General features: G+C 74.2%; 52 protein-coding genes and 1 pseudogene (2 of these 53 running past the window's edge). 25 read left to right on the forward strand and 28 right to left on the reverse strand.

The window, feature by feature from the left end; translation table 11 throughout:
- The 5 genes in view from AVL62_RS03320 to AVL62_RS03340 are tightly spaced (at most 21 nt apart) and all read right to left on the reverse strand, a layout consistent with a single transcriptional unit that may run on beyond the window.
- Positions 1–477: the 5' portion of an eCIS core domain-containing protein gene (locus tag AVL62_RS03320; RefSeq protein WP_058890258.1), read on the reverse strand. 204 nt of this gene lie to the left of the window's left edge; the window shows 477 of its 681 coding nt (coding positions 1–477); it begins with the start codon at positions 475–477; its stop codon lies beyond the left edge, outside the window.
- A complete protein-coding gene (locus tag AVL62_RS03325; protein WP_153011632.1) occupies positions 474–1049 on the reverse strand; it encodes a hypothetical protein in 576 nt (191 codons plus the stop codon). Before AVL62_RS03325 ends, AVL62_RS03320 begins: the two co-directional genes overlap by 4 nt.
- Before the next feature lie 21 nt (positions 1050–1070).
- Positions 1071–2645 (reverse strand): DUF4157 domain-containing protein, encoded by a 1575-nt coding sequence (locus AVL62_RS03330; RefSeq protein WP_058890260.1) that lies wholly within the window; start codon positions 2643–2645, stop codon positions 1071–1073.
- Positions 2642–4549, reverse strand: a complete 1908-nt coding sequence (locus AVL62_RS03335; protein ID WP_058890261.1) for an ATP-binding protein — start codon at positions 4547–4549, stop codon at positions 2642–2644. The genes AVL62_RS03330 and AVL62_RS03335 overlap by 4 nt, the downstream gene beginning before the upstream one ends.
- Positions 4546–5799: a DUF4255 domain-containing protein gene (locus AVL62_RS03340; protein WP_058890262.1), complete on the reverse strand. Its 1254-nt coding sequence runs from the start codon at positions 5797–5799 to the stop codon at positions 4546–4548. The genes AVL62_RS03335 and AVL62_RS03340 overlap by 4 nt, the downstream gene beginning before the upstream one ends.
- 38 nt (positions 5800–5837) lie before the next feature.
- On the opposite strand from AVL62_RS03340, the gene AVL62_RS03345 reads away from it, so the two are divergent.
- Positions 5838–6185, forward strand: a complete 348-nt coding sequence (locus AVL62_RS03345) for a hypothetical protein (protein ID WP_153011633.1) — start codon at positions 5838–5840, stop codon at positions 6183–6185.
- A 602-nt stretch (positions 6186–6787) separates the two neighbouring features.
- Here the strand turns inward: AVL62_RS03345 and AVL62_RS03350 are convergent.
- From AVL62_RS03350 to AVL62_RS03360, 3 genes are read right to left on the reverse strand one after another with little or no spacing between them, the layout of a single operon-like run.
- Positions 6788–7474, reverse strand: coding sequence for a hypothetical protein (locus AVL62_RS03350; RefSeq protein ID WP_058890264.1), 687 nt, complete (start codon positions 7472–7474; stop codon positions 6788–6790).
- The gene (locus AVL62_RS03355; RefSeq protein ID WP_058890265.1) at positions 7471–7992 is read right to left on the reverse strand and encodes a phage tail protein; all 522 of its coding nucleotides are present in this window, start codon (positions 7990–7992) and stop codon (positions 7471–7473) included. The genes AVL62_RS03350 and AVL62_RS03355 overlap by 4 nt, the downstream gene beginning before the upstream one ends.
- An 8-nt stretch (positions 7993–8000) precedes the next feature.
- Entirely contained in the window at positions 8001–9533 is a 1533-nt protein-coding gene (locus AVL62_RS03360; protein ID WP_058890266.1) for a phage tail sheath family protein, read from the reverse strand.
- Positions 9534–9790: 257 nt separating this feature from the next.
- Here AVL62_RS03360 and AVL62_RS03365 point away from each other — a divergent pair, with 257 nt between their 5' ends.
- Entirely contained in the window at positions 9791–10138 is a 348-nt protein-coding gene (locus tag AVL62_RS03365) for a hypothetical protein (protein ID WP_058890267.1), read from the forward strand.
- Between the two features lie 49 nt (positions 10139–10187).
- Here AVL62_RS03365 and AVL62_RS03370 read toward each other — a convergent pair whose 3' ends face one another.
- On the reverse strand, positions 10188–10919 hold the full coding sequence (locus AVL62_RS03370; protein WP_058890268.1) for an AfsR/SARP family transcriptional regulator: 732 nt from the start codon (positions 10917–10919) through the stop codon (positions 10188–10190).
- Between the two features lie 280 nt (positions 10920–11199).
- Here AVL62_RS03370 and AVL62_RS03375 point away from each other — a divergent pair, with 280 nt between their 5' ends.
- From AVL62_RS03375 to AVL62_RS03430, 12 genes are all read left to right on the forward strand, one after another.
- Positions 11200–11853, forward strand: coding sequence for a hypothetical protein (locus tag AVL62_RS03375; protein ID WP_058890269.1), 654 nt, complete (start codon positions 11200–11202; stop codon positions 11851–11853).
- Position 11854: 1 nt separating this feature from the next.
- Positions 11855–12160 carry a hypothetical protein gene (locus AVL62_RS03380; protein WP_058890270.1) on the forward strand — a complete coding sequence of 102 codons (306 nt, stop codon included), beginning with the start codon at positions 11855–11857 and terminating at the stop codon, positions 12158–12160.
- Positions 12157–13302: a hypothetical protein gene (locus AVL62_RS03385; protein WP_058890271.1), complete on the forward strand. Its 1146-nt coding sequence runs from the start codon at positions 12157–12159 to the stop codon at positions 13300–13302. The genes AVL62_RS03380 and AVL62_RS03385 overlap by 4 nt, the downstream gene beginning before the upstream one ends.
- Positions 13299–13790, forward strand: coding sequence for a phage baseplate assembly protein V (locus tag AVL62_RS03390; protein WP_058890272.1), 492 nt, complete (start codon positions 13299–13301; stop codon positions 13788–13790). The genes AVL62_RS03385 and AVL62_RS03390 overlap by 4 nt, the downstream gene beginning before the upstream one ends.
- Entirely contained in the window at positions 13790–14107 is a 318-nt protein-coding gene (locus AVL62_RS03395; RefSeq protein WP_058890273.1) for a hypothetical protein, read from the forward strand. The genes AVL62_RS03390 and AVL62_RS03395 overlap by 1 nt, the downstream gene beginning before the upstream one ends.
- Positions 14104–14505 carry a GPW/gp25 family protein gene (locus tag AVL62_RS03400; protein ID WP_058890274.1) on the forward strand — a complete coding sequence of 134 codons (402 nt, stop codon included), beginning with the start codon at positions 14104–14106 and terminating at the stop codon, positions 14503–14505. The genes AVL62_RS03395 and AVL62_RS03400 overlap by 4 nt, the downstream gene beginning before the upstream one ends.
- On the forward strand, positions 14502–17018 hold the full coding sequence (locus AVL62_RS03405; RefSeq protein WP_058890275.1) for a putative baseplate assembly protein: 2517 nt from the start codon (positions 14502–14504) through the stop codon (positions 17016–17018). The genes AVL62_RS03400 and AVL62_RS03405 overlap by 4 nt, the downstream gene beginning before the upstream one ends.
- A complete protein-coding gene (locus AVL62_RS03410) occupies positions 17015–19510 on the forward strand; it encodes a hypothetical protein (RefSeq protein ID WP_058890276.1) in 2496 nt (831 codons plus the stop codon). The genes AVL62_RS03405 and AVL62_RS03410 overlap by 4 nt, the downstream gene beginning before the upstream one ends.
- A complete protein-coding gene (locus AVL62_RS03415) occupies positions 19507–21669 on the forward strand; it encodes a phage tail protein (RefSeq protein ID WP_058890277.1) in 2163 nt (720 codons plus the stop codon). The genes AVL62_RS03410 and AVL62_RS03415 overlap by 4 nt, the downstream gene beginning before the upstream one ends.
- Before the next feature lie 2 nt (positions 21670–21671).
- On the forward strand, positions 21672–24512 hold the full coding sequence (locus AVL62_RS03420) for a DUF6519 domain-containing protein (RefSeq protein WP_058890278.1): 2841 nt from the start codon (positions 21672–21674) through the stop codon (positions 24510–24512).
- 318 nt (positions 24513–24830) lie between these two features.
- Positions 24831–25538 carry a DUF2461 domain-containing protein gene (locus AVL62_RS03425; protein ID WP_083518637.1) on the forward strand — a complete coding sequence of 236 codons (708 nt, stop codon included), beginning with the start codon at positions 24831–24833 and terminating at the stop codon, positions 25536–25538.
- Positions 25538–26326, forward strand: a complete 789-nt coding sequence (locus AVL62_RS03430) for a hypothetical protein (protein ID WP_235585496.1) — start codon at positions 25538–25540, stop codon at positions 26324–26326. Before AVL62_RS03425 ends, AVL62_RS03430 begins: the two co-directional genes overlap by 1 nt.
- Positions 26327–26822: 496 nt before the next feature.
- On the opposite strand, the gene AVL62_RS03435 is transcribed toward AVL62_RS03430, so the two are convergent.
- The gene (locus AVL62_RS03435) at positions 26823–27755 is read right to left on the reverse strand and encodes a DUF5996 family protein (protein WP_058890280.1); all 933 of its coding nucleotides are present in this window, start codon (positions 27753–27755) and stop codon (positions 26823–26825) included.
- 70 nt (positions 27756–27825) lie between these two features.
- The gene (locus tag AVL62_RS03440) at positions 27826–28308 is read right to left on the reverse strand and encodes a lamin tail domain-containing protein (protein ID WP_201023184.1); all 483 of its coding nucleotides are present in this window, start codon (positions 28306–28308) and stop codon (positions 27826–27828) included.
- A gap of 157 nt (positions 28309–28465) precedes the next feature.
- On the opposite strand from AVL62_RS03440, the gene AVL62_RS03445 reads away from it, so the two are divergent.
- Positions 28466–28771, forward strand: coding sequence for a YrhK family protein (locus AVL62_RS03445; protein ID WP_058890282.1), 306 nt, complete (start codon positions 28466–28468; stop codon positions 28769–28771).
- A 45-nt stretch (positions 28772–28816) separates the two neighbouring features.
- On the opposite strand, the gene AVL62_RS03450 is transcribed toward AVL62_RS03445, so the two are convergent.
- The 5 genes from AVL62_RS03450 to trhA are packed head-to-tail and all read right to left on the reverse strand — an operon-like array spanning position 28817 to position 33824.
- Positions 28817–30931 carry a xanthine dehydrogenase family protein molybdopterin-binding subunit gene (locus tag AVL62_RS03450; protein WP_058890283.1) on the reverse strand — a complete coding sequence of 705 codons (2115 nt, stop codon included), beginning with the start codon at positions 30929–30931 and terminating at the stop codon, positions 28817–28819.
- Positions 30928–31941 (reverse strand): FAD binding domain-containing protein, encoded by a 1014-nt coding sequence (locus AVL62_RS03455; protein ID WP_058890284.1) that lies wholly within the window; start codon positions 31939–31941, stop codon positions 30928–30930. Before AVL62_RS03455 ends, AVL62_RS03450 begins: the two co-directional genes overlap by 4 nt.
- Positions 31938–32507 (reverse strand): 2Fe-2S iron-sulfur cluster-binding protein, encoded by a 570-nt coding sequence (locus tag AVL62_RS03460; protein ID WP_058890285.1) that lies wholly within the window; start codon positions 32505–32507, stop codon positions 31938–31940. The genes AVL62_RS03455 and AVL62_RS03460 overlap by 4 nt, the downstream gene beginning before the upstream one ends.
- Positions 32508–32523: 16 nt before the next feature.
- A complete protein-coding gene (locus tag AVL62_RS03465) occupies positions 32524–33156 on the reverse strand; it encodes a dienelactone hydrolase family protein (RefSeq protein WP_058890286.1) in 633 nt (210 codons plus the stop codon).
- Positions 33153–33824: a PAQR family membrane homeostasis protein TrhA gene (gene trhA, locus AVL62_RS03470; protein ID WP_058890287.1), complete on the reverse strand. Its 672-nt coding sequence runs from the start codon at positions 33822–33824 to the stop codon at positions 33153–33155. The genes AVL62_RS03465 and trhA overlap by 4 nt, the downstream gene beginning before the upstream one ends.
- 136 nt (positions 33825–33960) lie before the next feature.
- Here trhA and AVL62_RS03475 point away from each other — a divergent pair, with 136 nt between their 5' ends.
- Entirely contained in the window at positions 33961–34659 is a 699-nt protein-coding gene (locus AVL62_RS03475; RefSeq protein WP_058890288.1) for a DUF899 family protein, read from the forward strand.
- Between the two features lie 365 nt (positions 34660–35024).
- Here the strand turns inward: AVL62_RS03475 and AVL62_RS03480 are convergent, their stop codons facing one another.
- Complete coding sequence (locus AVL62_RS03480) at positions 35025–35957, reverse strand: hypothetical protein (protein ID WP_058890289.1); 933 nt, start codon at positions 35955–35957, stop codon at positions 35025–35027.
- Between the two features lie 398 nt (positions 35958–36355).
- A complete protein-coding gene (locus AVL62_RS03485) occupies positions 36356–37060 on the reverse strand; it encodes a hypothetical protein (protein ID WP_058890290.1) in 705 nt (234 codons plus the stop codon).
- A gap of 113 nt (positions 37061–37173) precedes the next feature.
- Here AVL62_RS03485 and AVL62_RS03490 point away from each other — a divergent pair, with 113 nt between their 5' ends.
- Positions 37174–37596, forward strand: coding sequence for a PPOX class F420-dependent oxidoreductase (locus AVL62_RS03490; RefSeq protein ID WP_058890291.1), 423 nt, complete (start codon positions 37174–37176; stop codon positions 37594–37596).
- An 80-nt stretch (positions 37597–37676) separates the two neighbouring features.
- Here the strand turns inward: AVL62_RS03490 and AVL62_RS03495 are convergent, their stop codons facing one another.
- Both AVL62_RS03495 and glsA read right to left on the reverse strand, forming a co-directional pair.
- Positions 37677–38783, reverse strand: coding sequence for a serine hydrolase domain-containing protein (locus AVL62_RS03495; RefSeq protein ID WP_058890292.1), 1107 nt, complete (start codon positions 38781–38783; stop codon positions 37677–37679).
- Between the two features lie 155 nt (positions 38784–38938).
- Positions 38939–40735: a glutaminase A gene (glsA, locus tag AVL62_RS03500; protein WP_058890293.1), complete on the reverse strand. Its 1797-nt coding sequence runs from the start codon at positions 40733–40735 to the stop codon at positions 38939–38941.
- An 82-nt stretch (positions 40736–40817) separates the two neighbouring features.
- Here glsA and AVL62_RS16890 point away from each other — a divergent pair, with 82 nt between their 5' ends.
- The gene (locus tag AVL62_RS16890; protein WP_058890294.1) at positions 40818–41981 is read left to right on the forward strand and encodes a hypothetical protein; all 1164 of its coding nucleotides are present in this window, start codon (positions 40818–40820) and stop codon (positions 41979–41981) included.
- Positions 41982–41988: 7 nt separating this feature from the next.
- On the opposite strand, the gene AVL62_RS03510 is transcribed toward AVL62_RS16890, so the two are convergent.
- Positions 41989–43491, reverse strand: coding sequence for a SulP family inorganic anion transporter (locus tag AVL62_RS03510; RefSeq protein WP_058890295.1), 1503 nt, complete (start codon positions 43489–43491; stop codon positions 41989–41991).
- Positions 43492–43680: 189 nt separating this feature from the next.
- Between AVL62_RS03510 and AVL62_RS17735 the strand changes: the two genes are divergently transcribed.
- A complete protein-coding gene (locus AVL62_RS17735) occupies positions 43681–44085 on the forward strand; it encodes an alpha/beta fold hydrolase (protein WP_083518639.1) in 405 nt (134 codons plus the stop codon).
- Positions 44061–44558: an alpha/beta fold hydrolase gene (locus AVL62_RS17740; protein WP_083518640.1), complete on the forward strand. Its 498-nt coding sequence runs from the start codon at positions 44061–44063 to the stop codon at positions 44556–44558. The genes AVL62_RS17735 and AVL62_RS17740 overlap by 25 nt, the downstream gene beginning before the upstream one ends.
- Positions 44559–44639: 81 nt before the next feature.
- Here the strand turns inward: AVL62_RS17740 and AVL62_RS03520 are convergent, their stop codons facing one another.
- From AVL62_RS03520 to AVL62_RS03535, 5 genes and pseudogenes are all read right to left on the reverse strand, one after another.
- On the reverse strand, positions 44640–45101 hold the full coding sequence (locus AVL62_RS03520) for an SRPBCC family protein (protein ID WP_058890296.1): 462 nt from the start codon (positions 45099–45101) through the stop codon (positions 44640–44642).
- Positions 45102–45133: 32 nt separating this feature from the next.
- Positions 45134–45466, reverse strand: a complete 333-nt coding sequence (locus tag AVL62_RS18165) for a hypothetical protein (protein WP_419177480.1) — start codon at positions 45464–45466, stop codon at positions 45134–45136.
- A gap of 152 nt (positions 45467–45618) precedes the next feature.
- Positions 45619–46446 (reverse strand): annotated as a pseudogene (locus AVL62_RS18170) (FAD-dependent oxidoreductase); the annotation flags it as partial.
- Complete coding sequence (locus AVL62_RS03530) at positions 46443–46895, reverse strand: SRPBCC family protein (protein WP_058890297.1); 453 nt, start codon at positions 46893–46895, stop codon at positions 46443–46445. The gene AVL62_RS03530 and the pseudogene AVL62_RS18170, both read right to left, overlap by 4 nt.
- A 71-nt stretch (positions 46896–46966) precedes the next feature.
- The gene (locus AVL62_RS03535; protein ID WP_235585494.1) at positions 46967–47923 is read right to left on the reverse strand and encodes an EamA family transporter; all 957 of its coding nucleotides are present in this window, start codon (positions 47921–47923) and stop codon (positions 46967–46969) included.
- Between the two features lie 69 nt (positions 47924–47992).
- On the opposite strand from AVL62_RS03535, the gene AVL62_RS03540 reads away from it, so the two are divergent.
- Complete coding sequence (locus AVL62_RS03540) at positions 47993–48856, forward strand: LysR family transcriptional regulator (protein WP_058890298.1); 864 nt, start codon at positions 47993–47995, stop codon at positions 48854–48856.
- Here AVL62_RS03540 and AVL62_RS03545 read toward each other — a convergent pair.
- A complete protein-coding gene (locus AVL62_RS03545; protein WP_058890299.1) occupies positions 48844–49782 on the reverse strand; it encodes a LysR family transcriptional regulator in 939 nt (312 codons plus the stop codon). The two genes, AVL62_RS03540 and AVL62_RS03545, sit on opposite strands and share 13 nt — an antisense overlap.
- Before the next feature lie 73 nt (positions 49783–49855).
- On the opposite strand from AVL62_RS03545, the gene AVL62_RS03550 reads away from it, so the two are divergent.
- Genes AVL62_RS03550 through AVL62_RS03560 form a run of 3 tightly spaced genes read left to right on the forward strand, consistent with a single transcriptional unit; the run spans position 49856 to position 54303 of the window.
- Positions 49856–51922, forward strand: a complete 2067-nt coding sequence (locus AVL62_RS03550) for an NADH:flavin oxidoreductase (protein ID WP_058890300.1) — start codon at positions 49856–49858, stop codon at positions 51920–51922.
- A 24-nt stretch (positions 51923–51946) separates the two neighbouring features.
- On the forward strand, positions 51947–53215 hold the full coding sequence (locus AVL62_RS03555; protein WP_058890301.1) for an aromatic ring-hydroxylating oxygenase subunit alpha: 1269 nt from the start codon (positions 51947–51949) through the stop codon (positions 53213–53215).
- Positions 53212–54303: an FAD-binding oxidoreductase gene (locus AVL62_RS03560; RefSeq protein ID WP_058890302.1), complete on the forward strand. Its 1092-nt coding sequence runs from the start codon at positions 53212–53214 to the stop codon at positions 54301–54303. The genes AVL62_RS03555 and AVL62_RS03560 overlap by 4 nt, the downstream gene beginning before the upstream one ends.
- A gap of 299 nt (positions 54304–54602) precedes the next feature.
- Here the strand turns inward: AVL62_RS03560 and AVL62_RS03565 are convergent, their stop codons facing one another.
- Positions 54603–55565, reverse strand: a complete 963-nt coding sequence (locus tag AVL62_RS03565; protein WP_058890303.1) for a TIGR03557 family F420-dependent LLM class oxidoreductase — start codon at positions 55563–55565, stop codon at positions 54603–54605.
- Positions 55566–55700: 135 nt separating this feature from the next.
- Between AVL62_RS03565 and AVL62_RS03570 the strand changes: the two genes are divergently transcribed.
- Positions 55701–55734, forward strand: partial view of an antitoxin gene (locus tag AVL62_RS03570; protein ID WP_058890304.1) — the 5' end (the start) only. 176 nt of this gene lie beyond the right edge of the window; 34 of the gene's 210 nt are visible here — the first part of the coding sequence; its start codon is at positions 55701–55703; its stop codon lies beyond the right edge, outside the window.

A 55734-nucleotide genomic window follows, 5' to 3' on the forward strand; every position in this document is an offset into this window, starting at 1 on the left:
CATGATCGAGTCTGCCCACGACTCGTCCTCATCGAGCCCCAGGACGGCAGGGCCCGCGGCAGCGACGATCGGGCGGGCCACGCCCGTCCGCTCCGCGGCGTGCGCCTGCGTCTCCTGCTGCGCCGATGCCCGGGGCGGGATGCGGCTGCCGGGACCGCTGCCCGGAGGCTCCGCGAGCGCGTGGGCGGCCTCGTGCCGCAGCAGCCGGGCTCCGGTGGCCGTGCCCGGTGGCGGGGCGTGCGCGCCCAAGTAGATGTGGCGGCCCACGGTGAAGGCGCGAGCGGACAGGCGCCCCGCCACGTCGTGGCCGCTGGGGTCGTGGTGCACCGAGATCCGACCGATGTCTGGACGGGCGGCCGTCTCCGGCAGCACCTCGGTCAACGGTCGACCGCCCGTGCGCGGCAGCCGTTGCCAGGTGTCGGACAGCGACTCCCGCTCCCGCGCGGGAAGGCCGGTGGTGGCTCGGGCCGGGGTCATGCGACTCCGGCGTCGGCGAGGAGGCCATCGACACCCCCGGAGGGCAGGGGCTGCGTCAGCCGCTCGGCCGGCACGCCGAGCTGTCCGAGGACGTACCAGAGCGTGGTGTGCTGTCCCCACAGGGTGGCCCCGGAGGTGTCCCCCACGGTCCACCGGGGGCCGACCGACTCCAGCACCGGCCAGTGCCGTGCCGCCGCCTGCGCGAACGGGCGGTGCCGGGCCGGCGGGATGGTGAGCAGCTGGGCGGCGGGGGCCAGCAGCGAGGCGAAGGACCACGGCTCCTCCCAGGCCTGCTCGACCAGGGCCTGCTCCACATCGGCCCCGACGGTGCCCTTCTCGGCGGCCGTCGCCAGGGTGGTCGCGGGCAGGTGCAGGTGCACCCCGGCCTCGGCGAGCTGCGGCGCCTTCGCCAGCACGATGAGCCCCTCCTGCTCGGCGGCGGGGTCCAGGTCGACCTCCGGCCACCGCCCCCGGCTCACCGCCTCCCGGGCGTGCGGTCGCCAGGCGACGGAGGCCTCCCGGGCACTGCCGCACACCGCGCTGGGCACCTCGAGCGGTGCAGTGCTGGACATCTCGGCCATCCTCTCAGCGGATCACGGCACGGGCACGAGGTTGCGGGGCGGGAAGACGAACCGGGACCCCTCGGAGATGATGATGTAGGTCACGAGGGCCGCGCCCGTCAGCCCGGTGATCGCCTCCATCTCCTCCATGAAGGATCGGGACACGACCGGCGAGGTCCTCGGCGAGGGCACCGGCACCCGGATGCGTCGCCGCCGCGGCTGCCGGTAGCGGTAGGTGATGACGCCGGCCTGCGGGGCGGAGAACTCGAACCAGCCACCAGGAGCTGCCACGGTGCCCGCCGTCCCGGGCTCGCTCGTCGACCCCAGGCCGATCGTGAGGCCGGCGCGGGCCAAGGCGGCGACGTAGACCGCGGCCTCCGTGGCACCGAGGGCTTGTGCCGCGAGCGGCTTGATCTCGTAGAGGTGGGCCTTGGTGAGGTTCGCGATGTCGGGCTTGAGGGCCAGGTCGGTGGTCGACGCGCTGGCGGTGCCGAGGGTGAAGCCGGCCCTGGTCGCCGCGGCGACGATGGAGGAGATCGGGATGTAGTTGTAGAAGGCCAGGTCCGTGGCGTGCGACGCGGCGTAGAACGCCGTGATCGCGGTGTGCGCACTGGTGCCGATGTAGAACGGGATCGGTTGCCCACCGGGCGGAGCCCACGGCCCCGGACTGATCCCTGCGACGGTCTGGTCCGGGGTCCCCGGGGAGACGACGTCCTCGCCCTCGCTGGCGCGGAAGGACTCCGAGTCCTGGAGCGCCGTCATCCCCTCGAGGAGGTCCGGGACCTCGTCCCCACGGCCCATCGCGGTGAGGACCTTGGTGAGCAGCGAGGTGCGCGTCGTGGCCGACAAGGAGGCGACCGCGCGCGCCGCGGCGATGCCCCAGGCCGGCGAAGGCCGGCCACGGGTGCTGAGGTGGATCGTGGTGAGCAGGACGCCCGCGACGTCTCCGGTGGCCCCGACGGTGAGGTGGCCGGCGACCGCCTCCAGGCCTCCCCGGCTGTCGAGGACCACTGCGGTGTCAACGAGGTCGTCCAAGGTCAACGTGCCGAGGTAGTCCAGCGCGTCCTGGCCGGGGGTGGACGAGTTCGGCGTCCCGGCGAGGAGCCGCTCGACCTGGTCGGCGTCCCGCTGCGCCGAGAGCATGTCGCGACCGACCACGTCACCCGTGGGTCCCCCGACCTCGCCGACGGCGAGGGCTGCGCCCGGCCCGGGAGTGGCCTCGTGCGCACGCCGCTCGGCCGCCCGCTCCTCCGCAGCGGAGGCCAGCGCCGGGACCCGGTGACCGGGGCCGCTGCCCCGCGGGCGCAGGCTGGCGTGGCCCAGCTCGTGACGCAGCAGGTGCTGCCCGGCCAGGCTGCTCGCGCTCGGCGCTCCCTGGCCCAGGTAGATGTGGCGGCCCACGGTGAAGGCCCGCGCGCGCAGCCGGCCCGCCATGGACCGACCCCCCGCGGTGTCGTGCAGCGTCACGTCGGCGATGTCGTGGCGGCTCCGAGCCGCCGGCACGACATCGGCGATCGCCCGCCCACCGCTGCGGGGCAGGGCCGACCAGGCCTGGGCGCTGGTGCGCTCGTCGGCCACCTGGCTGCGGGGGACGGCCACGCTGCTCATCGTCGCTCCCGGGGTGCGGTGCGGCCACTCTTGCCGAGCTCCACGCGGGCCGCGTCGCGCAGGTGCTCGGTCGTCACCGGCACGCCCGCGTCGGCGGCACGGTATGCCGCGCGCAAGGCTGCGGCGGCGATGTCACCGCCGGTGAGGTCGAGGGCGGCCAGCCGGTCCAGGTCGATCTCGCCGCGCGGCATCCCGTCGGGCAGGCTGACCTGCCACAGCCGTCGCCGGGCGGCCGTCTCGGGGTAGGGGAAGGTGATGATGGTCGACAGCCGCCGGGTGAAGGCGCGGTCCAGGTGGCTGCGGGCGTTCGTCGTGAGGATCGCCAGGCCGGTGAAGGCCTCCAGCCGCTGGAGCAGGTAGCCCACCTCGAGGTTGGCATACCGGTCGTGGCTGTCCTTGACCTCCGACCGCTTGCCGAAGAGCGCATCGGCCTCGTCGAAGAGCAGCACCATCCCACCGTCCTCGGCCGCGTCGAAGAGGGACCCGAGGTGCTTCTCGGTCTCGCCGATGTATTTGTTGACGACCTGGCTGAGGTCGACCTGCACCAGGTCCAGGCCCACCTCGTGGGCGATGACCTCCGCGGCGAGGGTCTTGCCGGTGCCGCTGGGGCCGGCGAACAGCGCCGTGGTGCCCAGGCCTCGTCCGCGCCGGCCGAAGCCCCACTCCTCCAGCACCGTCCCCCGGTGCCGCAACGACGCCACGAGGTCACCGATCTGGTCGCGGATCGGGTCCGGGAGGACGAGGTCGGCCCACTCCTGCTGGGGCGTCCGGACCGTCGCGAGCGTGCCCACCTCGTGCCGGTGCCGGCGGCGGCAGGCGGTGCGCAACGGCATACCGAGCGCCACGTCGTGGGCCGCGTCCACGACGTGGTCGACGGACAGGTCGTGGGACCCGGCGACCGCGTCGATCTCGGCCTGGTCGACCTCGACACCGACGGCCTGCAATGCCGCCTGCCAGAGCCAGCCGCGTTCGGTCGGACCGAGGCGGGGGACCGTCAGGGAGGGCACCTGCGCCAGCGTGCGGCCAGGGCCGAGGACGACGACCGTCGGAGCGTCCGACGCCGCGAGGGCGCGCCCGAGCGTCGCCAGGTGCTCCAGGTCGGCGTCGGTCGCGTCGATGACCCAGGCCCACTGGCTGAGGACGGTCTGGCGGGTCATGAGGCAACGTACCTCGGCGAAGCCGGGTCCGTCCGCCGGCAGGTCGGCCGCCGCGACCCGGCGCGGGGCGAGGCCGGCCATCCGGGCCGCCGCCGTCCCGACAAGGTGGGCGTTGGTGCTCTGCGCACCGGTGACGGCGACGGCGCGACCGGCGTCCCACGACTCGATCACCGCGTAGGCCACCTCACGCAACGACGGGGGGACGGTGAAGACCGGCTCGACCGGCATGCTGAGGGTCGTGAGGTCAGCGTCCGGGGCGTCCACCCCGACGAGGTAGTGCAGCACGCACTCGGCCAACCGGACGGGGCTGTCCAGCGGCGCCGCGGCGTCGACGCCCTCGAGCAGCCGCCAGTGGCGCAGCGGGGACTGCGGCAGCACGGCGTCCCAGTGCGGGTCCGGCAGCACCGCGAGCGCGGTGGACAGCGTCGGCCGCCGACCACCGAGCACCCGGGAGAGATCGCTGCCGAAGGAGCCCACGAGGTCCGGCGCTGCGGCGAACACCACCGCGGCCCGCTCGAAGCGGGACAACCCGAAGCCGGCCTCGACGTCGTCCAGCGGCGGCTGTCCGGGGTAGGCCTCACGCAGCTCGGCCAGCGCCCGCTCGGCCTCGTCGGTGTCCTGCTTCAGCAGGCGTTGCCGCAGCACCTCGATCTCGGCCCGGATGAGCTGGCTGGCGGTGACACCCGCCGGCGGGGCGGACGGGGCGGCGGTCGCCCCCGCAGTGGTCGTGGTGTCGGCGAGGCTCATGGCACCGTCACCGCCGGGCCGTCGTAGGTGTCACCGCTCATCGTGGGGATCGAGATCACGCCGTCGACCTCCACCCGCACCAGCCAGGTGCCGGACCCCAGGTCGGCGGTCGGGACGGTCAGCTCCGAGACGGGGGCGGCACCCTCGGCCACCGGTGGGAAGGTGATGGCCAGGTGGGCCGGGTCGCCAGGGGCTCCGCCGCTCAGTCGACCCACCGTCAGGGTGGCCCGCTGACCCTCGCGCACCGCCGGGCTGACCGGGACGGTGACGTCGGTGGCCGTGACGGTGGGGGTGCCCACCGTCGGGATCACCGGCCAGGCCAGGGCGTTGGAGCGCTGCTCGACGCGCTCGGGCTCCCCGGTCATGGCGTCGGCGGGCCGGACCGCGATCAACCGCAGCGCATGGATGCCGCTGCGCACGGTGTCCGGCAGCGTCGCCACCAGCTCCGTGGTGGTGGACTCGGTGGCGTCCGGGAAGACGCGGTCCTCCCCCAGGGTGATCACCGTGCCTGGCCCGAGCAGTCCGGCGCCGCGCATCCGGAGCCGGGCACCGACGACGCTGCGCCCACCGTCCTCGATCTCGGCGTCGACCAGCTCCATCCGCCGCATCGGGGCCACGCCGAGCGCGCGGCTCAGCACCGGCGCCGAGACCCGTGGCGCGACGGACGCCTCCATGAGCACCACCGTGGCGGCATACCCGAGGGAGAGCAGGTAGGGCGTGCCGAACGTGCCCCACAGCTTCGACACCTCCTCGAGGTTGAGCGGCGCCGGGGAGATCTTGACGAGCTCACGCTGGTCGCCCAGGTCGGCACCGGTGAGGAAGGCGGTGTCGTCGATGCCGTACTTCACCATCGCCGCCTCGATCACCTCTCGGGTGAAGACGGGGGTCGCGGCCAGCGCCAGGCTGGCCCGGGCCAGCAGCCGCTGCGGCTCGAGCACGGCGTCGTCGCCGTAGGCGGTGACAAGGTAGTGCAGGTCGAGGGCGGCGATCGGACGTTGGGCGAGGCTGCCGTCACCACGCCGGGTCGGCAGGTCGTGCAGGTTCCACGCGTGGTTCGGAGTGACCTGGTAGAGGTAGACGTTGAGGCCGCTGGCCCCGTCGCCGATGGTGTCGGAGTCGCTCAGCTGGGCGGGCCGGTAAGTCGTGACGTCGGCCGCGCCGACCGGTCCCGGCTCCGGGCCGCTCAGGCTCTCGTGCAGGACGTGCCGCACCGTCGTGGTGACGGCCGCGATGGCCAGGCTGTTGCTCATCGCCGCCACCGGTCGCGCTGTCGAGCCAGGAATGCCGCGTGCGTCGCCGCGCCGGTCGCCGGACCGGCGGTGGGTGCGGCTGCGAGTACGTCTGCGGGGGTGGCGTCGCGTGCTCCGGCCCCGCTCCGCTCGGGGTGGATCACCTGGATCCGGTCGACGTGGAGATGGACCTCTCCCTGAGCCGGCACGACCAGGTCTTCGGCGGTGACGGCCACGCGTCCGTCGCGGCGCGGCGCCGGGGGTCGGCCGGCACCCCCTGGCACCGCGACCACCCGCTGAGCCTGCCGGTCGTCGAGCACGCCCCGCTCCCGCAGCAGCGGGACGACGTGCTCCATCACCAGCGTCTGAGCCGCCAGCTGACGGGTCCGCGGCGCGGCGGCCGGTGAGGGCACCGCAGCGGGCGCCGGGTCGATCGAGGTCGGCCGGTCGGCGGCCGACGCGCCCCGCAGCTGCTCGTCAGGCGCGGGCGGTTGCTCCGGGGTCGGGAGTCGCGCTGCCACCTCCCGGTCCGCCTGGACCGGTGGCGCCGCGGCGTCCGGTCGTGCGCCGGCCGGCGGAGGGGGGTCTGCCGGCGTGACCGAGGCCGCCACCGGCCGGTGCCCGGCCGGGTCAGGCGCTCCCGGAGTGGCCGACTCCTGCGGGCGCGCGACCGTCGGCACCGGCGGGCTCGGCCTCGAGGGCGAGGCGGGTGCGGCTGACTCGGGGGCGGTTGCCCGGCCCTCGGCCGCCGCGACCTGGCCGCGGCGCTGGGCGTCCGATGGCGGGGTCGGCCCTGCCTGGGGCGGGTCGGGGGCAGCGTCGCCAGGGCGGGGCGGGGCCGTGGCCTGTGGTGGTGGTGACCGCGGGGGCTCTGGTGCGACGATCTCCTCGACGCCCTCCCACGGCACCGGAGCGGGCGCCGCAGCCTCGAAGGGACTCGCTCGGCGCAGCGCGAGCCGCGGCCCGGGAGCGGTGGCCCGCACCGTCAGGCGGCTGAAGACGTCGCCCATCACCGGCGCCCTCGGGCGAGCGAGAGGTATGCCGCTCGCCGGGCGGGCGAGAGGTCCAGGATCTCGGCCTCCCGCCAGCCGTAGGCAGCGGCCAGCTCCGCGACGTCCTGCAGCACGGCGGCCGACTCCGTCGCGAGCTGGTCGGTCAGCAGCGCGACGGGGTCGACGTCGACCCTCGGGGTGTGGCCACATTCGGGGCAGGTGACCCGGACCGACAGGTCGGCAGCGCCGCAGAGGTCCTCGGCCGCGGTGAGCACCGCCTGCCGCTCCTGCTCGGTCGCCGCGTCGTCGAGCGCCGCGCAGGACGCGCGCAGCGTGGAGGCAGGGTCATCGGTGGTCAGGGCCGCGGCCAGGTCGCGCGTGGTCGGCGAGCGGACGGTGCGCGTGCCGACGGTGCGGGTCGCGGGCCACGCGCGGGTGTGCTCGTCCAGGTCCCGCAGCGGCAGGGCGACCTCCAGGCGAGCGCTGCACGACGGGCAGGCGGCGACCGTGTCGAGGTGGTCTCCGCAGCGCTGGCGGAGCTGGCCGACGGCGGCTGCCGCCGCGGCGGCCAGCGGCAGGTCGCAGGCCGCCGCGAGGCTGGGGGCGTCGCCGCGGGCGTGCAGCAGGGCGGCCCCGGCCAGCACCGGGGACGCGCCGGCCAGGGCCTCCCAGAGTGCGAGCGTGGTGGCCGTCGACGTGGTCACGGCTCGGTGAAGGTCGGCTCGGTCGGCTCCGTGACGGCGTAGTCGCGCTCCCAGCCCTCGTTCTCGAGCTTGATTGAGGAGATCGCCACCCCGTTGCCGTTGGCGTCCAGCTCGGGCAGCGGCTGGTACTCTGAGACCCAGCAGCGGAAGACCTTGTAGGAGATGACGACCTGGCCGGCCTCGTTGTAGACCTCGATGATGAGGTCCTTGCGGAAGTCGGCCAAGGAGATCTCCGTGCCCAGGCCCGAGCCGAAGTTCCACACCTTGTTGGCCCACTGCTCGAAGTCCTGGTCGTGGGTCACGCCCCGCTCCAGGGTGATCGCCTCGTACTCGCTGCGGCCGGGCGACTTGCGGCTGCTCGACGGGTCACCCCCTTCGCGATGCTTGACCACCTCGGTGGTGCGCTTCAGCGCACCCACCTTGCTGACCCCGGCGACGTACCGGCCGTCCCACTTCACCCGGAACTTGAAGTTCTTGTAGGGGTCGAATCGGGTCGCGTTGACCGAGAACTCAGCCATGGTTCCTCCTAGGACGCCGCGCTGGCGGTCTGTTGCTGGATCGAGATGATGACGAACTCGGCCGGCTTCAGCGGCGCGAAGCCCACCTCGATGTTCACGATGCCGCGGTCGATGTCGTACTGCGTGGTGGTCTGGGAGTCGCAGCGCACGCTGTAGGCCTCCCGGGGGCTGCTGCCCTGGAAGGCCCCCTGCCGGAAGAGATCCTGCATGAAGGCACCCAGCGACAGCCGGATCTGCGCCCACAGCGGCTCGTCGTTGGGCTCGAAGACGACCCACTGGGTGCCGCGGAAGAGACTCTCCTCGAGAAAGAGCGCGAGCCGCCTGACCGGGACGTACTTGTACTCGTCGGAGAGCACGTCGGCACCGCGCAAGGTGCGGGCTCCCCAGGCGACCGGACCCGCCCCGCGGAAGCTACGCAGCGCGTTGACGCCGGACTGGTTGAGCGGGCCGTTCTCGTGGTCGGTGAGGTTGGTGGCCAGGTCGACGACTCCCGTCAGGCCGGCCTCCAACCCGGCCGGAGCCTTCCAGACGCCCCGGCTGGCGTCGGTGCGTGCCATCAACCCTGCCACGCCACCGCTGGGGGCGAAGGTGTCGATGCTGCCGCCGCGCAACGGGTCCGGGCGCCGCACCCGCGGGAAGTAGATGGCCGCGTTGCGGGCGGCGAGACCGCTCAGCCCCACGCTGCTCGCCCAGGCCGGGGCTGCGCTCGGGGTGAGGGTGCCCGGCGGATCCACCACGAGGAAGGCGCGCCGCTGGACGGCATACGCCATCGCCTGGGGCCACACGGTGGCGGGCAGGTCACCGGTGGGGGTCGGCGGTGGGATGACGATGAGGTTGACGAGGTCCGCGTGGTCGAGCGCGAAGAGGCCGCGCTTGGCGGCGGCGAATCCGGCCCCGACGTAGTCGTCGGCGTCGAGCGCGCCTCCGTCGGAGCCCTCGTCGGCGACGGCCACCGTGGTCGTGCCGGTCCCGGGGCGAGCGGCGGGCAGTACCCCGTCGACCGCGACGAGCAGCGAGGACTCCAGCACCCGGTCCAGACGCCGCGGACCGTCCACGACCGTCACGTTGCGATAGGTCTCGGTGGCGACCCCGTCGGTCACGGACAGGGTGAAGATGTCGCCGCCGCTCACCCCGCCGCCCTGGCCGGAGGCGATGTCATCGGCGTCGGCGGCGCTCGGGTGCTCGATCGTCACCGCGAGGTCGTTGCCCCAGGCGCCCGGGCCGGTGGCCTCCAGCGTGATACCACCGACCGACAGGCGCGCGGTGTCGGCGTCGAGATGCGCGACCCGGACCACCACCGCCTGACCGCCGCCGCCGAGGAAGAAGTCACGCACGGCATACCCCAGGCCACTCTCCCGCCAGAGCCCCCCGAAGTGGCGCTCGAAGTCCCCGACGCTGCCGATCGCGAGCGGGGTGTCGACGGGACCACGGGCGGCCGAGCCGACGAACGCGGTGATCGAGGTCGCGACGCCGGTGACGGTGCGGCTCCCGCTCGGCACCTCACTGATGTAGACACCTGGATAGGTCGGGGTGATGGTCATGGCAGGACTCCTTCGCCGGGCGCAGTCCTCTCGGACGATGGACCGGGCCCGTCACCGGGGCGTCACTGCCGTGTCACCGTCGGCGACGTGCGGACGTGCGACCGCCAGCGCTGCGGCGTGACGCGCCGGTGATGGACCGGTGACGCGCGGCTCGGATCGTCGAGGTCACGAGAGCCCGGACCCACCGGGCCCGCGCGAAGGAGACGGCGATGGTGACTTTGTCCTTGTCAGCGACGGTGAGTGTGGCCGATGGCCCGATGCTCCCGCTCGGGACCGACCTGGAGGCCGACTCCTACGTCGTGGCCGACCTGACCCTCGGTGCGGCCGGCTCCGGGTCGGAGTCGCAGGAGGCGGCGTTGCTGCCCGCCGGGGGGACGATGACGCTGCTGGCCATCCGGGCCACGACGCAGGCCGGGCTCGCGACCGTCACCGTCACCCCCAGCAACGGAGGCACCGACGGCGACGACCTCACCGTCGACGGCGTCCTGGTCGTGGCCAACGGTGGGGTCCTCGAGGCGCTGGTGGCCGGCGGGCCCCGGACCGTGACGATCGAGAACACCGAGGCCACCGAGGCCACGGTGAGCGTGCTCGCCACGCTGGACTGAGCTCGCTGACGCGTGCCGGGCGCCTGGGCGGTGCGACCGGCGCGGTGCGTCACCCGATGCCGGCCAGCTCCCGGTCGGCGAGCGCGCGCTGCGGCGTCGGCACGGCCTGCTCCACGAGGGTCAGCAGGTCCTGCGAGGGGGTGATGCCGAGCTCGCTCTCCAGCAGCTCACGGCACGCCTCGAAGGCGCGCCTCGCCTCGGAGACGTTGCCCTCGGCCAGGTGGATCTCGACGACCATCCGGTGCGCGGACTCGCGCAGTTCGTCGGCCTGCAGAGCGGTGAGGGCGAGATCGAGGGCTAGCCCGTATCGGCCGAGCCGTGCCAGCCGACGCGCCTCGGCATCCATGACGTGCAGGCGCAGCTGGCGCAGCCGCTCCCGCTCCGGCTCCAACCACTCGTCGTCCCAGTCCTCGAGCAGCTCGGCGGACAGGGTGCCCTGCTCCCACCCGTCGTCGTCCGGCGGGTCCTGACCGTCCAGCACCAGCCGTGACCGCTCGACGAGGCACTCCAGGTCGACCTGGGGCTCGAGGCCGAGGCGCACCGTCCCGTGGTCGCTCAGCACGAGGCCGCCCGCCGCCTGGTTGGTCCGCCAGATCCCGGTCCGCAGGCTCGCGAGCGCACGGTGCTCGGTCGCCTCGGGCCACAGCATGCCTGCCAGCCGCGACCGCCCGATCCGGCCGCGCACGGCGAGCATCGCGACCAGCCGCTGGGCACCCGCCGGGAGGGACACGTCCTGGCCCTGCACCCGCAGCGAGAAGGATCCGAGCACGCCGATGCTCACCGTGATGTCATCGGTAGTCGATCGCCACGTCGGGGGGGTCCGTGTCGTCACCGAGGGTCCTTCCGTATGGCCCTGAGCCATGCTTGTGAGCGACTACCGTGCCACAGGTGCGTCGTCGTGAACAGGGCGAAGTGGGTTCACCCTTCCGGGTGGTGTCCGCTCAGAGCACTCGCCCGGCCGGGAGATACCTCGGGTCCACCCGTGCCGTGCCACGCTCCCCGGCACGGCCCGTGACGCCTCCGTGACACGGCAGTGACGCCGCCGGCCCAGGGTGGGCCGCATGAGCACCTTCCCCGGCTCGGCACGCACCGTGCCGGGCGCGATCATCGGCGTCGAACCGACGAACCCGCTCGCCCGGATCGTGCTCTTCCAGTACAACCCCGACGAGGTCACCCGTACCGTCATCCCGCGTGCCGCGCCCAGCGGCGGGTCGGGGGCCTCCAACGCACAACGGCTGTGGGGCAGCCCTTCCGAGACGATCTCGATGACCCTCGACCTGGACGCGACCGACGGTCTCGAGGTGGGCGACCCGATTGCCGCCACGACGGGCGTCGCCGGACGCCTGGCCAGCCTGGAGATGCTGCTGCACCCGCCGACCGCCACCACCATCGCCAACACGGCCTTGCTGGCCGCGGGGACCATCGAGATCCTGCCGCCCGACGGCCCGCTCACCGTGCTCGTCCTGGGCCCCACCAAGATCGTGCCCGTCACGGTCACCAGCCTCACCATCCGGGAGCAGGCATACTCCCCGGCCCTGTCCCCGCTGCGGGCCAGCGTCGATGTCGACCTCTCCGTGCTCACCGCGAGCGACCTGTCACCCACGGATGCGGGCTTCGCGCTGTCGATCGCCCACCAGGTGGTCAAGGAGAGCCTCGCCTCGGTCAACGCCGTCGCCTCCGCCGGCGCCGCTGCCTCCGTCTCGATCGGCGGCTGAGATGGGGCGCTACGACCACGTCCCCCAGGCCGAGCTGGAGGTCACCCAGGCCGACGGCACCCGCCGGCGGGTGCGGTACTACCGCCGCCGTCAGCTGCCCGACCCGCGCGACCTGACCACCCTGGCCACCCACACCGTCGCTCCCCGGGACCGGCTCGACCTGGTCAGCCACGCCTACACCGCAGATGCGCTCGGCGGCTGGCGGCTGGCCGACGCCAACGCCGCACTCGACCCCGACGACCTCGTGGGCGACGAGGCCGTCGGCACAGACCTGCGGATCCCCACGCCGGGGGTGGGTGGCGTATGAGCGCTCTCGGCACCCGCCTCACCATCCTCGCCGGTCCCAGCATCCCGATGCCGCTGACCCCTGACCTGACCGCCCGGGTGCGGGATGTGACGGTCACCGAGTCCGACGAAGGACGCTCCGCCTTCACCATCACCCTCGACGCCGGACGCAGCGGGCCACTGGCGGCGCTGGACACGCCGGTGCTGGGACGCACGCCCTTGCGGGCCAACAACCGGGTCGTGCTCATGGTGACTCTGGGCGTGGTCCCGCACGTGCTCATGGACGGGATCGTCACCGAGACGGAGTACGTCCCCGGGAGTGCGCAGACGCAGGCCAGCGTGCGCATCACCGGGCAGGACCTGTCGCTGCTGCTCGACCGGCACGAGGTGTCTGCCGAGCACGTCGGGCTCACCGACCACCTCCAGGTGCTGGCCATCGCTGCCCGGTATGCCGCGGAGGGACTCATCCCCTCCGTGATCCCGCCCCCGGTGAGCGAACCGCCACTGCCGATCGAGCGCACACCCACCCAGCAGGGCACCGACTGGGCGCACCTCCACCAGCTCGCCGCGGCGAACGGCTTCGTCTGCTACGTCGATCCCGGCCCGGTGCCGGGTGTCAGCACGCTCTACTGGGGCCCACCGGTCCGCGCCGGCGCACCGCAGAAGGCGCTGTCGGTCGACCTCGGGCCGGACACCACGGTCATCGGTTCACCGACGTTCCGGGAGGACGTGCTCGGCCCGGAGGTGGTCGACGGCGAGGTGCAGGACCCGCGCACCGGTGCGGTCATCCCGGTGCGGACCTTCGCGGTCACGCGCCCTCCGCTGGCCGCGATGCCGGTCTGGGCCGTGCACGCCCCGTCGGTCCGCACCCGCGCCTACCGAGACACCGGCATCAGCGCCGTGACCGCCCTCGCGAACGCCCAGGCCCGCACGGACGCGGCGATGAACTGCGTGACCGGCACCGGTCGACTGGACGGTGCCGTCTATGGCGCGGTGCTCCGTCCGCGCGGGCTCGTCGGGATGCGCGGTGCGGGCTGGTCGCACGACGGCCTGTGGTATGTCCAGCAGGTCGTGCACCAGCTGAGCCCGGGCAGATACACCGCCGACTTCACGCTGGGCCGCGAGGGCTACGGCTCGACCGTCCCGGTGGTGAAGGTCTCATGAGCGGGTCAGGGTTCTACGGGAAGTACCGCGGCACCGTCGAGAGCTCCCTCGATCCGCTCGGCCAGGGCCGGGTGCAGGTGAAGTGCCCGGCCGTGCTGGGCGACGGGACGATGAGCTGGGCCATGCCCTGCGTGCCCTACGCCGGTGACGGGGTGGGCCTGTTCATGGTGCCTCCCAACGGCACCAACGTGTGGGTCGAGTTCGAGGGCGGCGACCCCGACAAACCGATCCTGGGCGGGTGCTTCTGGGGTGTCGCGCAGGCACCTGCGGTGCCCCCGGTCGAGCGGATGAAGGTGCTGAAGACCGACACCGCCACCATCGAGATCAACGACCTCGTGGGGATGCTGACCATCACGGCGAGCACCCCGCTCGGCGACGCCACCATCGAGGCCGGCCCGGCTGGCCTGACGATCAGCCTGGGCACCCAGCAGATCGCTCTCGGACCACTGTCGGTATCGGTCAACAACGGCGCCCTGGAGGTGATGTGATGCCAGGCTTCCTGCTCACGCAGACCGCCAGCGTCGCCTGCGCGCACCAGGGCCGGGGGACCCCGACCACCGTGAACCCGCGGGTGAAGCTCGGCGGCACGGCCAGCATCCAGCAGGTGACGCCGTACGCCGTCGCCGGATGCCCCTACCTGCCGGCGAGCGGAGGCCCGTGCGTCACCGGGCTGTGGACCACCGGCACCACCCGCGTCACCAGCATGGGGATGCCCCTGGCAATCATGGCCGCCCCCGGCACCTGCGCGCCGACCGGCGTGCCGCTGCTCGCCACGGCGACCCAGACCCGGGTGCGGGCGACATGACCACCTCACCACAGCGGGCCTACGCCCCACGGCACCTGGCCTTCCCGCTCCGACTGGACGGGCGGGGCCGCACCGCCCGGGCCGACGACGAGCAGTACCTGCGCGGGCTGGTCGAGCAGGTCCTCTTCACCCAGCCCGGCGAGCGCATCAACCGCCCCACCTTCGGCAGCGGGGTGGCCGGTCTGGTCTTCGCTCCCTCCGGGGACTCCCTCGCGGACTCGACGCAGGCCCTGGTGCAGGGGGCCCTGCAGCAGTGGCTGGGAGACCTCATCGCGGTCGAGCGCGTGAGCGTCACGGCCGACGAGGGCCGGCTGGACGTCACCGTGGTCTACCGGCCGTTGCACCGCATGGCCGATCAACCACGCTCGATGCAGGTCAGCGGAGGTGTCGGCGGATGACCACTGAACTGCCGCTGCTCGCCGAGGTGGGCCTGGAGGCCCGTCGCTCGCTGATCCGCGGGCGCACCGACATCGACGGCATCGACCGGGTGGAGGTGCTGTCCAACCACGTCGGACAACCCGGACACGTCGCGGGGGCGCCTCCGCAGCGGACCCTGGTGGTCCATCTGGTGAACGGCCCGGTGCCGACCGGCTGGGGCACGAGCGAGGTCCGGGTGCTCGGCGGCGTCCGCGAGGACCCGTCGCTCAACCCGGTCGAGGTGCTCTGGGCGCACGACGCCGTGCGGATCGCTGGGGCCTCGGGCCAGCCGCCGGTGGCCCTGCCCGAGGTCACCGCCGCCGACCGCGACCTGGTCGCCGCGACCGTCCCCGAGGACCGGCGTGAGGGCGCCTTCGTGCTGCGCACCTCCTCCAGCGGTGACTTCTCCACCTACCGCGTGCGGCTCGTGGGCCCCGGCGGCGAGGGCGCCCCCCTCGGCATCGACCTGCCGCTGTCGGTCTCCCCGGTGCGCTTCACCGTGGACTGCCCGGCCGACGACGACTGCGCCCTGCCCAGCACGCCGGTCCCGGTCGTCGAGGACCTGCTGCCCGGTGACTACCTCGCTCGCGACTACGAGGCGCTGCGGGTGCGGCTCCTGGACCGCTTGTCCACGGTGCTCCCGGTGTGGACCGACCGCTCCCCCGCCGACCCCGGGGTCATGATGGTCGAGCTCTTCGCCGCCGTGGGAGACCGGTTGGCCGGCTGGCAGGATGCCGTCGCCGCCGAGGCATACCTCCCGACGGCGCGCCGGCGCACCTCCGTGCGCCGCCACGCACGACTGCTCGCCTACCCGATGCACGAGGGCTGCTCGGCGCGGACCTTGCTGTCCTTCGACGTGCCGAGCGCGCTCACCGTCCCCGCCGGGGTCGCGGTGACCGACCTGCCAGCGGCGGCCGACGTCGTCACCGCCGCCGATGCCGCGGACGTCGGGGGCACCGTCTTCGAGACCGCCGTGGGAGCGACGCTGCACCCCGCCCGCAACGCCATACCCCTGCACGCCTGGGGCGACTCGGACCATCGGCTGGAGCCCGGGGCGACCGCCGGGTACGTCGTGACCGCCGTCGGCGTGGACCCCGAGCTGGCCTCGGGTGACCTGCTGGTGCTCGCCGAGCGCCCGGTCGGCGGTGACGTCTCCCAGGGCGACCCGAACCGGCGCTACCCCGTGCGCCTCACAAGCGACCCGCTGCGCCACGACGACGTGCTCGAGCCGGGGCTGTGGGTGTGGGAGCTGCGCTGGTCCGTGGCCGACGCGCTCACCGGCCCGCTGCAGGTCACCCTGCCCGGCGCCGCGCAGCCGGTGGCCGTGGCACTGGGCAACGTCGTGCCCGCCGACGACGGCGCCAGCGTCGCGCGCCAGCCGCTGGTCCCGCCGACGGTGGGCATGAGCGCCTACTGGCCCCGGGTCAGTCATCCCACCGTCGCCACCGTCGACCGGGCCTACCCCACCGACGCCCCGGCCGCCGAGCTCCTCCACCCCGACCCGCGTGCCGCGCTGCCCTGGCTGGAGCTGGACGACGGGCAGCACACCTGGACCCCGAGGCCCGACCTGCTGGCCAGCGGCCGCCTGGACACCCACCTCGTGGTCGAGCCGGAGCCGGGCGGCGTCGCCAGACTGCGTTTCGGCGACGGCGTGACCGGGCGGCGGCCGGCGGTCGGGACGACCTTCGCGGCGTCCTACCGGCGCGGCGGCGGGCGGCGTGGCAACCTCGCTGCCGACCGGCTGGTCCGACGCCTCGCGGCCCCGGACGGCACGGATCCCTTCGGGGGTCTGTCGGTGCAGGTGTGGAACCCGGTCCCCGCGACGGGGGGCACCGACCCCGAACCGATGGAGGACGTGGTGCAGCTCGCACCGGCAGCTTTCCGCACGCAGTTGCGGGCGGTGACCTCGCCGGACTACGCGACCGTCGCCGAGCAGCACCCTGGCGTCCAGCGCGCCGTGGCGCGGCGGCGTTGGAGCGGTTCCTGGTTCACCCAGGCCGTCACCCTGGACCCGGTCGCCGCGTATGCCGACGACCCGACCGTGGCGCAGGACGTCGCTGCCGCGTTGGAGGTGCGGCGGATGGCGGGGATCGACGTGACGCTGGAGCGACCGCTCATGGTGGCCCTGAGCATCGCGCTCACCGCCTGCCTGCACCGGGATGCCCCCCACGCCCCGACCGAGGCCGCGCTGCGTCGCGCCTTCACCAGCGGCCTGCGCGAGGACGGCAGCCCCGGCTTCTTCCACGTGGACCGGTTCACCTTCGGACAGCAGGTCAGGCTGTCCGACGTCGTGGCGACGGCCATGGGGGTGCAGGGGGTCGCCTGGGTCGAGGTGAGCGCGTTCTCGCGGGCCACCGCCACTCCCTCGGCGGCTGCGGACACCCTCGCCGCGGGAGTCATCGAGGCCGGCCCACGCGAGGTGCTGCGCTGCGACAGCGATCCCAGCAACCCCGAGCACGGGCGGCTCGAGCTGACGGTGCGAGGTGGCACATGAGCGTGGACGAGGCGACGACGCCGGACGGCGGCCCACCCGCCGTCACCAACCCCGCAGGGCAGCGCTCGCTGCGGTGGCGGGCCGCTCCCCACGGGCAGGCCCTGGCGCGAATGCGGGCATACCTCGCAGATCCCGCGCAACCGCTGCCCATCCGGTCGATCGCGCACGACGCGACCACCGACCCGGCCATCGCGCTGCTGGACTCCTGGGGCGTCGTCACCGACATCGTGTCGTTCTACACCGAGCGGATCGCCCAGGAGGGCTTCCTGCGGACCGCGACCGAGCGGGACTCGGTGCGCCAGCTGGCCCGCACCCTGGGTTACGAGCTGCGGCCCGGCGTCAGCGCCGAGGTCGAGCTGGTCGTGGAGGTCGAGACGGCTGCCGGGGCGCCCGAGGCGGTCCAGGTGCCCGAGGGCACCCCGGTGCAGACGATCCCTGCCCCCGGTGAGCTGCCGCAGATCTTCGAGACCTCCGAGCCGCTGGAGGCCCGAGGCGCCTGGAACGCCCTGTCCGGGGCGGTCTCGGTGCCGCAGGAGATCCCCTACGGCACCGACACGCTGTGGCTGGCGGGCACGACCACCGGCGTGCGGGTGGACGACCACATCCTGGTGGTGGGCTCCGAACGGCGCGGTGTGACCTCCACCGAGGAGCACTCCGCGGACCACGAGAAGTGGGACGTCCGCCGGGTGGTCGAGGTGACCACGGACCCGGAGTATGCCGTCGGCTGGACCCGGCTGCAGCTCGACCGCGGCGTGGGGTTTACCAGCGCGCGACCGCTCGTCGCCGAGGACGAGCTCGTCGTCCACCACCTGACCCGGCGGTTGAACCTCTTCGGCTGGACCTCCCCGGCCCCCGAGCTGCTGGACGACGACCATGCCGGCCAGTGGGACGACTGGGACATCGACGCGGCGGAGCGGGTGCTGGAGATCGACGGCGACGTGCCGGAGCTGGCCGTCGGCGGGTGGCTGGTGCTGGACCAGCCGGGGCGCACCGAGTCCTACCAGATCACCTCGGTGACCCCGTCCGGTGCCGCGAAGTTCGGCATCGCCGGCAAGGTGACCCGCGTCGGCGTCGACGTCACCCACCACCTGGACGACTTCGACCGGCACGAGGCGATCGTGCTGGGCGTGAGCCGCCTGTTGCCCGCGCTCCGACGGCCCGACCTGGAGCTGGTCGGAGCGGCGCACGACGGCACGCCGGGGACGACGCTGGCCGTGACCTCGACGGAGCCCGCCTTCGAGGCCGACCGATGGGTGCTGGTCGAGGGCATCACCGAGGACGGCACGCGGCAGGTGGAGGCCACCACGGTGACCGCCGTCAGCACGGCGGCTGCGGGCCCGGCCCACGCGCCGGGCGTCCTGGAGCTCACCGTGGACCCACCGCTGCGCCACCGCTACCACCCGGGGTCGGTGACGGTCCGCGGCAACGTGGTGCTCGCGACCCACGGCGAGACCGTCGCACAGGCCCTCGGCAGCGGGGACGGCCGTGTCGAGTTCCCCACGGTGACGCTGCGTCGCGCACCGCTGACCCACGTCCGCAGCACGACCGACCCGACCGGAGCCACTCCGGAGCTGACCGTACGGGTCGAGGGTGTCGCCTGGTCGCCGGTGGAGTCGCTGCTGGAGGCCGGGCGCTCGGACCAGGCCTACACGAGCCGACAGGCCGAGGACGGCTCGACCTCGGTGACCTTCGGCAACGGCACGCACGGTGCTCGGCTACCCACCGGGGTCGAGAACGTCACCGCGACCTACCGCGTGGGCATCGGCGAGGACGGCGCCGCGGACGCCGGGCAGGTGAGTCTTCCGATGCGCAAGCCGCGGGGGATCAAGGCGATCAGCAACCTGCTGCCCACCCGCGACTGGGCACCGCCCGAGGGCCTGGACGAGGCCCGCACCAACGCCCCCCAACGCATCCGCACCCTGGACCGGGTCGTCAGCGTCGAGGACTACGCCGACTTCGCCCGCGGCTACTCCGGGGTGGGCCGTGCGCGCGCCGACCTGGTCTGGACCGGCCAGGTCGAGGCCGTGGTCCTGACCGTGCTGGACGCCACACTCGCCCCCGCCTCCACGTCACTCGTGGCCGACCTGCGGGACACCATCGACGCGGCACGGGAGGAGAGGGCGGTCCGGGTGGTGCTGCCCGGCGACGTCATCGACATCGGCGCGACGCTGAGCATCGAGGTGGACCCGCGGCACGAGGAGGAGACCGTGCTGGCGGACGTGCGGGCCGCCCTGCTGGCGGCCCACGGCGGTCTAGATCTGGCGCAACCCCTGGCAGCCTCGGCGCTGCTCGTGGTGGCCGCCGAGACCGCGGGCGTGACGACGGTGACCATGCCGACCCTGACCATGCCGAGCCAGCCCGGGGCCGACCCGGACCTGCTCGTCGCCGCGCCTGCGCGCTGGGCCGGCGTAGGGCCGGGCGCCGGTGGCCTCGTCGCGGCGCAGGCCCTGGCCCTGCGCGACCACCTGCTGGCCGTGGCGGTGGACCGATGACCGCCTTCGCCGAGCGCCGCGCCGACCGGGCGGACTACCTGGCCGCACGCCTGCCGGCCCACGTGCTGGCCCGCGACGAGGAGTCCGGCGGCCTGCTGCGGGCGTTGCTGGAGGCCGTCGCCGGTGAGCTCGGCGTCGTGGAACGCGACCTGGAGATGCTGTACGACTCCTGGTTCGTGGAGACCTGCCCGGACTGGGCCGTCCCCTACCTGGCCGATCTCGTCGGCCTGGTCGGCCTCCCCGACGACCTCGGGGCCGCGAGCGGAGCCGGGGTCAGCCGTCGCACCATCGTCGCCAACACGGTAGCCTACCGGCAGCGCAAGGGCACCGTCGCCGTGCTGGAGCAGGTCGTCCGGGACGTCACCGGGTGGCCGGCGCGGGCGGTGGAGTTCTACCGGCTGCTCGGCACCACGACGCACGTGCGCTACCCCCGACCGGACCGGCCGACCTGGGCGTCGGTGCGGCGCGCGGCCGACGCCGAGACGGAGTCGTCGCCGCTGACCGGGGGCTGGCTGAGCCAGCACGCGCACACCGCCGAGGTGAGGGCCGTCGAACCCGGGCCCTGGGGCGGTCACGGTCGCTACGGCATACCCCACATCGGGGTAGTGGTCACCCCGCTGCGGGTCTGGGAAGGTGTGCGACTGCCCGCCCGCGCGGTCGGCGACGAGTGGTTCGCGCACCCGCTCGGATGGGAGGGTCCGCTCTTCGCCCGACCGGCCGTCGAGGAGGGGATCGAGCACTTGGCCGGTGAGGCCGACCTCGCGGTGCCGGTCCGGCCGCGACGCCTGCTGGCCGCGCTGCAGGCGGCCCGGTCGCTGGCGCCGGGCGAGCCGCTGCCGCTGGCGGTGCAGGTCGACGGCGTGGAGCTCGATGCCGACCGGATCCGGGTCTGCGGGCTGGAGGACCTGGCCGACGACGGCGCCGGGGGCCCGCTCCCGGGGTGGCAGGTGACGGTGGACGCGGTGCGCGGAGTGCTGCACACCGTGCAGGACGGCGTGGCCGGCACCCCCACCGACGTGGTGGTGGACTGGGGCAGTGGCAGCGTCGCCGATGTCGGCGCCGGCCCCTACGACCGGACCCTGGAGCACGACGCGGCGCTGGCGGCCGACCCCTTCGTCGGCGACACCGATACCGGCGGCGACACCGTCACCGGACAGCAGCCGGTGCTGGCCGGGTCGGCCGTCGTCGGCACCAGCCCGACCCTGGCTCACGCGGTGGGCCAGGTGGGCGCCGCCTGGGCGGACCCGGCCGAGCGCGGCGGCACCCACGTCGTCTCCGTGGGCGACAGCGCCCGCTACGTCGAGTCGGTCGGCCTGACAATCCCCGCCGAGTCGCGCGCCGTGCTGGTGGCCGCGCACTGGGCCGGTCGACAGACCATCCTCGGTGACATCCTGCCCCCGGTGCCTGGGGTCTACGCCGCGCAGGGGCTGCGCCCGACGATCTCCGGGGACCTGACCGTGAGCGGCGCGGCAGGGTCGAGCCTGCTGCTCGACGGGCTGATCATCGACGGAGACGTGATCGTGCAGCCCGGCGACCTGGGCTCGCTGACCATCAGCCAGTGCACGGTCGCCGGGCAGATCCGGGTCGACGGCAGCCCTGCAGACCCCAACCGCTCGTGCGTCGTCACGCTCCGCCGCAGCGTCGTCGGTGCGGTGCTCCTGGCCGCCACCGTGCCAGAGCTGCGCCTCGGCGAGAGCGTCGTCCACCCCTCCATCAGCGGTGGCGGGGCCGCGATCGACGCCCCGGTCGCCCACCTCGACATCGCCGGATCGACCATCCTCGGCGACGTGGGTGCCCGGACGCTGGCCGTGACCTCCAGCCTGTGCGACGGCGTGGTCGACATCGTCGACCGGCAGGTCGGCTGCGCCCGCTACAGCTATCTCGCACCGGGCAGCCGGACCCCGCGGCGCTACCGCTGCGTGCCACCGCAGGACGCCGTCGTGGCGCCCACGCCCAGCTACGTCTCGCTCGACCCCGGCTCGCCCTGGTTCGCCAGCCTCGCCCCCGGCGCAGCCGAGGTGCTGCGTCGGGGAGGCGAGCTCGGGGCGGAGATGGGCGTCCACCACCACCTCCGGCGTCCGGTGCGCCTCGACGCGGCCCGCCGCCTCGTCGAGCCGTACCTGCCCGCCGGGATGCAGATCGGATTGTTTGGGAGCTGACGATGAAGGCTGACCTGTCCCGATGGACCTTCGACCCGACGCACGGCTACCGCTCGGTGGTCATGCAACAGGGTCGCGTGCTCCTGGACGCCGAGTGGAACGAGCAGGGATCGATCGCGGCCCACCACGACGAGGTGCGCACGGTCGACGTGGTAGGACCCGTCGGGGGCCCGCTGCCCACCGACGGCGGTGCAGGGCCGTTCGCCCTGGTCGACGTCGCCGACGGTTCGACCCCGGTCGGGGTGCCGTGGGACCGGCTGGGGGTGACGCCAGGGCGCTACTACGTCGCCGGCATCCTCGCCGAGTCGACACCCGACCCGGAGAACCCTGCCGGTGCCGGCGCCTGGCCGCTGGCCGACCAACCGCACCTGCGCACCATCGGGGCAGGGGTGGCCGCCGACCCGGGGCTCTCGGAGCCCACCGGCGGGGACGGCCGGTGGGCGGCATACCTCGACGTCTTCGACCGCATGGTGAGCGCCGACGAGGACCCCACGCTGCGGGAGTCCGCGCTCGGCGGCCCGGACACGGCGGTGCGCGAGCAGACGGTGTGGCAGGTGCGGCTGGAGGCGATCGACGCGGAGGTGTGCTCGCAGGTCGACGCCGGCCCCAGGGTGCCGCGCGAGATGGCGGCCGGGTTGCGCGAGGCCGCACGGGCGGCGGACCCGTGCGAGATCTCCAGCGGCGGCGGCTACACCCTGCTGGAGAACCAGCTGTACCGGGTGGAGATCATCGAGGCGGGCGCCACACCGAGATATGTCTGGTCTCGGGAGAACGGCTCCGTGACGGCCGGTCTGCTGGGGATGACCCCCAGCCCCGAGCCCGGCATGGACGCCACGCTCACCGTCGATCGCGTGGGACGCGACGAGACCCTCTCGATCCGCGAGGGCGACCTCATCGAGGTGACCTCCGCCGATCGACAGCTGCGCGGACTGCCCGGCTTCCTGGCCACTGCTGGCCCGGTGGTGGACCTGGTAATGCACGTGGCGTGGTCCGGTGACGCCCCCACGTCGGTGGCGGCCCTGGGCGAGACCCCCGTCGTCCGCCGGTGGGACGGCGGGCCGCGTGCGCTGTCGACCGCGACCCAGGAGCTGGAGGGCGGGATCACGGTGCGATTCCTGGCCGACGGAGAGCCAGCGGTCGGCGACTACTGGCTGATCCCGGCGCGGACGGTGCGCCTCGGCTACGGCACACCGGCGAGGCAGGGCACCATCGACTGGCCGAGCGACGGCGGCACCCCTCGGCCCCAGCCACCGGCAGGGACCGTGCATCACCGCGCACCGCTGGGCATCCTCGAGCGCAGCAGTGGCGCCTGGACGCTGGATGCGGACTGCCGCACGCTCTTCCCTCCCCTGACCGCGCTGACGAGTATCGACCTGGTCGGAGGCGACGGCCAGGAGGCGATGCCCGGCGACGAGCTGGACGAGCCCGTCCGCGTGGTCGTGCGTCGGGGTGGGGTGCCGGTCGTGGGCGAGCCGGTGCGCTTCACCGCGTCCGGTGGCGGTGTCACTCCCGGGGGTGGGTCCCCCGTGGTGGTGGCGACGGACACCGAGGGGCTGGCCCAGGTCCGCTGGACGTTGGACCCCTCCGGGCCCACGACGCAGACCCTCACCGCGCAGCGGCTCGACGACGTCGCCGACGGCGTGGACGTGCCTATCGTCGTCACCGGGCGGCTGAGCGTGGCCCGTGAGGTCGCCTGGGAGGCGCCGTGCCGAGATCTCGCGGACGCCTCCACCGTGCAGGGCGGACTCGACGGACTCGCCGGTATGCCGATGGCGCGGCTCCTCGGCGGCGACGGCCAACGGGTGCGACGCCCGGGCGCCGTCGTGCCCGAGCTGGTCCGGATCGTGGTCGACTCACCCTGCGGACCGGTGGAGGCCACGCTGGAGGTGCGGGGCTCCGCGGGTGCGGTCGTCCAGGCGGTGCCGGACGGCACCACTCCCGCCAGCGGCTCCTTCGGACCGTCTGCCGGACAGTCGATCTCCGGCACCGTCGATGCAGCGGGGGTGCTGGCACTGGTCTGGCAGCCAGATCTGACGCCCGGCTCGGACCAGTCGGAAAGCGACACCCTGCGCATCCTGCTCGACGACCATGCCCCGATCGTCGTTTCCGCGCATCTCGACGTACCGGGCGGCCGGACGGGCGGGTTGCACGTGGAGCGCATCCGGGTCGGTGGTGAGCTGGACCTGCAGCTGGGCTCGCTGATCAGTCCGCGGCAACTCACCAAGGGCATCGACCTGACGCTGGACGGCGAGGCCGACCCGGCCTCCGTCGACGACCTCCCGGTCGGCCGGCTCATCGTCGAGCGGCCCATGGGCGACGATGGCTTCCGGCAGCGCTTCACCATCGATGGCGCCATGTCCGTCCAGGGACGACGGCTGCGGTGGGCGCCGAGCCGAGAGGCGCAGGCGTTGCTGGGGCAGTGGGAGGAGCAGCTGCAGACCAACCCCGAGCTGGGCGCGACCGCATGGTTCCAGGTGGACGGCTGGCTCGTGGTCGACCTCGGCAACCCCGAGCAGCACCTGAACGGGCACATCGACGTCAAGGCCGGGGACGGGGGGCCGGTCATGGTGCTCCCCACCACCGACGAGGTGACGGGCGGGCGGTTCGAGGTGTGGTTCTCGATTGGGCTCCGCCCCAGGATCCCGCCGATTGAGGACTTCACCGGCCGCACGCTGGGCTTCGTGCGGCGCCGGTCCGAGGCGGCAGGGTGGCGGATCGACGTCGTCGAGGAGGATGCGCCAGGGGTGCGGGGCGGCACCGTGCTGGGCACCACCCCGGCCGCCGGGGAGCCCCTGGTGCCCGGTGAGCCCGTGACCGTGCGGGTGGCCCGCGGCGTGAGCTAGGCAGCTCCAGGGCGGGTCCCACGCTGCGTCCATCGTGCGGAGCACGTGGCAGCCCCACCGCGACGACGTCTCCCGGCAGCCGTGACGCCCCGCTGCGGGGGGGACTCACGACATCGCGCGTCCTGATCGGGCAGGCGCCGGAGTCCGTCGCGTCGCCGCCTCGGCGTCCGGCGCACCCCTGGACACGCGGGGCGGTGTCCCACCGGCCCGGGGCGGGGCCCTCTCGCACGTCGAGGGCCCGGCCCCGCGCGACTCCTCCCCCGGACGATCGCATCTCGGCGACCGGCGACGCCGGCCGCGACCGGGCACACTGGTCGCATGGTCAGCTTCACCGGCATCCCGCACGCCGCGACCGACTTCTACGCGCGGCTCGAGGAGGACAACACCAAGGAGTTCTGGGCCCGGCACAAGGACGACTACGAGGCCCACGTCCGCGGCCCGATGGAGGCGCTGCTCGCCGAGCTGGAGCCGGAGTTCGGCGCGGCCAAGCTCTTCCGGCCGCACCGCGACGTGCGCTTCGGCCCCGACAAGACCCCCTACAAGACCCACCAGGGTGCCTACGTCGCGGCCGCCGAGTCGACCGGGTGGTACCTGCAGGTCTCGGCCGACGGACTCATGCTCGGCGGCGGCGCCTACCGGATGGACCCGGCCCGGCTGCGGTCCTACCGCGCCGCCGTGGACTCCCCGGCCACCGGCCAGCAGCTGTGGCAGCTCGTCGGGGAGCTGCGCGCGGGTGGGTGGGAGATCGGCGGCGAGCAGGTCAAGACCGCCCCTCGCGGGTGGGACCGCGAGCACGAGCGGATCGAGCTGCTCCGGCACAAGGCGCTCACCTGTATGACGTGGGTCGAGGACGGCGACGTCGTCACCACCCCGCGCCTCGTTGAGGAGGTGCGGGCCCGCTGGGGGGAGGTCCGGCCCCTCGTGGAGTGGCTCGCCGCGACCGACCCCGGCCCGGTGGGTGGACAGGGTGCCGACGGCAGCACCACCTTCGACCCGGGGCGGGACGTCGCCGGGGGCCCGCCGTGATGATCCGCCCGGCCGAGCTCGCGGCCATCCGGGCGGGGGAGGTCGACCTCGCGTTCCGCCGGTGGCACCGTCCGCGGGTGCGGGTCGGCACCCGGATGCGCACCTCCGTCGGGCTGGTCGAGGTCACCTCGGTCGAGCCGGTCACCCTGTCCGCGCTGCGGGCGGAGGACGCCCGCCGGGCCGGCGTCGCCAGCCTGACCGCGCTCAGGGAGGGCCTCGCCGCGCGGCCGGGAGGCACGGCATACCGCGTCGGGCTGAGGTATGCCGGACCCGACCCCCGGACGCAGCTGCGCGAGCAGGTCCCCGACGCGGCGGAGATCGAGCGCCTCCGCTCCTGGCTGGACCGGCTCGACGCGGCCTCCCCGCACGGCCCGTGGACCCGCGCCACCCTCGAGCTCATCGACGCCCACCCCGAGGTGCGGGCCCCCGAGCTCGCCGCCCGCCTCGGGAGGGAGACCCCCCCGTGGAAGGCCGACGTCCGCAAGCTCAAGGAGAAGGGGCTGACCGAGTCGCTGGCGATCGGCTACCGTCTCTCCCCGCGCGGCGAGGCCGTCCTCGACCACGGCGGCCCGCCCCGCAAGCGCGCTCCGCGGCCGGAGGGGACCCCGCTGCCCCGGGAGATCGGCGCCCCGGCCACCCGAGCGCTCCGCGCGGCCGGGCTGACCAGCCTCGAGGCGGTGGCCGGCCGCGGCGAGGACGAGCTGAGAGCCCTGCACGGCGTCGGCCCGGTGGCCGTCGAGCGGCTGCGGGACGCGCTGGCCGACCTCGGGCTGGGGTTCCGGGGCTGAGCCCGGTCGTCCGGCCGCGTGGAGCGAGGGCAGAGCTCCAGCGGTTGCCGACGGCCGACCTCGGCCTGAGCCGCGGCGGTTCACCCTCCGGGGCGTTCTGCGGGGGCCTGGCGATGGTCCTCGACGGGTCAGGGAGGGCCTCGAGGGGTCAGGCGAGGGCCCCCGAGGGGTCAGGCCAGGGCCCCGAGGAGTCAGGCGAGGGCCCCGAGGGGTCAGGGGAGCCACAGTGCGGGCGGCATACCTCGCGGCGGGTCACTCACGCCACGGCAGCCGCTCGCGCACCACGGTGCGGGGACATGTCCCGCAACCGGGGATATATCCCCGGCAGATGACAATGTCTCCGCAGTGTGCGGCCTGTGGGGCTGGCGGGGTTCGTGGGGTTTGGATGATCAGCCTGACCAGCGCCTCCGCGACGACCAGCCCGCCGACGCCCATCGGCCCGACCAGCGTCCCCGCGACGGCCAGCCCGCCGGCTCCCTCGCCCTCGAGGCGCGGGCTACCCGCGACGGTGCTGGGGCCAGCGGGCCGGGTCGTCCTCGAGGGCGGCCCGGTCCCACCCGCCCAGGTCGGCGGCGGCGGCATACGTGTCCTGCAGGAAACGCCCGAGCGTGGCGTCGGGGTCCTCCGCGTCGGCGACCACCTCGTACGGCAGCAGGAACTGGCCGAAGTCGGTGCTCCAGAAGGCACCCTCGGGCCCGACCTCGGCGGCCTCGAAACCGGGGGGCTGGGGGTAGGCGTAGGCGTAGAACGCGCCCTCCTCCCCGCCGCCGGGCCAGAAGCCGCAGCTGCTGAGCTCGCGCGAGTAGCCCTCCACCATCACCCAGTCGCCGCAGTTGGGCGCGCCGCCCGGGTGCTCGGGCGCCGGGCGGCCGGAGAACCGCGTGCACGCCAGGTCCATGGCCCCCCAGAAGAAGTGCACCGGGCTCACCTTGCCCACGAAGTGGGACCGGAACTCGCCCAGGACACGGTCGGCCTGCACGAGCTGCTGCCAGAAGAGGTGCGCGGCCTGCGGGTCGTATGCCGCGTGCTCGTGGTCCTCCGCGAACGGGATGGCGGGGTCCACCTCGTTGGGGGTCGCCTGGATGCGCGGCGTCAGGCCGAGCCGCTCCAGCGCCGCCAGGGTCTGTGCGTGGAACTGCGCGACCGGCATGGGCTCGAGGGCGAAGGCCTCCTCCTCCCCGGTGCTCAGCCGCATCCGCAGCCGGTGGGCGACGAGGTCGAGCTCGATGTCGAGCGCCCCCACCGGCGTCGGGACCGTGCCCGTCGTGAGGCCGCGCGGGCTGACGTAGAGGGTGACCTGCCACCAGTGGTTGAGCAGGGGGGCGTAGGCCATCCGCACCTTGCCGACGATCTGCGTCCACAGGTGGAAGGTGTCGCGGGTGTCGGTCCAGTCGGCCACCCTCAGGCGTGGCCACGGCTGTCGGCTCATGAGCCTCCCTTTCCGAGAGGCTCCACGCTAGGGCGACGGCAGCCGCGCTACAAGCGCCGGCAGAGGCTTCTCAGCAGTCCACCGTGCCGGAGCGGTGCTTGGAGGCGGTGAAGGTGCATGTGTCTTGGACGGACCCGCGGCTGTTGCGCAGCGTGGCCTTGTCACCAGGCGTGTTGTTCCAGACGTAGTTGCCCCGCCCCCAGTAGAGGTGGGTCGAGGTGTTCGTCCCCTTGCCGGTGTGGACCGTGAGGCTCTTGCCCGACTTGAGAGAGACGCCCTTCGGAAAGGTGAAGGTGTGGTTCTGCTTGTCCTTCACGGTGTAGCCGGAGAGGCTGACCGTGCTGCGGCCGGTGTTCTTGACCGTGATCTTCTCGCGGTTGAGGTGGGCGTTGGAGCGGTCGTCCTTGCCTGAGGGGTCCGCCACGAAGGTCGTGAAGCGCAGCCCGGAGGCGGCCTCCACGCTCGGCACGGGACCGGCGCCGAGGGCCAGGGTGAGGCCGAGCGCCACCGCGGTGGCGAGGGCGGGGAGCGGACGGGCACGGAGCGCAGGCACGAGGACCTCCGGGACGACGGTGGGTGGCACCGGAGTCCCGGGCAGCAGAAAGATACCCGACGGTAGCCGGTGACGGCCCCCACCCGCACGGGTGAGGTCGAGGACACCTGGGCGGGTCGGCTCGCCGACCGGCGGCACAGTTCCTAGAGTCCCTGGAATGACCCAGCGCCACCCGGACGGCTCCGGCGACGACGACCTGGTCCTGCACCTCGGGCGCGAGGAGCTGGTGGTCCGCCAGCGCTTCGAGACCCTGAGCATCGCCAACGACGTGGCCATCGGCGTGTGGTTCCTCGTCGGCAGCGTCCTCTTCTTCAGCGAGTCGACCGCGACCGCCGGCACCTGGTTGTTCGTCATCGGCTCGGCCCAGATGCTCGTCCGGCCGGTGATCCGGCTGACCCGCCGCGTCCGCCTGCAGCGCTACCGGCCTGGGGGCGCTGGCTCGGAGCACGCCTTCGACTTCTGAGCCGACCTGCCACGACGGTCGGTCGTCGGTCCCGGCCGCCCGGCCTCAGCCGCCGAGCGCCTCCCAGGCCTCGAGCACCTTGCCCGGGGTGAACGGCAGCTCGCGCAGCCGGACCCCGGTGGCGTCGAAGACCGCGTTGCCGATGGCCGCGGGCACGCCCACGATCCCGACCTCGCCGATGCCCTTCGCCCCGGTGGCGCCCATCCACGGGTCCGGCTCGCCGACCCAGCCGACCTCGAGATCGACCACGTCGGCGTGCGCGGCGATGTGGTAGCCCGCGAGGTCGCCGTTGACCACGTGGCCGAAGCGCGGGTCGCGGTAGGACTCCTCGAAGAGGGCGCCGGAGATGCCCATCGTCATCCCCCCGATGAGCTGGCTGCGGGCGGTGCGCGGGTTCATGATCCGGCCGCCGTCGAAGTGGCCGTACATCCGGCGCACCCGCACCGCCCCGGAGACCTCGCTCACCGCGACCTCGGCGAAGTGCGCGCCGAAGGCCATGCGGGTCACCCCACGCACCCCCTGCGGCATCCGCGTCCGCGCGCGGGCGGTCGCCCCCTCGGCCGGCTGCTCGCCGTGCTCGGACCGGAAGGCCTGGGCCGCCTCGACGACGGCCGAGCCCCACCCGAAGGTCCCGGTGCTGCCGCCGGCGATGATCGCCACCGGGGCGTCGGTGGTGCCGATCCGGGCCTCCACCGCGTCCTCCGGCACCCCGAGCGCCTGCGCGGCGATCTGCGCGAGGACGGTCCAGGCCCCGGTCCCGATGTCGCTGGCCTGCATGCTGACGACGTAGCGCCCCCCGGTGAAGGTGATCCGCGCCAGGCTCGGCCCCATCGACATCTGCGGGAAGCTCGCCGCGGCGACCCCCTGCCCGATCCACCACTCCCCCTCGCGCCGGCCGCGCCGCTGCTGCTCGAAGCCGAAGACCCGGGCGCCCTCGGTCAGGCACGTCGTGACGTGCCGGCTGCTCCACGGCCTCCCCGACTCCGGGTCGCTCTCCGGCTCGTTGCGCAGCCGCAGCTGGACGGGGTCGACCCCGGTCGCGTGCGCCAGCTCGTCCATCGCGGTCTCCAGCGCGAACATGCCGGTGTACTCCCCCGGCGCGCGCATGAACGTCCCCGGGGCGATGTCCAGGTCCTGGGCGCGGTATGCCGTGCGCCGGGTGGTCGAGGCATACATCGACAGCGAGGGGCCGGCGCTGGGGTCCATCCAGGGGATCACCCGCGACACCGGGGCGAAGACGTCGTGGTCGATCGCGGTGAGCCGCCCCTCGTCGTCCGCGGCCAGCGCGACCCGCTGCCGGGTCTCGGGGCGGTAGCCGGTCCCGGCGAACATCTGCGGACGGGTGAGCGCGACCTTGACCGGGTGGCCGGGCAGCAGCTTGGCCGCCATCACCGTGGCCACCGTGTGCGGGTGCGGGACCCCCTTGGTGCCGAACGACCCGCCGACGTAGGGCGAGACGACCTCGACCTGCGTCGGCAGCAGCCCGAAGGCCCCGGCGACGACGCCCTGCGGCGCGAGCACCCCCTGGTTGGTGTCCCACAGGGTCAGCCGGGTCGTGCGCGGGCCGGGGATCCGGCCGGTGCCGCGGTGCCAGAGGGCGGTCACCGCGTGCGGCTCGATGGGGTTGTGGTGGTTGACGGGCGTGGCGTAGGTCCCCTCCACCCGGTGCCGGGCCCCGGCGAGCGCGCCGTCGACGTCCCCGTCCCGGTGCCGACCGGGGTAGATCGCCATGACCCGTCGCAGCTCGCGCACGTCCGGACCGTCGGGGTCGGGTCGGGTGGCGGCATCCTCGGGGGCGTAGTCGATGCTCAGCAGCGACGCGGCGTGCCGGGCCGTCGCGAGGCTCTCTGCGACGACGGCGGCGACGATCTCCCCGCGGTAGCGCACCCGGGGCCGGCGCAGCACCGTGAGGGTGGGCAGCGTCGGGCCGATGCGCGGGGAGTTCTCGTGGGTCAGGACCAGCCGCACGCCCGGCACCGCGCGGGCCGCCGCGTCGTCGATGCCGGTGATGCGGCCCCGGGCGATCGTCGCCAGGACCGGCGCGAGGAAGAGCGCCCCGTCGCCCGCGTGCTCGTCGGCGTAGGGCGCGAGGCCCGCCACCTTGAGGGGCGCGTCGACGCGGACGCGGTCGCGGGCGTCCTGCATGGCCGCCTCGCTCATCCGCGCTCCCCCTGCCGGTGGTGGGTGAGCTCCTGCAGCACGGCGGGGACGACGCGCCGCAGCTGGCTCACCTTGTAGCGGTTGTCCTCCCCGGGCCGGGCCTGCGCCAGCTCGGCGTCGATCGCCGCGACGTACGCCTCGGGCGTCGCCGGTCCGCCCCGCAACGCGTCCTCGGCCCGGTGCGCGCGCCACGGCTTGTGGGCCACGCCACCGAGGCCGATCCGCACGTCGGCGACGTGGCCGTCCTGCACGTCGAGGGCGGCGGCGACCGAGACGGTGGCGAAGGCGTAGGAGGCGCGCTCGCGCAGCTTGCGGTAGCGCGAGTGCCGCGCGAAGGGCGGGCCGGCGACCTCGATCGCGGTGATGAGCTCGTTGCGCTCCAGCGTGGTGTCGACGTCGGGTCGGTCGCCGGGGAGGCGGTGCAGGTCGGCGAAGTCGATGCGCCGCTCGCCGAGCGGACCCTGCGCCACCACGGTGACATCCAGCGCCGCGAGCGCCACGCAGAGGTCGGAGGGGTGCACGGCGACGCAGGACGGCGAGGCGCCGATGAGCGCGTTGTAGGTGCCGAAACCCTCGATCGCCGAGCAGCCGGAGCCGGGCTCGCGCTTGTTGCACGGGGTCGAGGCGTCCTGGAAGTAGACGCAGCGGGTGCGCTGCAGCAGGTTGCCGCCCATCGTGGCCATCGACCTCAGCTGGCCGGAGGCACCGGCCAGCATCGCCGCGCTGACCAGCGGGAACGCGGTCCGTACCAGCGGGTGGGCGGCGACGTCGGAGTTGCGGGCCAGCGCACCGATCCGCACGCCGCCACCGTCGAGCTCCTCGACCTCGGTGAGGTCGAGGTGGCTGACGTCGATGAGCCGGTCGGTCTCCCGGATGCCCAGGCGCAGGTGGTCGACGAGGTTGGTGCCCCCCGCGAGGTATGCCGCCCGCTCACCGTCGGTGGACGCCGAGACGCTGCGGCGCAGGGCGTCGGTGACGCTCGTGGCGCGCTCGTAGGTGAACGGCCTCACGCACGCTCCTCGCCGGTCTGCGCCCGCCCGGATGCGGTGTCGCGGATGGCCGCGACGATGTTGACGTAGGCGCCGCACCGGCACAGGTTGCCGCTCATGCGCTCCCGGATCTCCTCGTCGGTGAGTTCCACGACCGCGTCGGGGTCGGCCAGCGCGTCCGGGTCGGTGACGTGGCTCGGCATACCGGCGGCCGCCTCCGCGAGCATCGCCTGCGCCGAGCACACCTGCCCCGGCGTGCAGTAGCCGCACTGCAGCGCGTCGCGGTCGACGAAGGCCTGCTGCAGGTCGCTGAGGTCGTCCGGGCGCCCGAGCCCCTCCGCCGTCACGACCTCGGCGCCGTCCAGCGAGGCCGTCAGCGACAGGCAGGAGACCACGCGGCGGCCGTCGACGAGCACGGTGCAGGCGCCGCACTGGCCGTGGTCGCAGCCCTTCTTGACCGAGGTCACCCCCAGGTGGTCGCGCAGCGCGTCCAGCAGGGTCACCCGCACGTCGTGGGTGAGCTCCTGCGGCGAGCCGTTGACGACCAGCTTGGTCGAGATCTCGGTGACGCCGGCGGTGTGGTGCATCACCTCATCATGCCGCTCAGGGGTGTGGCTCGCGCGTCGAGCCCGTCAGCTCGCCGACCAGGTGCTCGGCCGCGAGCCGGTGCCAGGTGCGCGCGTGCCGGACCAGACCGTGGGTGTCGTCCAGGTCGGTGCGCACCCGCACGTCCGCCCCCAGCCGGCGCAGCCGGTCGGCGGCGGCGAGGGTGCCCTCGGGCGAGGTCACCTCGTCGCGCGCCCCGTGCAGCATGAGCACCCGCCCGCCCCGCGGCGGGCGCAGCAGGGCCAGGTCGGCCCGGTCCACCCAGGCGGCGGCGGTGACCACGGTCTCGACCTCCTCGGCGAGCCGGAGCGCGGTCCGGCCGCCCATGGAGTAGCCGAGCAGACCGGTCGGCAGCGTGGGGTCCTCCTCGCGCAGCCGGCCCAGCGCCCACCGGGCGTCCCGCAGCGGGGCACCGTCGTTCCACCCGCGCACGGCATACCGCAGGAGGACGACGTCGAGCCGGCGCCGGGCACCCGCCCGGGCGACCGCCGAGGCGAGGACCCGGCTGCGCAGGACCGACAGCTGGCGCCAGCTCGTCGGCTCGGTGCCCTGCTGCTGGCCGCCGTGCAGGACGAGCACCCGGGCGACCGGGTCGACGTGCCGCCGGACGTCGAGGAGGCGGGCGGTCACAGGACGTAGGCGTACATGAGCAGGAAGTGCAGCGCCGCGGCGATCATGACGAGGAGGTGCCAGATCTCGTGGAAGCCGAAGACGCCGGGCACCGGGTTGGGCCGCTCGAGGATGAAGATGACGAACCCGACGCTGTAGACCACGCCGCCGGCGGCCATGAGCGCGAGGGCACCGAGCGGGAGGGTGAGCCCGGTGAGCACGAGCACGACCGGCATCCACCCGAGGACGATGTAGAGGGTGTTGGTCACCCACTTGGGCAGGTCGGTCCACATCGAGCGCGCCGCGATGCCGAGCGCCGCGATGCCCCAGACCGTGCCGAGCACCGCCCAGCCTGCGACCGTGCGTTCCAGGACGAGGACGATCGGCGTCACGGTGCCCGCGATGAGGCCGAAGACCGAGGTGTAGTCCAGCGTCCGCAGCAGCTCGTTGACCCGCGGGCCGCGGTCGAGGCCGTGGTGGGCCGTGCTGGCGACGAAGAGGGTGACCAGGCAGGCGGCATACACCGACAGCCCGACGATGCGCCACGGGTCCCCCGTCGCGCCCGCCTGCGCGACGAGCAGCGCCGAGCCGAGGAGCGCGAAGCAGGACCCGACGAGGTGGGAGATCGTGTTGATGCGCTCGTCGGTGACGTGGACGCTGCCGTCGCGGCTGCGGTGGACGGTGTCCATCACTCACCTTCCGAGGGGGTATGCCGTGGGCTCCCCAGGGTAGTCGGGGTGGCGATGACTCCGGGACCGCCCGAGAGTCGGACCCCGTGACCGCCCGTGCCGGCGAGGAGCAGGGGACGAGGGAAGGGGAGCACCCATGACGACGAGCCTGTCGAGCAGCAGCAGCAAGGCCGACCAGCCCGACGTGGCGCCGCCGGTCGTCGACCGTGCGGCGTTCGAGGCCGCCCTGGCCGAGCAGGTCGCCCGGGAGAAGGAGGTCACCCGGCTGAACGACCGGGTCTCGGCCGCGCGGCGGCGGCTGCCCATGGTGGAGGTGGAGGACTACGCGTTCGACGGGCCGGACGGACCGGTGCGGCTCACCGAGCTCTTCGACGGGCACTACCTGCTGCTCGTGCAGAACGTCATGTTCGGGCCGGACTGGGAGGAGGGCTGCCCGAGCTGCACGTGGGCCGTCGACACCCTGCCGGCGCGGATGGAGCGGCTGGAGGAGGAGGGCATCGCCTTCGCGATGATCTCGCAGGCGCCGGTGGAGAAGCTGGAGCGGTGGCGGACCCGGCGGGGCTGGTCGCACACCTGGGTGTCCTCGGGCGGGACGACCTACCACCACGACTGGGGGTGGAACCGCGAGGACGAGGACGGTCAGCCCTACCAGCTCCCCGGGTACTCCTACTACCTGCTGCGCGACGGGGTGCCCTACCTCACCTACGCGACCACCGCCCGCGGCACCGAGGCCACGCTGCCGGTGGCGCACATCATGGACCGCACGGCATACGGCCGTCAGCAGGACTGGGAGGACAGCCCGCAGGGCTGGCCGCAGTACCCGACCTACGGCTGAGGGGCCGGGGGGTCGGCCGAGGGGTGCCGGGCTGCCGGCGGGGGGCGGTCCCTGCCGGGGCCCACCACTCCGCCGGCCCTGCCTCACATCTCACTCCCGTCACAAGGTCCCCATCGTGCGGGGATATGTCCAGCAGCACGGGATATTTCCCCGGCGTCCGGACACATCCCCACATCATGGTGCCTTTGTGGCTGTTGTGACTGGGGTATGCCGCGTCGCCCGCAGTCCGGCGGCCGACGGGGCCACGACGCGTGGGGGTGGCCCGCGGCGGCCGAGGCGCAGGCGGAGGCCCGCGGCGGGCGATCCGCCGGCGGGGGGCTGGCCGGCGAGCGCGTCCGGAGCGTGGCGGGCGCGCCAGACGTGGCTCAGGCCCGGCGCGCGCGGGCCCGGGCGAACGCCGCCGTCAGTCTTTGCTGCACCACGCGCGGGTCCGCGAGATCGGCCCATGTCAGCCGCACGACCTCGTAGCCCAGCTCCCGCAGCCGGTCCTCACGGAGCTTCTCCTGACGCAGTGCGCCGGGGTCGTCGTACTTGAGCATCCCGTCGAACTCCACGACCACCCCGCGGTCCCGGTAGAGGAAGTCGACCCGCGCCACGAAGGACCCGTCGCGGTCCACGATCTGCGCCTGCTGCTCGGGCAGCGGCAGACCGAGCGTCAGCAGCAACCATCTGGTGCGGGACTCCCCCGCGGACTCGCTGAGCCCCGACGCCAGCTCCACCGTGCGGGCGGCGCGCAGCTGCCCACGGCCGCCGCCCAGGACCGGGAGCGCACGGTCCAGCCCGGCGCGCGTCGCCCGCCCGTGCCGGAGCGCCGCGTCCGCGCTGACCAGCCCGGACTCCACGCCGAACCGGGCGGCCACCTGCAGCACCGCCAGGGCGACCTGCACCGCCTGCCCGATCTCGAGGTCGACGACGAACTCCCTGGGCACCCGCCGGTGCACCACGACGACGGCGTCCTGGGAGCTGCGCCCACCGTCGGTGCGGCACAGGTGCGCCCGGTCGTCGACCCCGTGCACGCCCAGCCCCTGCGCGGCCAGCGCGCTGTGCAGGCTCAGCGCCACGGCGGCCCCTGGGCCGAACGCCCGGAGCACCGCCCGGGCCCGCATCTCGTGCCGGTCCCAGGGTGCGGCCGCGCGCCATACCGTCCCCTCGACGAAGGTGCCGCGGCGCAGGCGCACCAGGACACCGGCGCTCACCAGCGCCTGCGTCTCTCGCGGCCCCACGCCGAGCGCCGCCAGGTCCGCGGTGGCCGCGACGTGGCCCAGGCTCCCCAGCAGCGTCAGCACCTCCCCCTCCATCGCCCCAGGATGCCCGGGTCGGAGGCCGGCCGGCCGCCGTCGTCCACAGGCAGAGACGCGCGGGACCGCGGGCGCACCTCTCGTGCACCATGCGTCGCGTCGGCACCGGAGCGCGGAGATGTCGCGCTGACGCGGAGAGATACCCCTGGCAGATGCACACCTCTCCGCACGCTGATGCTCGTGGTGCCGACGGGACGCGTGGGGCCGCGGGGCGTCACGACACCTCTCCCCACGCTGATGCTCGTGGTGCCGACGGGACGCGTGGGGCCGCGGGGCCTCACGACACCTCTCGCGCGGCGCCCGTCATGACACCGCTGGCGCACCCTGCGTCGCGACACCGCTGGCGCACCCTGCGTCGCGACGGGCGGGTATGCCGCCCCTCTCGCCGTCCTGGTCGCTCAGCCCGGCAGCACCCACCGCCCGTCCCACATGCCGTGCTCGGACAGCGGCCGGAAGCGCAGGGTCGTGAACTCGCGGTGGAAGTCGCGCCGCTCGCGCTCCCGCATGGCCCGGGCGTGCCGCGCCCCGACCTCGCCGCCGTGCCGGCCGTCCGCCGACGCGTCGCGGCCGTGGACCATGCCGGTCATCTCGCGGGCGCTGCGCCATACCGAGAAGGTCGAGACGGTGCGCGGCGGGAGGTATGCCGCCAGCGCCAGCGTCGCAGCCGGGTGGTCGCGGACCTGGCGCTCGACCGGCCGGCCCCAGTGCACGAAGCGCGGCACCTCCGGGATCCGCATCCGGGCCACCGTCACGGCGACCACCGGCTCGGCCGGGTCCGAGCGCCCGGCGATCTCCGGCAAAGGTCCCAGCCTGCGCACCTGCCCCCACCGGCGCAGGAACTCCAGCCGCACGTGCCACCCGTCGCCGAGCGTGCGCCCGAGCCGGTCCGTCGCGAGGAAGCGTTCCAGCGCCGCCTCGTCCTCCCAGCGGGCGAAGACGGCCAGGCGGTGCACCTGCAGGCGCTGCGGCGAGACGACCGGCGCCCCCAGCGTCATCGTCGCCATGACCTCGGCGTGCCGCAGGCCGGGGACGTCCCGCGGGGGTCGGGCGAGGGCCAGCGCACCCACCCTGGCCGGGACCCGCACGAGGTGGAAGGAGTGCATGCCGGCGAACCTACGCGACCCGCGGGTCCGAGGGACACGGGGCGGCGGACGCCCGAGGGGACGCCCGGGCCGTGGCCCTGGCCGTGCCGCTCCGCAGCGGCCATGATGGAGACATGGATCCGGCCCTGCGCGACATCCTGACCGCCGGCTCGAACGGCGCGCTCACCACGATCAAGCGCGACGGTCAGCCGCAGCTCTCGCTGGTGACCTACGTCATCGACCCGGAGGCCTCGCTCGTGCGGGTCTCCACCACCGACGGCCGGGCCAAGGTCGCCAACCTGCGCCGCGATCCGCGCTCCAGCCTCTTCGTCACCAGCGCGAGCGGGTGGTCGTATGCCGTGGCCCAGGGCACGGTGGAGCTCTCGCCGACGGCGCGGCACGAGCAGGACGCCACGGTGGAGGAGCTCGTCGCGCTCTACCGCGACGCCCAGGGCGAGCACCCCGACTGGGACGACTACCGCCGGGCCATGGTCGCCGACCGGCGCCTCGTCGTCCGGCTCCGGGTGGAGCACGTCTACGGCGTGGCCCAGGGGTAGCGACCCGACCCCGGCCCAGGCCCCGGCTCCCCTGCCCCGACCCGACCCCGGGCGCGCCGCGCCGGACGGGAGGGACCTGCTCAGAGGGACTGCAGGTCGGCCAGCAGCCGGAAGGCCGCCGGGCCCATCTCCACCTGGGTGAGGAGCACGGCATACCTGCCGGTGTCCGGGTCGACCCAGAAGTCCGTGCCGAGACCGCCGGACCAGCCGAACCGACCGGCGTGCTCGCCGCCGACCTCGAGGCCCACGCCGTAGCCCCAGCCCGAGCTCTCCCAGAAGCCGGGGAAGAAGCCCTCCGGGTCCTTGGCGGCGGCGGGCACCTGGTCGGTGCGCAGGGCGACGAGCAGCGCAGGATCGACGACCTGCTCGCCCTCGTGCGCTCCCCCGGCCGCCAGCATCCGCGCGAAGGCGGCGTAGTCCGCGAGGGTCGAGACCAGTTCGTCGTGGCTGCGCTCGGCTGTGCTTCCCGCGACGTAGTGGCCCGCGCCGGCCGGCTCGACCTGCACGAACCCGCCGTCCTCGAGCCGGCGGTGTGCCGCGGGGAGACGGTGCGCGTTGGCGGGCGGCACGGCATACCCGGTGTCGGTCATGCCGAGGAGACCCAGGAGGTCGTCGCGCAGGTGCTCGCCGAGCGGCCGACCGACGACCCGGGAGAGGAGGATCCCGAGGACGCCGAAGGAGTGGTGGTAGCGCCAGGTCCGCCCCGGTTGCGCGACCAGCGGCAGGCCCGCGAGCGCCGACAGCCACGCATCGGCCGCGAGCGTGACCGGCTCCGGGCCCGCCTCCACACCGGCGTCGGCCATCGCCCGACGCAGCGGCGAGTCGTCCAGGATCATCCCGTAGCCGCTCGTGCAGGTGAGCAGGTGCCGCACCGTGATCGCGCCCTCCGCGTCGACGGTGTCGTCCACCGCCGCACCGGGGGCGCGCAGGACCCGACGGTCGGCGAGCTCGGGCAGCCAGCGGTCGACGGGGTCGTCCAGTCCGAGGCCGCCGCGCGCGACGAGGCGCAGGGCGGCGACGGCCACCACCGGCTTGGTCATGGACTGGATGCGGACGACGGCGTCGGTGTCGAGGTCGCCGGCCGCCGCGACCTCCAGCCCGCCCCCGGCGTCGCCGAGCGCGGCCACGATCCCGGGTGCCGTGCCCTCGCGCACGTGCCGTCGGACGAGGTCGGTCAGGTCGCTCACGCTGTTCTCCTCACGATGCTCATGCGGGTCGGACCCCGCGGCGCGCCGTTCCTCATCGCACCGCGAGCACCGGGCCGGCCTCCGCGACGACCGAGTTACACCGTTGTCGTTCTCCACACGTTGTGCACCGCCTGTGGACAACGCCGAGCGCAGGCTCAGCGGGCGCGGACGGCTCCGCGGCGCAGGGCGCGGTCGGCGACCCGGTAGCCGTCCCGGGCGATGGCGCGCCAGACCTGGACCCCGATCACCGGGTCCTCGTCGGCGAGCCGGGCCAGGTCCTGCGCCGTGAGCACGAGCAGCTCCAGCTCCTCGACCGCCCGGATCGTCGTCTGCTGCTCGCCGTCGGTCCCCAGGGCCAGCTCACCGAAGGACGTGCCGGGACCCATGGTCACGAGGGTCACCGACTGACCGTCCGGCCCCGTCCCGAGCGCCTCGGCCCGGCCGCGCACGATGAGGTGCACCCCGGAGAACGGGCCGCCGGCCTCGAGGACCGTCTCCCCGTCCGGGACCACCCGGCGGGTCATCGCCGCGCGCACCGCCTCGGCCGCCGACGCCTCGAGGTCCCGCATCAGCGGGTGGTCCTCGACCGGGTCCGGCTCCGGGCGGGGCCCGCAGTGCGCGCGGATGAGCTCGCGCTCGCACCACTCGACGGCCGAGGCCAGGTCGGGGAAGATCGGTGACGCGCGCTCGGTCCCCGCGTCCGGGTCGGGGAAGACGCCCGCCGGGTCGACGGCCACCGCCTCTGACCCGGCCTCCCGCAGCCGGTCCCGCAGCGCCAGCAGGGTCACCCTGCTCACCTGCGCGATCTCGTTGACCTGGGTGAGGTCGAAGACCGCCACCTCGGGGGCGTCCTCCACGACGGTCCGGGCCACCGACTCGGCACCGGCGAAGAGCAGGTCGCCGTGCAGCTCGTAGACCCGCGCCCGGCCGGCGACCCGGTCGAGCACCTCGTCGTCGGCCCCCTGCCAGCGGGTCCGCGAGCGCGCGGTCTGCAGCGAGTAGCTGCTGCGCAGGGCGCTGCGCGACCCCCGGCTGACGTGCATGAGGTGCATCTCCATGTCCCGCGACATCCGCTCGAAGAGCGCCACCCCCCGGGCGCTGTTGCCGTGGGCGTCCAGCCGCGGCGAGAACACCGCGACCCCCACCTGACCCGGCAGGACGCCGATGATGCCGCCGCTCACCCCGCTCTTGGCCGGCATGCCGACGGCGCTCACCCAGTCCCCGGCGGCGTCGTACATGCCGCACGTCGTCATCACCGAGAGGACGTGCTCCACCAGGTGGGCCTCGAGCAGCTGCCGGCCCGTCCGCGGCTGCCGCCCGCCGTTGGCCAGCGTCGCGGCCATGAGCGCGAGGTCGCGGGTGTCGACGGCGATGGAGCACTGCCGGACGTACCGCCTCAGCACCTCCTCCGGGTCGTCCTCGAGGATCTCGAACTCCCGGAGCATGTGGGCGATGGCGCGGTTGCGGTGCGCCGTGGCCAGCTCGGAGCCGTAGACCCCCTCGTCCACCTCCAGCTCACGCCCGGCGAAGGCGCCGAACCAGTCCAGGGCCCGCCCGAAGCGGTCGTCCTCGTCGTCCCCCGCGACGAGCGAGGTCGCCGTGATGGCACCCGCGTTGATCATCGGGTTCTTCGGCCGCCCGCTGCCCGGGGCCAGGCTGATCTCGTTGAAGGCGTCGCCCGAGGGCTCGACGTCGACCTTGCGCGCCACCGTCTCGACGCCCTGGTCGTGCAGCCCGAGGGCATACGTGAAGGGCTTGGAGATCGACTGGATGCTGAAGCGGTGCTCGGCCTGCCCCACCTCGTAGACCTGACCGTCCACGGTCGCGAGGCACAGCGCGAACCGGTCCGGGTCCGCGGCCGCGAGCTCGGGGATGTAGGCCGCGACCTCACCCCCGGCGGCGCCGCACTGCTCGACGATCTGCTCCAGGTAGTCCTGCACCGGGTTGCGCATCAGGCTGCTCCTCGGGGTCGTGCCGTCGGCACCGAGCCTATGCCTCCGACGCGGCCGCCCCGCAGGTGCCAGGATCGGAGCCGTGGACACCGACCCTGCCCCCGACACCGACACTGCGACGCGCGCCGCCCTCCGCCGGTATGCCGTGCGCTTCGACTCCGGCGTCCTCGCCGGCCCGGGCGTGGGGTCCGGGCTGGGGGCGTGGCTGCTGCTCGCGCTCGTGGCCGACCAGGCCGAGCCAGCGGACCGCGCACTCCTCGAGGAGGAGCTCGGGCTCCCGGCGGGCCGGGCGAGGGCGATGCTGGCCGACCTCCTCGCCGACCCGCACCCGGCGGTGACGACAGCGGTGGCGCGGTGGGCCGACGCCGCGGCGCTCACGGCGGACTTCGCGGGCTGGTCGGTGCCGGGCGCGGTGGAGGACGGCCCCCTGCCCGACCAGGCCGGCGCCGACCGGTGGGCGGCCGAGCGCACCGGCGGTCTCATCGAGACCTTCCCGCTGGAGATCACCGAGCTGACCCGGCTGGTGCTGGCCTCCGCGCTGGCCACGCGGATCTCCTGGCGCGCCCCCCTCGAGGAGCTCGAGGACGGTGGCCTCGGCACCGACGCGGCGACCGCCCGCCACCTGGTGATGCGGACCGCGGCGGCCGGGCCGGTCGGGGTCGTCGCCCCGACGACGACCTCCGGGCTGGCGGTGGTCAGCGTCGTCGCGGACCCGGCGGTCCCGCGGGAGCAGGTGCTCGCGGCCGCGCACGAGGTGGCGGCGTCCCTGGCGTCGACCCGGCTCCCGGACGCCGTCGAGGTGGTCGAGGACGGCCACGCCTGGACGGTGAGCGAGCACCGGGAGGTCCGCGCCGCCGTCCACGAGGTCGTCGAGGAGTGGAGCGGGTGGGTGCCGTCCTGGCGGCTGTCCTCGCAGCACGACCTCGCCGACGCCCCCGGCTTCGCCACCGCGCTGGCGTCCCTGGCGCGCTACGTCCGCCCCGAGGAGCGACCCGCCGAGACCGAGGCCCGGCAGGCCGCGGTCGCCGCCTACTCCGCGACCGGCTTCGAGGCGGCCGCCGTGACCGGCATGGGGATCCGGGCCACCGGGATGGCGCACGAGCAAGAGGTCCTCGTCCGCCGCATCCACCTGCGGCTGGACCGCCCGCACGCCGTCGTCGCGGTCGCCCTGGACACCGGGCGGGGCGGCGCGGCCTGGCACGGGATCCCCGTCTTCACCGCCTGGGTGGACCCCGCCGCCGGATGACTTGCGGCTACATGCTCCCCAGGTGACCGGCGAGCTGCTGGTGGCGGGCGCGGCTGGCGTCGTTGAGGCCGTCGATCTCGACCGTGGTGCCGTGCGCGGCATACCGACGTTCGATGGCGTCGAGCGCGGCGACCGTCGAGGCGTCCCAGATGTGCGACTCGGACATGTCGATGACCACGGTCTGCGGGTCGCCGGCGTAGTCGAACTGGTGCACCAGGTCGTTGCTGGAGGCGAAGAAGAGCTCGCCGACCACGCGGTACCGCGCCACCCCGGGGTCGCCGCTCTCGACCCGCACCACCTGGGTGAAGTGCGCGACCCGGCGGGCGAGGACGACCATGGCGGTCAGCACCCCGACGACGACGCCGATCGCGAGGTTGTGCGTGGCGACCGTCGTGACGACGGTGGCGAGCATGACGAGGTTCTCGCTCTTGGGCATCCGCCGCAGGGTCGCGGGGGCGATGGAGTGCCAGTCGAAGGTCGCCACCGAGACCATGATCATCACGGCCACCAGGGCGGCCATGGGGATCGAGGCGACGAGGTCGCCGAGGGCCACGACGAGGACCAGCAGGAAGACCCCGGCGAGGAAGGTCGAGATGCGGGTGCGGGCGCCGGAGACCCGGACGTTGACCATCGTCTGGCCGATCATCGCGCAGCCGCCCATGCCGCCGAAGGCCCCGGTGACGAGGTTGGCGACGCCCTGTCCCCAGCCCTCCCGCGTCTTGTCCGAGCCGGTCTCGGTGATGTCGTCGACCAGCTTGGCGGTCATGAGCGACTCCATGAGCCCGACGAGGGCCATGGCCAGGGCGTAGGGGCCGATGATCTGCAGCGTCTCCCACGTCAGCGGGACGTCGGGGACGAAGAACGAGGGCAGGCTGTCGGGCAGCTGCCCCTCGTCGCCGACGTCGGGCAGCTGCCAGCCGGCGAGCAGCGCCATGCCGGTGATGAGCACGATCGCGACGAGCGGGGCCGGGACCGCGGTGGTCGCCCGGGGCAGCAGGACCATGACGGCGATCCCCAGCCCGACCAGCGGGTAGACGAGCCACGGGACCCCGACGAGGTAGGGGATCTGCGCCATGAAGATGAGGATGGCCAGGGCGTTGACGAAGCCGACCATGACCATGCGGGGGATGAAGCGCATGAGCCGCGCGACCCCCGCCACCGACAGCACGATCTGCAGCAGGCCCGCCAGCAGCACCGTCGCGATGAGGTAGTCGAGGCCGTGCTGCGCCATCACCGGGGCGATGACCAGGGCGATAGCCCCGGTCGCCGCGGAGATCATCGCGCGGCGACCGCCGACCACGGCGATGGTCACCGCCATGGTGAAGGAGGCGAACAGGCCGACCCGGGGGTCCACGCCCGCGATCACCGAGAAGGAGATGGCCTCGGGGATGAGGGCCAGGGCCACGACGAGGCCGGCCAGGATCTCGGTGCGCAGGCGCGCCGGGGAGCGCAGCGCGGCGCGGACCGAGTGCGGGTCGGGGGTGCTGGTGGGTGCGGAGGCAGGCAGCATGGACAGTGCGAGTCCTCGCAGGATCGTCGGTGGTGTCAGGAGGTATGCCGCGGCACCGGTCCGGGGGCGGACTCACGGGGCGAGGCGTATCCAGTCTACCGTCGGTCGGGCTTGTCGCGTCGAGGGCGATGAGTCGGGTGCCGTGCGGATGTCTCACCGTGCAGAGACCCCGGCACAGGACGGACATCCATGACCACGCCCCAGCACAGACCCACCACCCGCACCGTCGGCGAGGGCGAGGACCTCATCACGTATGACGTGCACGGCGACCTCGCGCAGGCCTCAGCCGACCGACCGGTGCTGCTGGCCGTCGGCTCGCCGATGGACGCCGCGGGTTTCGCTGCGCTGGCCGAGAGGCTCGACGACCGGCCGGTCGTGACCATGGACCCCCGCGGCGCCGGCCGCAACCCCGCCGGCACCGATCCCCTGGCCCCGGAGCAGCACGCGGAGGACCTGCACCGCGTCGTCGCGGCGCTGGGGGTCGGCGCGGTCGACGTCTTCGCCAGCAGGGGGGTGCCGTCAATGCGCTGGCGCACGCCGCGGCATACCCGGACGAGGTCCGCCGGGTCGTGGCGCACGAGCCCCCGCTGGTGACCTACCTGCCCGACCGCGAGGTGGCGCTGGCCGCCTGCGAGGAGGTGCGCCGGACCTACGAGCGGGACGGGCACGGCCCGGCGATGGCCCGGTTCATGGCGCTGGTGATGGCCCCGGGCGAGCTGGACGAGAGCTTCCTGGGCCGACCCGCGCCCGACCCCGCCGCCTTCGGCATACCGCCGGGGGACGACGGGTCGCGCGACGACCCGCTCTTCCGCAACATGCCCGCCTGCAACGCGCTCGAGCTCGACCCGGACCGGCTGCGCGACCTGGGGGGCCGGGTGGTGCTGGCCGTGGGCGAGGACTCCGGGGACACTCCCGCCGCGCGGGGGGCGCGGTCCGTGGCGCAGGCCCTCGGCGCAGAGGCGGTGGTCGTGCCGGGCGACCACGGCGGCTTCATGGGCGAGGTCTACGGCCGCCCGGCCGGACGCCCGGACGAGTTCGCGGCCGCGCTGCGCGAGATCCTCGGCTGACCACCCTGGTGCAGGAACGGTGCGGCACATCTGTCGTCAGGGCGACGGACGTGCAACACCGTTTCTGCACCACCGTCGAGGTCACCCCTCGAGCACGGCCTTCATCCGCTGCAGCGTGGTCCGCATGCCCTGCTCGTTGGTGCGGCCGCGGGCACGGCCGAGCACGGCCCAGTAGAGCCGCAGCGGCAGGATCGGCTCGAGCCGGAAGTACTCCGTGACCTCGGTGCCCTCCCCCGACGGTCGCAGCCGGTAGCCCCAGTTGTTGACGACGACCTTCCTGGTGCCGACCGAGAACTCGAAGAGCCGTTCCGGCTCGCACCGGGTCACCCGGCAGGCGGACCAGTAGGTCGGCCCCACGCCGTTGCGCACCACCTTCCCGGCGAAGGTCGCGCCCACCTCCGGGCCGGTCGAGCCGCCGGTCCACCGACCCGCCACGGTCTCGGGGCTGAACTCCCCGATCCGGGTGACGTCGCTCACGAGCGACCAGACCTCCCCGGGGGTCGCGTCGATGTGCAGGGTGACCTCTCCGCCGAGCGAGCGCATACCCGCATCATCGCAAAGAGCGACGGTTCGGCTCAGTGCTGCTCGAGCAACTTCAGCCAGATCTCGCTGACGGTCGGGTAGGCGGGCACCGCGTGGCGCAGCACGCTCAGCGGCACCCCACCGACGACCGCGACGGTGGCCGCGTGCAGCAGCTCTCCGGCGTGCGGTCCGACGAAGGTCGCGCCGAGGAGGCGATCGTCCTGGACGACGAGCCGGGCCCACCCCGTGACGTCGTCCCGCTGCAGCGAGGCACCGGCGACGGCCGACATGTCGGCGTCCAGCACCCTGGCGTCGGGCGCCTCCGCGCTGGTGCGCCCCACCCACGCGACCGGCGGGTCGGTGAAGACCACCTGCGGGACGGGCACCTCGTCGGGCCGTCGTACTTGCCCCAGTGCGTCAGCGGTGCCTCGTCGGAGGCGTCACCGACGACCTCCAACCAGTCCGGCAGGTCCTGCGCGGCGAGCCCACCACGCTCCGGCACCTGCACCCCGACGGACTCCAGCCCCAGGTCGCGCAGTGCCGGGCGACGGCCGGTGGCGACGAACACCTCGGCATACCTCTCCTCCCCGCCGTCGACGACGAGGGTGACCTCGGTGCCGCGCGGGTGCCCCACCGCGGTGGTGAGCGGCGGGTCCCGGTATGCCGACCCCACCTCGACCCCGAAGCGCACCGTGATGCCGGCGTCGCGCAGCGAGGTGGCCACGATCTCGGCAGCGGCTTCCTCCGCGCGGGCCAGCAGCCGGTCGTCCCGGACGAGCATGGTGACCTCGGCGCCGAGGGCCGCGAGCCAGCGGGCGGCCTCGCACGCGACGACACCTCCGCCGACGACCGCGATCGTGTCCGGGACCTCGTGGATCGCGGTGGCGTCCCGGCTGGTCCACGGTGCGACGTCCACGTAGACCTCGGGCACCACCGCCTCGCTCCCGGTCGCGACGACCACGGCACGGCGGGCTCGCAGCACCCGGTCGCCCAGGGTGACCTCGCGTTCTCCGGTGACCCGCCCACGGCCACGCTCCACCGTCAGCCCTGCCCCATGTGCCCAGTCGACCTGACCCTGATCGTCCCAGTCCGAGGTGAAGGAGTCGCGCCGGGCAAGCAGGGCATCCCGGTCGAGGGAGGGCGTCACCAGGCCGCCCAGATGGTCCGCCTGGGCGGCGACGTCGAGCGGGGTGAGCAGGGCCTTGCTCGGCATGCAGGCCCAGTAGGAGCACTCACCGCCGAGCAGCTCGGCCTCCACCACCGCGACGTCGAGCCCGCTGCGGGCCGCGTAGTCGGCGGCGTTCTCCCCGGCGGGGCCGCCGCCGATGACGATGACGTCGTAGTGGGTGCTCTCCTGCCGGCTCATATCGCGCTCTGGACGACCTTGGCGAGCCGGTCCAGGGAGGCCTGCAGCTGGGCTTCGCCGGTCGCTCGGGCCCGCTCCATCCGGGACTCGTCGGTGAGCTCGGTCCAGTCGTAGGTGTGGGTGACGCGGCTGCCACCTCCCGGGAGCGGCTCGATCTCCCACCGCCACTCGTGTCCGGCCGGGTCCTTGCCCTCGCTGGCCGGCCGCCAGGCGATGAGACTGCCCTCCTCGAAGGCCACCACGTGGTTGTCGCGGACCTTGCCGTTCGTCACCCGCATGGAGAAGACGTCGCCGACCGCCCGGACGCGGTCTCCGCGCACGACCTCGGTGAGGTTGTCGTTGCCGTCCCACGCGGGCTGCTGCGCCGGATCGGCGATGAGCTCGAAGATGGCCTCGGGCGGGGCGGCGATCTCACGGCTGGCGGACACGATCTGCACTTCCTCGGTCATGGGTCCAGTCAAGCGGTCGGAGGAGAGTGCTGTCGACCGCAGGATGCCGGGGGGTCGAGGCACCGGTGTGCTCACCGGGAACGCGAGCTGCCGGCCGCGGCCCGTCCGACGGGCGGGGTGGCCTCCTGCCGCTCAGCGGCTCGCCCGCCCCCTGCGGCCATCGTCACGGCGTTGGCGACGACGACCAGCGCCATGCCCACCCACTCGTGCAGCGCGAGCAGCTGACCGAGCAGCACCAGGCCCACCAGCGCCGCCAGCACCGGGTGGGCGCTCATCGCGACCCCGAAGACCGGCGCGGGGACCCGGCGCAGCACCAGCAGGTCGAGGGAGTACGGCACCACGGTGGAGAACACCCCTGCCACCACGGCGAAGCCGAGCGCGGCCGGGGTGAACCGGTCGGTGAGGGCCAGCCAGACGAGCACCGGCAGGTAGGCCGTCGCCGACACCGCGGTCGCGAGCGCCGTGCCCTGCACCCCGGGCAGCGCGGCACCGACCGAGCGATTGGCGAGGATGTAGCCGCCCCAGCACGCCGCCGCCGCCAGCCCGAAGGCCACGCCGAGGTAGTCGCTGCTGGGCCCCGGCAGCACGAGGACGTAGACCCCGACCCCCGCGACCGCCGCCAGCGCCAGGTCGCGCACCGACCTCGACCCGAGCAGGCCCACCGCCAACGGTCCGAGGAACTCCAGGGTCACCGCGAGCCCCAGCCCGATCCGCTCGACCGCGGCGTAGAGCCCGAGGTTCATCCCGGCGAACATCGCCGCCAGCCAGACCACCCGGGCCCACTGCCCCCGGGTCAGCCGGCGGACGTCCGGCCGGGTGAGCGGCAGCAGCACGACGGAGGCCACGAGCTGGCGGACCGCGACCACGCCGGCCGGGCCGATCGCCCCGAAGGCGTGGCTGCCCCACGCGGCGCCCACCTGCGTGCTCGTGGCCGCGGTGAGCATGAGCACGACGTCACGCGGGCTGGTGCGGCGGGGAGCGGCGGCGTCTGCGGTCCGCGCACGGACGGTGGTCTGGCTCATCGACATACCGCCGAGTCTGGGCGGCGGCGAGGCATACGAAAAATGCACGGCCTGCACGCTGCATACACTGGCCGTATGGCTCAGCCCGAGGTCTCCCTGCGCGACCTGCGCTCCTTCCTCGCCGTCGTCGAGGAGGGCACCTTCACCGACGCCGCCATCGCGCTGGGCACCACCCAGGCGTCGGTCTCCCGGCACGTCGGCGCCCTCGAGCGCACGCTGGGGATGCGGCTGCTCCAGCGCGGCGGCCGCGTGGTCACCGTGACCACCGCCGGGCGCCGCGTGCTCCGGCACGCACGGGCCAGCGTCGAGGAGGCGCGGGCCGTGGTCCGGGCCGCGCACGACGAGGGGCGTGAGGTGCGGGTGGGGTATGCCTGGGCGGCGCTCGGCGCGCACACCGCCACCGTGCAGCGCGAGTGGGCGCGACGGCACCCCGGCTCGGAGCTGACCTTCGTCAACACGACGACGCGGTTCGCCGGGCTCAACGAGGGAACGGTCGACCTGGCCGTGGTCCGCCGCGACCCGGGGGTCTCCCAGATCGCCACCGCCGCGCTGGGCCGCGAGTCGAGGATGGCGGCGCTGCCCGCCGAGCACGAGCTGGCGGGACGCCGAAGCCTGCGGATGGACGACTTCGCCGACCGCACGGTCGCGCTGGACACGGCCACCGGCACGACCACGACCGACCTGTGGCACCCGGACCGGGCCCCCGGGTCGTGGCGCGAGGTACGCGGCACCGACGAGTGGCTGACCGTCATCGCCGCCGGTCGCGCGGTCGGGCTGACCTCGCAGGCGACGGCGGCGCAGTACTCCCGGCGCGGTGTCGTCTTCCGCCCGGTCCGCGACGCCCCGCCCGTCGAGGTCCTCCTCATCTGGTGGCGCGAGGACCCGCCGAGCGTGCTGGAGGAGCTGCTCGCCCTGGTGCGGGAGGCCTACGCGGGCTGAGCGGCGGACGGGCCCGCGCCGGACCGGCGCCGGGGAGCGGCCACGTCCTCCAGCGCCCGGAGCGCGGCGGCGACCGAGGGGTGGTCGGCACTGCCCCGTCGGATGCCGGTGCGCAGGTGCCGGGCCGGGGCGGGGTCGCCGTGCAGCGGGACCCGCACGACCGGGTAGGCCGCGGGGACGTGCGCGAGGCGCGGCACCAGGGCGATGCCCAGGCCGGCACCGACGAGGGCCGCGCCGGTGTCCCACTCGGCGGCGTAGTGCGCGACCGACGGCGTGAAGCCGGCGCCGGTGCAGGCCGTCTGGAGCAGCTCGTGGTAGGGCCGGCCGGGCCGGTCCATGATCCAGCGCTCGGCCGCCAGGTCCCGCAGGGCGACCGACTCCTGACCCGCCAGCGGGTGGCCCTCCGGGACGAGCAGGTCGATCGGGTCGTCGAGCAGGTGGCGCTGCTCGAAGCGCGGGTCGGTGCTGGCCGGCAGCGTGGCGACCGCGACGACGACCGCCACGTCGGCACGTCCGGTGAGCAGCAGCTCGAAGCACTCCTCGGGGTCGGCCTCGACGATCTGCACCTCGCCGCCGAGCTCGGCGCGCACCCGGGCGGCCACCGGGGGCAGCAGCGCGGAGGCCGCGGTGGAGAAGCCTGCCAGCCGCAGCACGCCACCGCCGGTCTCGGCCACCCGGGCGACCTCGGCGCGGATCTCCTCCCACCGGGACACCAGCTCGTCGGTGCGGTCCAGCAGCACCCGGGCCGCCGGGCTGAGCCGGACGCCGCGCCCGTCGTGGACGAGCAGCTCGACCCCGAGCTCGCGGCCCAGGGTCCGCAGCTGCTGGGAGACCGCGGAGGGGGTGTAGCTCAGAGCCTCGGCGGCGCCCGTGACGGTGCCGCGCTGCGCCACCATCCGCAGCACCTGCAGGCGCCGGTCGATCATGCAGCCAGTGTGCACGACACCGTGCACTTTCCGGCGCTGGTGCGCACGACCGCCCGCGCCGCAGACTCGCGGTATGCGCACGCTCGACCCGCTCCTGGACCCCTTCACCATCAAGGGCCTCCGGCTGCGCAACCGGGTCGTCAGCACGAGCCACGAACCGGCCTACGCCGAGGGCGGGCTGCCGCGCGAGCGCTACCTCGCCTACCACCTGGAGAAGGCCCGCGGCGGGGTCGGGCTCACCATGATCGGCGGCTCGGCGGTCGTCGCCCGCGACAGCCCGCCGGCCTTCGGCAACCTCGAGCTGCACCGCGACGAGATCGTCCCGTGGATGCGCCGCCTCACCGACGCGGTCCACGCCGAGGGCGCCGCCGTCATGTGCCAGGTCACCCACCTGGGCCGCCGGACCAGCAACTACACCGCCGACTGGCTCCCCACGGTCTTCCCCTCGCCGCTGCGCGAGCCGGCGCACCGGGCCTTCCCCAAGGTCGCGGAGGCGTGGGACCTGGACCGGATCGTCGACGACTACGTCAGCGCCGCCCAGCGCTGCGTCGAGGGTGGCCTCGACGGCATCGAGCTGCAGAGCTACGGGCACCTGCTGGACGCCTTCCTCTCCCCCGCGACCAACCACCGGGACGACGAGTGGGGCGGCTCCCTGGAGCGCCGGATGGCCTTCCCGCGCCGGGTCGTCCGCGCGGTGCGGGCCGCCCTGGGGCCGGAGCCGGTCCTGGCGATCCGCATGTCCATGGACGAGGACCGGCCGGACGGGCTGCAGCGGGAGGAGGCGCTCACCGCGCTGCGGGCCTTCACCCAGGACGGCGTCGACCTGCTCAGCGTCATCAAGGGCACCATCGAGAGCGACGCGACCCTCGCCCGGGTCATCCCCTCCATGGGCACCCCGTCCGCACCGTTCCTCGACTTCGCCGGGGAGATCCGTCGCGAGGTCGACGTGCCCGTCATGCACGCCTCGCGGATCTCCGACGCGGCCACCGCCCGGCACGCCATCCGGGACGGGCTGCTCGACCTCGTCGGGATGACCCGTCCGCAGATGGCCGACCCCTACCTCGTGGCCAAGATCGCCAGGGGCGAGGAGGACCGGGTGCGGCCCTGCGTCGGGGCCAACTACTGCCTCGACGCGATCTACGAGTCCGGTGACGCCAAGTGCCTGCACAACCCCGCGACCGGGCGCGAGCTCACCCTGGCCCACGTCGTCCCCCCGGCCCCGGTACGCCGCCGGGTCGTGGTCGTCGGCGCCGGCCCGGCCGGGCTCGAGGCCGGCCGGGTGCTCGGCGAGCGCGGCCACGACGTCGTCGTCCTCGAGGCCGACGACCTGCCCGGGGGCCAGGTGAAGCTGGCGTCCCGCCCGGCCCGCCGGCGCGACCTCGTCGGGGTGGTCGACTGGCGGGTCAGCGAGCTCAAGCACGCCGGGGTCGACCTGCGGCTCGGTGTCTACGCCGAGGTCGAGACGGTGCTGGCCGAGGAGCCGGACGTCGTCATCGTCGCCACGGGAGGTATGCCGAATCACGAGTTCCTCCTCGAGGGCGCCGGGCTGGTGCGGGACACGTGGGACGTCATGGCCGGGGAGGTGCGCGCCGGGGGCAGCGTGCTCGTCTACGACGACAACGGCGCCGAGCCGGGGGTGGACGCCGCCGAGCTGCTCGCCACCCGGGGGGCCCGGGTGGAGTTCGTCACCCCCGAGCGGATGATCGCCCCGCTGGTCGGGGGGATGAACTCCCCCGCCTACCTGCGGGCCTTCGACGAGCACGGGGTGGCGGTCACCCTCGCCACCCGGCTCGTCGGGGTCACTCGCCACCCCGAGGGGGGCCTGGTGGCGCGGCTGCGCCACGACTACTCGGGTGCCGAGGTGGAGCGCCGCGTCGACCAGGTCGTCGTGGAGCACGGCACCCTGCCGCTGGACGACCTCTACCACCAGCTCGTGCCGCTGTCGGTCAACGCCGGCGCGGTCGACCACGAGGCGCTGCTGGCCGTCCGGCCCCAGCTGGTCGGGGCCGGCGCCTCGGCACCCACCCCGCCCACCGGTCCCGCGCCGGGCTTCCAGCTCTTCCGCATCGGCGACGCGGTCGCCAGCCGCAACATCCACGCCGCGATCTACGACGCCCTGCGGCTCTGCCTGGCCGTCTGAGCGGCATACCCGAAGGAGGACCCCATGACCGCCCTGACCTCCGCCCCCGAGGCCACCGACCTCGCCGGGCTGGTCGCCCGGCGCGTGCCGGGCTTCAGCCTCGACGCCCCCTTCTACACCAGCCAGGAGGTCTACGACGCCGACCTGGCGGCGGTGTGGGCCCGGTGCTGGATCTTCGTCGCGACCGAGGCCGAGATCCGTGAGCCCGGCGACTTCGTCACCGTCGACATCGGCCCGCACTCGGTCATCGTCGTGCGCGACGACGACGAGCAGGTCGGCGCGCTGCGCAACGTCTGCCGGCACCGCGGCTCGCGGGTGCTCACCGAGCGCTCCGGGTCCGTGGGCAACATCGTCTGCGGCTACCACCGCTGGACCTACGCCACCGACGGCACCCTGCTGCACGCCGGCGACCAGGCGCCGACCTTCGACCGGTCCTGCTTCGGGCTCCGGAAGGTGCACGTGCGGACCGTGTCCGGGCTGGTCTTCGTCTGCCTCGCCGACGAGCCCCCGGCCGACGTGGAGGAGCTGGCCGGCACCGTCGCCCCCTACCTCGACCCGCACCAGCCGCTGCGGACCAAGGTCGCCGCGCAGCACGACCTGGTCGAGCACGCCAACTGGAAGCTGGTGATGGAGAACAACCGGGAGTGCTACCACTGCGAGGGCGGCCACCCCGAGCTGACCTGCACCTTCTTCCCGACCTACGGCTACGACCGGGACAGGATCCCGGCCCGGCTCATGCCGGCGCACGAGCGCTACCTCGCCGCCGAGGCCGAGCTCGAGGCGGCCTGCCTGGAGCGCGGGATGGCCTTCGCCGAGGTGGAGGCGCTGGAGGAGGAGCGGGTCTCGGCGTTCCGCGTGCAGCGCGAGGCGCTGGACGGCGCCGGCGAGTCCTACACGCTCGACGGGACGGTGGCCAGCCGTCGGCTCCTCGCCGACTTCGACACCCCCCGGCTGGGCCGCGCCTCGGTGCACACCCAACCCAACGGGTGGTTCCACTTCCTCTCCGACCACGTCGTGACCTTCGCGGTGCTGCCCCTGGCGCCGGACCGGACGCTGGTGCGCACCACCTGGCTCGTCCACGAGGACGCGGTCGAGGGAGAGGACTACGACCTGGAACGGCTGACCCAGGTGTGGGACCACACCAACGAGGAGGACGGCGAGTTCTGCGCCCGGGCCCAGCAGGGCGTGACCGACCCCGCCTACGTCCCCGGCCCCTACTCGCCCAGCGAGCGCCAGGTGGAGTCCTTCGTCGCGTGGTACGTCGCGCGGCTGCGCGCGGAGCTGGCCCGATGACCGAGGTGCTGGTCCGCGAGACGGGCGCCACGACATACCTCGACCACGTGGACGAGCCGCTGGTGTGCGTCCACGTCGAGCAGGTCACCCACGACGTGCGCAGCATCACCCTCGCGCTGCCGGGCGGCGCGGCGCTGTCGTTCCGGCCGGGGCAGTACGTCACGGTGACGGCGGACGTGGACGGCCGGGAGACCAGCCGGTGCTACACGATCGCCTCCTCCCCGCTGCAGGCCGGCACCCTCACGCTCACGGTGAAGCGGCAGGGTCCGGTGTCGACGTGGCTGCACGACCGGCTCGGGGTCGGGGACCGGCTGCGGGTGAGCGGGCCGATGGGCGTCTTCAGCACCCACGAGCACCCGGCGGCGGCGCACCTGCTGCTCTCCGCCGGCAGCGGCGTCACCCCGCTCATGTCGATGCTGCGGACCATGGTCGGCACGCCGGGGCCGCACGACGTCGTCTTCGTCCACAGCGCCCGGACCCCGGCCGACATCGTCTTCCGCCGCGAGCTCGAGGACCTCGCGGCGGCCCTGCCGTGGCTGCGGGTCGCGGTCGTCTGCGAGGGCGACAGCGAGGACGAGGTATGGCGTGGTGCCCGCGGGCGGCTCACCGCCGGGCTGCTCGCCGAGCTGGCACCCGACGCGGCCGGCCGGGAGGTGTTCACCTGCGGACCGGGGCCCTACATGGACGCCGTGCGCGGCCTGCTGACCGAGCTCGGCTGCGACCCGGCCCGGTGCCACCAGGAGTCCTTCGTGCTCGACCCGGCCGGCGCGGTGCTGACCGGCGAGGGCGGGGACGGCCGGGGCGGCACCACCGCGGCCGAGTCGCGGACGCACACCGTCACCCTCACCCGCAGCGGCAGGGAGGTGCCCTGCGCCCCCGGTCAGACGATCCTCGCCGCCGCCGCGCAGGCCGGCCTCAGCCTGCCGTCCTCCTGCGCCGAGGGGGTCTGCGGGACCTGCAAGAGCCAGCTGCTGGCCGGCAGCGTGGACATGCGGCACGGCGGCGGGATCCGGCCCCGGGAGATCGCCGCCGACAAGGTTCTGCTGTGCTGCTCCACCCCGCTCGAGGACTGCGTCATCGAGGCCTGAGGGCCTGGTCGCTCCTGATGGGGGCCTGGTCGCTCCTGATGGGGGCACGTCGTCCGCCAGACCAGCGGCCCGCTCGGCTGCAGCCTCACGAACCTCACGGGCCTCACGGGCCTCACGGGCCACAGGCTGCTGAGAGATGTCCATCCGGTCGCGTTTTTTTCCCGGACGGACGCACATGTCCCCGCAGAGTGCGACGCGTGGTGCTTGAGCCACGCACGTGGCGGGACGACCCGAGCGGGTGGCGGGCTGCAGGTCGGTGAGGTCGAGGTCGCACCCCCACCGCCCCGGCCCGCCCGCCGCTAGCCCGACAGCTCGGACAGCCGGGGGCGCAGCTCGTCGGTGAAGAAGCGCATGAAGCCGTCGACGTCCGGGCCGGCGCTGATGAGGGCGAGCCGGTCGAAGCCCGCGTCGGAGAACTGCCGGGCCACCTCCAGGTGACGCTCCACGTCAGGGCCGCAGGCGAAGACCTCGCGCATCGAGTCCGGGGTGATGAACTGGGTCGCGGCGTCGAAGTGGGCCGGGTTGGGCAGCTCGCTGTTGACCCGCCAGCTGCCCAGGCCGAAGCGGAACATGCGGTGCGCGGACTCGGCGGCCGCCTGCTCGTCCGTGGCCCAGGCCAGCGGCACCTCGGTGTAGCGCGGCCCGGAGCCACCGGCCTGCTCGAAGGCCTCGATGAGCGAGGCGTCCGGGTCGGTGGTGAAGATGCCGTCACCGAGGTCCGCGGCGAGCCGCGCCGCCTGCGGGCCGCCGATGGCCACGACGATGTCCGGGAGGGTGTCCGGGAGGTCGAAGACGCGGGCGTCCTCGATGGTGAGGAACTCGCCGCGGTAGGAGTGGTAGCCGCCCTGCCACAGCAGCCGGATGATCTCCATCGCCTCCCGGAGCAGCTGGTGGCGGTCCCGGACCTCCGGCCAGCCCTGGCCGACGACGTGCTCGTTGAGCCGCTCGCCGGAGCCCACGCCCAGCGTGAAGCGACCGTCGGAGAGGATCTGGGTGGTCGCCGCGGCCTGGGCGATGATCGCCGGGTGGTAGCGGATCGTCGGGCAGGTGACCCCGGTCGCCAGGCCGATGCGCTCGGTCGAGGCGGCGATGGCCGCGAGCACCGACCAGGCGAACGGCGAGTGCTCGTGCTCGGGCAGCCAGGGGTGGAAGTGGTCGCTGATCTCGACGAAGTCGAAGCCGGCCCGCTCGGCCTCCACGGCCTGGCGGACGAGCTCGGTGGGGGAGTAGTTCTCGGCGAAGAGCTTGAATCCGATCTGCATGTCCTCACCGTAGGAGGCGCCCGCACGCGGCGCGCGGCGTGCCGCCCCGGTCCGCGCACGGGGGCGGGAACGTGTGGTTGGCTGGCGCGTTGAGCAGGTGACAGGTTCGTGACACCGTCGAGCAGAGGATCCCGAATGCCCTTCCGCAAGATTGCCGCCCTCGGCGCCG

Origin of the sequence: Serinicoccus chungangensis (assembly GCF_001483745.1) — a bacterium.
Taxonomy (GTDB): Bacteria; Actinomycetota; Actinomycetes; order Actinomycetales; family Dermatophilaceae; genus Ornithinicoccus; species Ornithinicoccus chungangensis_A.

Bases quoted from the DNA above. Each gene is read 5' to 3' on its own strand.
- AVL62_RS03325 (WP_153011632.1), bottom strand. From the start codon at position 1,049: ATGTCCAGCACTGCACCGCTCGAGGTGCCCAGCGCGGTGTGCGGCAGT.
- AVL62_RS03330 (WP_058890260.1), bottom strand. From the start codon at position 2,645: ATGAGCAGCGTGGCCGTCCCCCGCAGCCAGGTGGCCGACGAGCGCACC.
- AVL62_RS03335 (WP_058890261.1), bottom strand. From the start codon at position 4,549: ATGAGCCTCGCCGACACCACGACCACTGCGGGGGCGACCGCCGCCCCG.
- AVL62_RS03340 (WP_058890262.1), bottom strand. From the start codon at position 5,799: ATGAGCAACAGCCTGGCCATCGCGGCCGTCACCACGACGGTGCGGCAC.
- AVL62_RS03355 (WP_058890265.1), bottom strand. From the start codon at position 7,992: ATGGCTGAGTTCTCGGTCAACGCGACCCGATTCGACCCCTACAAGAAC.
- AVL62_RS03360 (WP_058890266.1), bottom strand. From the start codon at position 9,533: ATGACCATCACCCCGACCTATCCAGGTGTCTACATCAGTGAGGTGCCG.
- AVL62_RS03365 (WP_058890267.1), top strand. From the start codon at position 9,791: ATGCTCCCGCTCGGGACCGACCTGGAGGCCGACTCCTACGTCGTGGCC.
- AVL62_RS03375 (WP_058890269.1), top strand. From the start codon at position 11,200: ATGAGCACCTTCCCCGGCTCGGCACGCACCGTGCCGGGCGCGATCATC.
- AVL62_RS03380 (WP_058890270.1), top strand. From the start codon at position 11,855: ATGGGGCGCTACGACCACGTCCCCCAGGCCGAGCTGGAGGTCACCCAG.
- AVL62_RS03385 (WP_058890271.1), top strand. From the start codon at position 12,157: ATGAGCGCTCTCGGCACCCGCCTCACCATCCTCGCCGGTCCCAGCATC.
- AVL62_RS03390 (WP_058890272.1), top strand. From the start codon at position 13,299: ATGAGCGGGTCAGGGTTCTACGGGAAGTACCGCGGCACCGTCGAGAGC.
- AVL62_RS03395 (WP_058890273.1), top strand. From the start codon at position 13,790: ATGCCAGGCTTCCTGCTCACGCAGACCGCCAGCGTCGCCTGCGCGCAC.
- AVL62_RS03400 (WP_058890274.1), top strand. From the start codon at position 14,104: ATGACCACCTCACCACAGCGGGCCTACGCCCCACGGCACCTGGCCTTC.
- AVL62_RS03405 (WP_058890275.1), top strand. From the start codon at position 14,502: ATGACCACTGAACTGCCGCTGCTCGCCGAGGTGGGCCTGGAGGCCCGT.
- AVL62_RS03410 (WP_058890276.1), top strand. From the start codon at position 17,015: ATGAGCGTGGACGAGGCGACGACGCCGGACGGCGGCCCACCCGCCGTC.
- AVL62_RS03415 (WP_058890277.1), top strand. From the start codon at position 19,507: ATGACCGCCTTCGCCGAGCGCCGCGCCGACCGGGCGGACTACCTGGCC.
- AVL62_RS03420 (WP_058890278.1), top strand. From the start codon at position 21,672: ATGAAGGCTGACCTGTCCCGATGGACCTTCGACCCGACGCACGGCTAC.
- AVL62_RS03425 (WP_083518637.1), top strand. From the start codon at position 24,831: ATGGTCAGCTTCACCGGCATCCCGCACGCCGCGACCGACTTCTACGCG.
- AVL62_RS03430 (WP_235585496.1), top strand. From the start codon at position 25,538: ATGATCCGCCCGGCCGAGCTCGCGGCCATCCGGGCGGGGGAGGTCGAC.
- AVL62_RS03435 (WP_058890280.1), bottom strand. From the start codon at position 27,755: ATGAGCCGACAGCCGTGGCCACGCCTGAGGGTGGCCGACTGGACCGAC.
- AVL62_RS03445 (WP_058890282.1), top strand. From the start codon at position 28,466: ATGACCCAGCGCCACCCGGACGGCTCCGGCGACGACGACCTGGTCCTG.
- AVL62_RS03450 (WP_058890283.1), bottom strand. From the start codon at position 30,931: ATGAGCGAGGCGGCCATGCAGGACGCCCGCGACCGCGTCCGCGTCGAC.
- AVL62_RS03460 (WP_058890285.1), bottom strand. From the start codon at position 32,507: ATGCACCACACCGCCGGCGTCACCGAGATCTCGACCAAGCTGGTCGTC.
- trhA (WP_058890287.1), bottom strand. From the start codon at position 33,824: ATGGACACCGTCCACCGCAGCCGCGACGGCAGCGTCCACGTCACCGAC.
- AVL62_RS03475 (WP_058890288.1), top strand. From the start codon at position 33,961: ATGACGACGAGCCTGTCGAGCAGCAGCAGCAAGGCCGACCAGCCCGAC.
- AVL62_RS03480 (WP_058890289.1), bottom strand. From the start codon at position 35,957: ATGGAGGGGGAGGTGCTGACGCTGCTGGGGAGCCTGGGCCACGTCGCG.
- AVL62_RS03485 (WP_058890290.1), bottom strand. From the start codon at position 37,060: ATGCACTCCTTCCACCTCGTGCGGGTCCCGGCCAGGGTGGGTGCGCTG.
- AVL62_RS03490 (WP_058890291.1), top strand. From the start codon at position 37,174: ATGGATCCGGCCCTGCGCGACATCCTGACCGCCGGCTCGAACGGCGCG.
- glsA (WP_058890293.1), bottom strand. From the start codon at position 40,735: ATGCGCAACCCGGTGCAGGACTACCTGGAGCAGATCGTCGAGCAGTGC.
- AVL62_RS03510 (WP_058890295.1), bottom strand. From the start codon at position 43,491: ATGCTGCCTGCCTCCGCACCCACCAGCACCCCCGACCCGCACTCGGTC.
- AVL62_RS17735 (WP_083518639.1), top strand. From the start codon at position 43,681: ATGACCACGCCCCAGCACAGACCCACCACCCGCACCGTCGGCGAGGGC.
- AVL62_RS03520 (WP_058890296.1), bottom strand. From the start codon at position 45,101: ATGCGCTCGCTCGGCGGAGAGGTCACCCTGCACATCGACGCGACCCCC.
- AVL62_RS03530 (WP_058890297.1), bottom strand. From the start codon at position 46,895: ATGACCGAGGAAGTGCAGATCGTGTCCGCCAGCCGTGAGATCGCCGCC.
- AVL62_RS03535 (WP_235585494.1), bottom strand. From the start codon at position 47,923: ATGTCGATGAGCCAGACCACCGTCCGTGCGCGGACCGCAGACGCCGCC.
- AVL62_RS03540 (WP_058890298.1), top strand. From the start codon at position 47,993: ATGGCTCAGCCCGAGGTCTCCCTGCGCGACCTGCGCTCCTTCCTCGCC.
- AVL62_RS03545 (WP_058890299.1), bottom strand. From the start codon at position 49,782: ATGATCGACCGGCGCCTGCAGGTGCTGCGGATGGTGGCGCAGCGCGGC.
- AVL62_RS03550 (WP_058890300.1), top strand. From the start codon at position 49,856: ATGCGCACGCTCGACCCGCTCCTGGACCCCTTCACCATCAAGGGCCTC.
- AVL62_RS03555 (WP_058890301.1), top strand. From the start codon at position 51,947: ATGACCGCCCTGACCTCCGCCCCCGAGGCCACCGACCTCGCCGGGCTG.
- AVL62_RS03560 (WP_058890302.1), top strand. From the start codon at position 53,212: ATGACCGAGGTGCTGGTCCGCGAGACGGGCGCCACGACATACCTCGAC.
- AVL62_RS03565 (WP_058890303.1), bottom strand. From the start codon at position 55,565: ATGCAGATCGGATTCAAGCTCTTCGCCGAGAACTACTCCCCCACCGAG.